Here is a 57,671-nt window from a genome sequence, read left to right as displayed (position 1 = left end):
CACCGACAACAGCACCCAGCGCAGCCCCCTCCGGAGCCTCCCTGCCAGTATCCCCTGATGCGCGAGGTGGTCGCGGCATGCCTAGGACGTCAAAGGGACTGGTGACCGGCGATGTCCCCGCCAGGGTCGTCGGCGAGTACGACGGACGCGGTGTTCCGCTGAGCAACCGCGCGGTCCGGCCAGGGACTGAGGGTCCGGTGTTTATACCTTGCTCGCGACCACCATGTAGTTCTCGGCCTCAAGATCGAACGTGCTCAGTTCCGTCCGGAGTCCGACCCGGTGCAGCTCGACTTCGAGTTCCTCGTACCGGTAGGGCCAGCAGGACAGCAGTTCCGAGCGGACAAGAACCAGCCCGGTCGCATCAACTTGCGCGATCGCAATTTCGATGTGGTGCTCCTCTTCCCAATGCGGCGCAATCTCCCAGCGGTAGACCACGACGGCATCGCGACCGTTCCGGCGGACGAGTCGGTCACTGATCTCCAGCCGGGAACCTCTGGCCCTCACGAGTTCCCAAGTGCGGGACGTGAGTACCAAGCGCCCGCCGGGGCGCAGAAGCCGTGACATCGACTCCAGAGCAGCACCCCTGCCTGTCGCGCCCGCGGCATGGTGAAGCGAGTTGCCAACGCAGAACACCATGTCGAACGTGTTGTCCTGGAAATGGTCGGGCAACTCGTCCCAGCTCGCCCGTATGGCCCGGACGGATGCCCCGAACTCCTCAGACAACTCTGCAGTCCGACGAACCATCGCCTCGCTGGCGTCAGTTGCGACAACCTGCATGCCACGACCGGCGATGCCAACCGCCAACTGTCCGGTTCCGCATGAACAGTCGAGGACGTGAGCGTTCGACGGCAGGAGATTGAGGACGCCGTCGAACGACGCAGCGAACTCGGCTGGAGGTAACTTTGCATCCGAGATGAGCCATTCGTACACCTCGGCAAGCACGCCATAGCCTGTCACAACCACTACCTCCGTCACGCGGCAGACTCACGGTAGGACGTCAGTCCATCAGCGGAGCAAGCCGGGCACCAATGGTTTTCGCAAGGATGGCTCTGACGGTGTTGCAGAGCTGAAGGGACGGAGCCGTGAGCGAGCAGGCTGGGCAGTGGCACTTCCTCACCGACCACGCCCGCGTGCTGTTCGCCATCTCACGCGACCCTGCCACCCGGCTCCGCGACATCGCCGCGGTCTGCCGCATCACCGAACGCACGGCGCTGAGCATCGTCACCGACCTCGAACAGGCCGGCTACATGCGCCGCGAGCGCGAAGGACGGCGCGCGGCTACATCCTCTGCCTGGACAGCACCCTCCGTCATCCAGCAGAGGCAGACACGCCCGTCCGGGAACTGATGGAAATGTTCACCTCATACGAGAGCCCGCACTGACCGACAGCCCTGCTCCCCCCTCGGAGCCGGGGCTAGTTCTGCCCCTGCGCGTTGATCAGCCGCTTGAATCGCGGCTAAGAGCTGTCCCGTAATCGACACTTCGGGTTGGCTGGGCCAGGCTCAGGAGACTTCCGAGGCGGAGGCGTGATCCGCTGTCGTCTGGGTGGCGGGGATCAGGTCTGCAGCCCGTTCGAGCTGGTCGCGCTGGGAGCGAAGGTCCAGGGCGCCGAGACGTACGACGATGTGCCGAACGCCGGCGGCGACATACCGTCCTAGGCGCTCGATCACCTGGTCGGCGGAGCCGGTGACAACTGCCTGGATCCTCTCCAGCTCCTGCAGCGGCATGCCGTATGTGGCCGTGCGTAGGCGTCCAGGGCCCGACGGCCACTCTCGTTGTCATCGTCGATCCGTACCGTGACGAACAGTGCGGGGGTGATGTCCTCGGCGACACGTCCGGTGTCGGCAGCCGCTTTGCGGACATGGTGGAGGCCGGATGCGTAGTCGGCGGGGTCGGGCGGGTAGGGCAGCCATCCGTCGTACATCCGGCCGGTGCGGGCCAGTGCTGCGGGGGTCGCGCCTCCGAGCCAGATGGGCGGGCCGCCGGCTCGGGACGGCTTGATGGTGGGCGGGATGTCCTCGAACTGGAGGATCTCGCCGTGGAAGGAGTCGGCGCCGTCCCACAGGGCCCGCCACAGTGCAACTGTCTCGTCCAAGCGGGCGAAGCGCCTTTCCCACGGCAGCTCGGACAGCGTGTAGAGGGGCCGTCCGAAGCGGCCGGGGAAGCCGGCGCCGACGGTCACGGTGAGCCGGCCACGCGGCAGGCGATGCGGCTGGTGGTCAACCGGCGGCTACGATCCGCCACTGTTGGTTCGTGCTGTTGCTGTAACTCCACTGGCCCAGATCAGAGCCATTGCCGGTGCGGCCCATGCCGTCGATGTACTTGCCGGTGGAGCGGTTCTTGATGCGCACGTTGTCGGCGACGGTCACGACCGACCACTGCTGGCTCGTGCTGTTGCTGTCACCGTACTGGGTGACCGCGGCTCCGTCCGAGGTGCGGCCCGCCCCGTCCAGGTACAGGCCGGTTGCCCGGTTCTTGATGCGCACGTAGGGCCCATCGTTCTCGACGGTCCACTGCTGCTCGTACCGGTTGCTGCTGCCGCTGGCTTCGCCGACGGTGGCCCCACTGGTCGTGCGACCCTCTCCGTCGATGTACAGGCCGGTGGCGGAGTTGGTGATCCGCACGTATGTGCCGCCGCCGTTGCCGATCCCCCAGGTGTACTGCAGGCGGGTCAGTCCCGAGGCGTTCACCAGAGACAGCTTGATGCCCGAGCCGGTGCCGCTCTTGCTGGTCATGCTGTACCAATCGCCGTCGCGCAGCCCCGGCCAGTAGACGCTCCCCATGCCGAGGCTGCGCAGTTCGCTGCTGACACCCCGGACGTAGTCGGCGAAGAACGAGCCACTGGGGATGCTGTAGTCGATGGTGTTGTAGTGGACGCCGTTCTTGCTGCCCGGGCCCATCGGGCCGCCCCACTCGGTGGCGATCGTGCGGGCGGCGTATCCGCCGATATAGCCGGCGAGGTGGTTCGCCCACTCGGTCTCGTCCTCGTATCCCGCGAAGAACGAGTAGTCGTGCACCGCCAGGAAAGTGCCGTCCAGGCGGCTGTCGCGACCGACTGCCGCGACGTCCTGGGCCAGCCCGGCGCCGTCGAGGATCACCCTGGAGCGCGGCACGGAGGGGTACCTGGCCAACCAGCCGCTGTACATGTCGTCCAGGCTGGTCGTGCTGTAACCGTACGGCTCGTTGACGATCTCGAAGTAGGCGTTGGGATCGGAGCCGTACTTCTGCACGACCTTGTCCCACATCTGGTTGAACGCGGCGGTGCTCGCCGGCTTCCCGCCGCTGTACGCCCAGTAGGCGAGGATCACGTTTCCCTTGGTGAGAGCCGTGTCGATCGCCCCGGTGTAGGTGTTCCAGTAGTCGGCGACAGTGGGCTCGTTGATAGGCATGCGCACCGTGTTGGCGCCCGTCGCCGCGTACATCTGGCCAACAACCTGGTCCGCCACGGCGGAAGCCGATGCGTAGGTGTCCGACGCACCGAGCCCGGAGGGGTACACCACGCCGTTGACGAAGTTGTCTCTCTGGTCGGCCCAGTTCACTCCTCTGAACTGCGATGTGGAAGCGTGTGCCTGGTTCGGACCGGCCACCAGAATTCCTGCGGTGAGTGCGAACACCGCCAGCAGTCTGGTCATCGTGGCCGGCTTTCCACGTGTGTTGGCGATCGGGTTTCCCATCGGGTTCTCCCTTCTCAGCGTGTAGTCCCTTCGGAGGCTCGCCGCGGGTCATGGGGCGGATTCGTGTCTCCTGCGGTCCACCCCGAGGGTCCACATCGGTTTGGTCCGTACATTGCAGTTCCAGGTGGGCCAGCACCGTGCCCGCCGTGGTGCCGCACCTGATACGGCCAGGCCTCTTTCTCGCATCGAACGCACACATCTCGCCCCCCGGCCCGCCGCGGGGTCGACGGCCCGTGTGGCGTCGGGGCTGCGTCGGGCTGATCGCCGCGGACACCAAGGAGGCCGGCCCGGCGACGATCGACCCGTCAGGACCGTGGTGGTGTTGGCCGCCGAGAAGTCACTCAGGCGGAACCCACGAAAGCGCGCGCTGGTTGTCGAAGTACGGCCGCAGGTCCCTGCCGGTGGTGGGTCGTGATGTCTTCAGGGAACTTGCCCTGGCTTTGAGTTGCCGGGGTGAAGCGGCGCTGCTTATCGGGCTGTCCGAGTGTCCAGTGCTGGTTGGCCCCGCCGTTGCAGGTCCACAGTTCCACCAAGGCGCCGTTCGCGGTGGCCCCGCCGGTCACGTCCAGGCACAGCCCGGACTGTGCCCCGGTGATCGTGCCGTTCGCGTTCACATTCCACTGCTGGTTCGACCCGCCGTTGCATGGCCAGATCTGCACCTTCGTACCCGGACTGGCGCCCTGCGCGTCGGCGTCCAAGCACATGGTCGAGCTACCGCTGTACACCGTCAGCCGACCGGAGGAGGTACGCGTCCACAACTGGTTGGCCCCGCCGTCGCAGGTGTGAATCTCCACCTGCGTGCCCGCTGTCGTGCGCTGATCCGGTACGTCCAGGCACTTGCCCGCACCCACCGCGTGGACAGGCTCACCGCCGGCAGGCGTCGGGCCGCTCGGGGGCACATAGGGGCACTTCGGCTGGTAGACCGAGACGGTGGAGGGGTCCGGCAGGGCCGGGCAGAGGAACTGCGTGTAGCGGGTGTCGTTGTCCACGAACACCTTCAGCCACGGGATCAGCAGCTTCATCTCCACGTTGTTCGGACGGGTGTAGTACAAGTGGTCCGCTCCGGCGATCTGGGCGAAACCGCTCTGCGTGGTGCCCGGCAGCGTGGCGTACAGACCGCTGAGATACGACGGGGTGACGACCGTGTCGTTCTGGCCGCCGATGACCAGACTCGGCACCGTGTCGGTGGCCATGCTCAGGCCGTTGCCGGGGAACCCCGGAGCAAGGCCGATCATCGCCTTCAGCGACGGCTGGCGTTCCGCCGCGATGATCGCTCCGGCTCCGCCCGCGGAGTGCCCCAGTACGGACAGCCGATTCGGGTCGATCTCCGCCTTGACCGGACTTTGTGTGGTCAGCCACTTCAGCCCCGCCAGCAGTTCGGCGGCCCGGGCGTCCGCCCCGTCGGTACGGCTGTTGGTCTCGATGCAGATCACCACGAACCCGAATGAGGAGAGCCACGGCCCCATCCACGCCTCCTCGTCGGCGCACCGCGCCGTGTACCCCGGCACGATCGCCAAGGCTCCCCACGTGCCCAGGCTGGTGTCCGTCGGGTAGTAGACCACTCCGCCGTTGAACCCGTTGCCCGGCGCCACACCCATCTGCGCCGTGGCGAACGGACCGCGCGACGCCTCGATACCGGTCACGGTGGGATCAGGGCCGCGCTGGTACGGATTGCTCTGGGCGGCCCGCGGCGCGGCGGCGCCTGACGCCGGCAGGGCTGCCGCCGGTGCTGCCACGAACATCGCGGCGACGACCGCCGCGACGGCTGCCACCGCCGCCATCCACGACCGCCACCGCCTCGTTCCCGCCCTCCCCGCTTCGGCGCGTCCTGGCGTTGATCTCGACATCGGCATGGTGAACCTCCCGATGGGAATAGCGAGATAAGCACTTCAGTGATGGGATGTATGGCGCGCCGTGTCCACTGCGGGGTGAAGATGCCATAGCAATGCGTCGACTTCAATGGACTGTTCACACTGGCAGTGGAACGAGGAAGGTGATCAGGACAGTCGATCTGCCCTACGGAGATCCCATGTCATGACCGATGGTGCCCTGGGCGCACCGTCACTGAGCCGCAGCCGCAGCACCGCCCTTGCGGGCGTGCCGAACGGCTCGATGTGAACGTCAGGCGGGCGACGTGAGACGCCGCAGGTCAGCATCGCCCCGAACTGCAACGTGGCGTTCCGGCACCCCGATCGAGAACAGCCTTGCCGGACTGCGACCGGCTGCCGCCAATAAATCGGCCGAAACCCCGCACTCCAACGTCACGGCCAAAGGTGATCGTCTGCGCAGGGAACTCGTGAAGATCAGGTTCGACGCCACGGCCGACCTCGACTACCTCAACGCTGCCGATCGGCGTGAACGAGCCGCACGCGCCACCAAGGCAGTCGCGTAGCTCGTGTTCACGACACCTCGATGAGCGAGGTTTTCTGCAGGGCGTGCTGCGGGACCGGCCGCTCCTGCATGCCGTGGACGGCCTCGCCGGAGCGGCGGTCGAGGATGTAGTACCAGCAGGCCTTCGAGCCGTAGACGACGACCTTGCGTTTCCGGCCGTCGATGAGGAGGTCGGCCAGTACCGGCGCCCTGTCGTTGTCGGCGTCCCAAATGTCGTGGTGGGCGGACTGGAAGCGCCAGCGCCGCTTGCCGGTCTTGGCGTCGGTGGCGACGATCGAGTCGGCGAAGAGGTAGTCGCCGCCGCGCGAGGATCCGTCGGTCCGCGGATACGGGTTGCCGAACGTCCAGTAGACCAGGCCGAGTTCGGGGTCGACGGCCGGGTGGATCCAGGGGACCGCCCAGCCGGTCTTCCAGGAGCCGCCCTCCTAGGCCGTGTATCGAAAGTGGATCTTGGCCTGTGAATGATCACGGCTCATGGGGCGGAGAGATCTCACGGACGAGCAGTGGGCGGTGCTGGAGCCGTTGCTGCCGAAGGGGGTGAGGGCGGGTCGGCCGCCGGTCTGGCCTCGGCGGCGGCTGATCGACGGCATACGGTTTCGGGTTCGGACGGGTGTGCCGTGGCGGGACGTGCCTGTCGAGTATGCGCCGTGGGGTCGGGTCTATGACCTGTTCCGTCGGTGGCAGCGGAATGGCACCTGGCACTACATCCTGACCCGGCTCCAGTCCTTGCCGACGTGCAGGGAGCGATCACGTGGGACCTGAGTGTCGATTCCACGGTGTGTCGTGCCCATCAGCATGCGGCCGGGGCCCGCAAGCGGGGCGACCTGCAGAAAGACCTGCCGGGTGGCGTCTTCACCGAGCCGGGTGATCACGGGCTGGGACGCTCCCGCGGCGGGTTCACTACCAAGCTGCACCTGGCCGTCGAGCAGGGGCAGAAGCCCATGGCGATCGTGGTCACAGCGGGGCAGCGTGGGGACTCGCCACAGTTCGAGACTGTATTGGAGAGAGTCCGCGGGCCTCGCATTGGGCAGGGCCGACCACGCGTCCGCCCCAATCGAGTACGCGCTGACAAGGCTTACGCTTCCCGGAAGAACCGCGCCTACCTGCGTCGTCGCGGGATTCGCTGCACTATTCCGAACAAGGCAGACCAAGCGCGCAACCGCCAGAAGTTGGATTCCCGCGGCGGCCGACCGCCACACTTCGACCCGGTCGACTACCGCGAGCGTCATGCGGTCGAGTGCGGGATCAACCGTCTCAAGAGGCACCGAGCCGTCGCCACTCGGTATGACAAGCTCGCGGTCCGTTACGAGGCGATCGTCCTCGTCGCGGTCATCAACGAATGGCTGTGATCGCTCAGAGAGACCGCTGCATGCACACCAACTGCTTCCGCTCATCCCACGACTGGGTGGCGGTGAAGCTGAGCCGTTCGTACATAGCGATGGCCCCAGTTCGCCATTCCCACACCGAAAGCCGGACGGTGTGTACGCCGTGCTCCGTAGCTTGGGTGAGTGCAGCGCCGAGCAGGGCCGAGGCAACGCCACGGCCACGGGACTCCGGGTCGGTCCAGAGCCTCTTGATCTCTGCTTGCCCGTTGTTCGGGGAGGTCACCACCAGGCACCCCACAACGGTGTTGTCCAGGAGAGCCACCAATACGACATCGCTGGCGAATGCGGTCCGGGGATCAGTGATCTCTGCCCGGTAGCGGTCCGGCAGCCCATGCACGTTGGCAACCGATTCGCCTTTCTCAGCCTCCGTCTGAAGATGGTAGGCGGCTAGCAGCGCGGCCAGGCCGTCCTTGATCGCAGGGGTCTGGCCTGGCCAGCGGACGATACTAACCTCGCGGTGATCAGTCATGACGCCAGCATCACACGAGCGTCGCCGGGCTCCCCACGGACACTTTCGGTACACGCCCTAACGACCTCGTGCACGGTTGGCCGTGGCACGAGGTCGTTAGTCGCGCGGGAGTTGGTCGACGGAACCGTTGAGTCGGCTCTGTCAGGTTGCCGCCCGGATCGCTTCTAACCTCGCGCTTTCATGAAGCGGGCTGTCCGGCAGGCGGCCAAGAAAGCAGAAAGTGCCTCTGACCAGCAAGAATGAGGATTGTCGAGGTCCTTGTTCCTGCCACCGCTGGAGGCACTTCCCATGTGAAGCACTCTATCGGGTCCTACCCCCGCGTCCATGTCCAGGACGACGGCCGCCAGGTCGTCTCCCAGGCCGGGGCGGTCCTGCTCGTCGAAACGGTCCGCAAGACCGGTCTTGACCAGGCCATATCCCAGGCTCTGGCTCCGTGGCGCAAACCGCGGGCCGTCCACGACCCCGGCAAGGCCCTCCTGGACGTCGCCCTGGCGGTCGCACTGGGCGGGGATTGCCTCGCGGACGTCGCGATGCTGCGGTGTGAAGCCGGCCGTCTTCGGCCCGGTCGCCTCCGACCCGACCATCTCCCGCCTGATCGACACCCTCGCCGCCTCCGGCGAGAAGGCCCTGCAGGCCATCCGGCCCGCACGCTCCGAAGTCCGCAACCGTGCCTGGTCGTTGGCCGGCGAGAACGCCCCGGACGCCGACGGCCAGGTCACCGTCGACCTCGACGGCGTCCTCGTGATCGCCCACTCCGACAAGCAGGACGCGGCCCCGACCTGGAAGAAGACCTACGGCCATCACCCCCTGACCGCCTTCGTCGACCTTGGACCGGGCGGCACCGGTAAGCCCGTCGCCGCCCTCCTCAGGCCGGGCAACGCGGGCTCCAACACGGCAGCCGACCACATCACCACCACCCAACTCGCCCTCGCTCAACTGCCGAAGTACTACCGGCGAGGGCGGCAGACCCTGATCCGCACCGGAGCTGAGTTCGACGACGTCGCCGTGCCTGCTCACCTTTCCGGCGCCGTCCGAGGCCCCGGGCAGCGCGAACTCCGGGCCGTGCCGGACCGATCCGGCGTGGTGGGTGGTCCGTACCCCGATCACCCCCTCGGCCGGGGACCAGCACTCAGTGGTGAGCAGGGCGCTGTTGAGGGCGTCGCCGCGGTGCCGCACGTGCTTGACGGGTGCGTACAGGGTCAGCTGCTGTTCGTCGGCCTGCACATCTGATACCTCGGCGGCGTAGCGGGCGGTGCAGCCGGGGCGGGGCAGCCAGTAGCCGTTGGTGAACTTCATCAGGAGGGTGTTCCGTTCGTACGGGGTGCGTCATGGTGTGGGCTGGAAGCGTGCGCTCGTGCGGACGGAGCCGGCCGGCGAGGCTGGAAGGGAGGCGGCGCTGGTGCTGCTGGGCCGCGCCGATCGGCCGGCCGCCGTTCTCACCGCCAACGATCTGCGGGCCCTGGGCGGCTACCAGGCGGCTCGGGAGTTGCGGCTGACCATCCCCGGCGATCTGAGCGTGGTCGGATTCGATGACCTGCCGGTGGCTTCCTGGGTGGGGCCGCCGCTGACGACGGTTCACCAGCCCCTGGTGGAGCCGGTCGAGTGCACGTGCTGTCCCTTCGGGCGGGTGGGTGGGGGCCTGTGGCGGTCCGGAGGCACCGGGACCGCCACAGGTGTCTGCAGGCCCTAGCTGTATTGCCCTGTGAGGTTGGGGACGCGGCTGGCGGGTGGTTGGCCTTTCAGCGCGGTGTGTCCGCGGTGGTGACTGTAGGTGTGCAGCCAGTCGGGGAAGGCGTCGCGTCGTTCCTGCTCTGAGCGGTAAGGGCGGGCGTAGGCCCACTCGTCGAGCAGGGTGCGGTTGAAGCGTTCGACCCTGCCGTTGGTCTGCGGCCGGTAGGGCCGGGTTCGCTTGTGGGTGATCCTGGCCTCTGCCAGCACGTCGCGCCAGTCGCGTGAGCGGTAGCAGGAGCCGTTGTCGGTCAGCACCCGTTCCACGGTGATCCCGGCCCGGGCGAAGAAGGCGTGTGCCCGGGTCCAGAAGCCGGCAGCGGTCTCCTTCTTCTCGTCCGGGTGGATCTCGCTGTAGGCGAGGCGGGAGTGGTCGTCCACGGCGGTGTGCAGGTAGCTGTAGCCGGTTTCGGAACGGGTTTTGCGGCCGGCCTGGCGGCCCAGGACCTTGTGTCCGCCGCCGTCGGGGATGTTGCCCAGTTTCTTGATGTCGACGTGGACCAGCTCGCCGGGCCGTTGGCGTTCGTAGCGGCGTATGGCCCGGCCGGTCGCACGGTCCAGATGCGCGAGGCGGGCCAGGCCGAATCGGGTCAGCACGCGGTGCACGGTCGAGGGCGCCAACCGCAGTAGGTGTGCGATGCGGGCCGGGCCCCACCGGCGCAGGATGCGGACCTTGATGATCCGGCGCTCGGTGCGGGTCGGGGTCCGGTATGGGCTTAAGTGCGGGCGGGAGGAGCGGTCACACATCCCGGCCTCGCCGAACTGCCGGTAACGGTCGGCCCAGCGCTGGGCGGTGGTCGGCGAGACCTGGAAGCGTTCCGCGGCGCGTCTGAGGGGCCAGCCGTCCTCGACCACGCAGCGGGCCAGCCGCAGGCGGCCGGTCTCGGTCAGGGGTGCATTACGGTGGGGCACGAGGGCCTTTCTGTTGCTGGTGCAGATGTCGCAATCCACACCACGCCAGAAGGCCCTCACCCATATCAAGATAGATCAGCCGTGAGACCCGTCACCGTCCACAACCTCTCGGGACAGAACACCTAGCGAACCAGGGGTGCGTAGTCGAACCAGTCGAAGTGGGCGGTTCCGGTGGCGGCGTAGAGGCTGATGACGCGTCCGGTGAAGCCGCCGGCGACCTCGGTGGAGAGGTAGCGGCCGTCCAGGGTGGCCAGCTCGGTCGCCGTTCCGTCGGCGGACTCGAAGCCGAAGACCAGGGAGTCCGGGCCGGTGCGCGCGCAGTGCGGCTCGGGGGCGGGTCCGGTGCGGACGAAGAGGGTCACCGGGCCTGCCGGGAGGGTGTGTTCGGCGGTGATGGTGCGCAGCGAGCCGATCCTGGCGATGACCGAGAGTCGGCCCCCGGGGGCCGACTCGATGCTGTAGTGGTGGAACTCGTCCAGGCGCACGGCGAGCCCCCCGCTGCCCTCGGCCGTATCGATCAGGGTGCGGGCACGGAAGGCGAGGTGCTGTTGGCGGCGGCCCAGCAGGACCACGTCGGGCTCGTCCAGGGAGGCGCCGCGGGCGCGCAGGGTCAACCAGCCGTCGCGCTCCTTGGTGCTGACCAGCTCGGTGGGCCGGTCGCGCAGGGAGATCCAGTGGTGTGCCAGGTCGCCGGGCTCGAAGTCGTCCCGCTCCGGCTCGGGGGTGGGGGCCGCCACCGGCCAGGGCAGCTCGGCGCGCTCCACGCCGACCTCGCCGATGACGGGCCAGCCGTCCTCCCAGTCGACCGGGGCCAGGAAGGTCTCGCGGCCGAGTACGTGCCAGCCGGGGGTGCCGCCCTGGGGCCGGACGGCCAGCAGCAGCATCCACCAGCTGCCGTCGGGCGCCTGCACCAGGTCGGCATGGCCTGTGTTCTGGACCGGCTTGTTGGTGCCGCGGTGAGTGAGGATCGGGTTGGCCGGGCACGGCTCGAAGGGGCCGCTGGGGGAGGGGCCGCGGGCGATGGAGACGCTGTGGCCGCGTTCGGTGCCGCCCTCGGCGAGCATGAGGTACCAGTGGTCGCCGATGCGGTAGAGGTGCGGCGCCTCGGGCGCGGTGGCACCGGGGGTGCCGGACCAGACGGGGTAGGGCTCGCCGAGGATTTCGCCGGTAGAGGGGTCGAGGCGGACCTGGGCGACCCCGGCGTAGGTGCACCAGCAGGTGCCGTCCTCGTCCCAGGCGAGGTCGGGGTCGATGCCGGGGACGCCGGGGACGCGGACGGGATCGGACCAGGGGCCTGCCGGGTCGGTCGCGGTGTAGACCATGTTGCCGCCGCCGGAGGCGACATTGGTGACGATCAGCCAGAAGCGACCGTCGTGGTGGCGCAGGGTAGGGGCGTAGAGGCCGCCGGAGGAGGGGGTGTCAGGAGGGAGGTCGAGCTGGCTGGGGCGGTCCAGGGCATTGCCGATCTGGGTCCAGTTGACCAAGTCGCGGCTGTGGAAGACGGGCAGGCCGGGGAAGTACTCGAAGCTGGAGCAGACGAGGTAGTAGTCCTTGCCGACCCGGCAGACGCTGGGGTCGGGATGGAAGCCCGGGATCACCGGGCTGGTGGCGGAGGTCATCGGTGTGAAGTCCTTGGCGGCGTGGTGGGTGGGCGGGTGGGTGGGCGCCGTTCAGGGCGCGAACGTCAGCGCGGCGAGACGCTCTTCACCGGTGAGTACGACCGTCAGTTCGCTGAGCGTGCCGTGCTGGTGGCTCAGGGCGGCGCGGACGGTGGTCCAGGTGTACCGGTCGCCGGTCGAGTCCACCGGCAGTGCAGCGAGCAGCAGTCCGTCCGCGTAGACGTCCAGGCCGGCCGGGCCGGGCGCGGTGCGGGAGACCTCGGCGGTCAGCGTGGCCGCGCCGGTGAGGTCCACATTGCGGAAGACCAGCCGCGCGGCCTGGTTCGCGGCAGGCGTCACCGCGTCCCCGTCGGTGCGGCCGGCGTCGACGATGACGGCGTCGCGGTAGTCGTCGAAGTCCACGGCACGCAGTGGCCGGCCGACGGCCCGGCGGGGAGCGGGAGCCGGTCCGTCCACGGTGAACCGGGCGGTGAGCACGGGGTCGGCGGCGCTGCGGGCGACGAGCAGTTCGTAGCGGCCGGGGTCCACCGTGAAGGCGCCGGTGGCGACGTCCCAGTGGGCCAGTGCCTGCTCGACGGGCAGCCGGAACTCCAGCTCCATCCACTCGCCGGCCGTCAGCCGGACCTTGCGGAAGTCGGCGAGGCGCAGCAGTGGCGCCTCGTAGCGTGCGTCCAGCGCGCGGACGTAGAGCTGGACGGTCTCCATTCCGGCCCGCTCGCCCCGGTTGCCCAGGGAGACCCGGGCCGTGACAGTTCCGTCCTGGGGCAGGCGGTCGGCGTCGAGGGCGAGTCGGGAGTAGCTGAAGTCGGCGTAGGAGAGCCCGTGGCCGAAGGGGTAGAGGGCGGGGGTGCGGTGGTACTGGTAGGTCCAGCCGGCCTTGATGATGTCGTAGTCGAGGCGCTCGGGCAGTTCGTCCTCGCCCTGGTACCAGGTCTGCGGGAGGCGGCCTGACGCGTCGGCATCCCCGCGCAGCACGCGGGCGAGGGCGCGGCCGGTCTCCTGGCCGGCGTGCGAGGTCCACAGGATGGCAGGGACGTGCCCGGCTGCCCAGTCCAGCGTGTAGGGGTAGCTGGACATGACCACCAGGACGGTGTCCGGCTGGGCGGCGAGGACCGCGCGCAACAGGCGGTCCTGGTTCGGCGGGAGGTTCAGTCCGGCCCGGTCCTGGGTCTCCCGGCCGTTGATGTGCGGGTCGTTGCCCAGGACGACGACCGCGGTGTCCGCCGCGGCTGCGGCGGCGACGGCCTCGGCGACGCCGTCACGGACGACGGTGCGGGTGAGGACTGCTGCCACCTCCGGCGACTCTCCGGACATGGTGACGGCGCCGGTGGCGGCGTGGACCTGCGCGTACCGGCCGGTGAGGACGCTCCGCAGCAACTCGCCCCCGTCGCCGTCGGGTTCGAGCCGGAAGGTCTCGTGGACGTCCCACTCGCCGGGCTGGTCCCGGTCGGCGGCTACCCGGCGGTCGGCGTCGCGCAGGGAGGCGTAGCGGCCGGTGGCGGCGGAGCGCAGGGTGAGCACCCCGAGATCCCAGTCGAAGAGGTCGAACTGTGCGGACGGGTCGCTGTCCTGGGCTTCCGCCACAGTCAGTAGTCCGTCGGGGCCTGCGGCGGTCAGCGCCCGGCCGTCCGCGGTGCGCAGCACGATCCGGTCCACGCCCTCCACGCCCTGGACGCCGAGGCCGTCGGCGACGGTGATCCGGTAGGGGTGGCTGCCGCTGTACCAGTCCTCGAACAGGGAGCAGGCCAGTGGGCCGACGACGGCGACCCGGCGGTCGGCGGCCAGTGGGAGCAGCCCCTCGTTCTTCAGCAGCACCACGGATTCGGAGGCCGTGCGCAGAGCGAGCTCCTGGTGGGCGGGGGAGTTGACGACCTCCCAGCCGATGCCGGCGTAGGGGTCGTGCTCGGGGTCGAACTCGCCCAGGCGGAAGCGGATCGACAGCTGGCGACGCACGGCCAGGTCCACGTCGTCCATGGTGAGCAGGCCGCGGTCCAGGGCCTCGGTGATCCGGCCGATGGTGACGGACGAGTCTTCGCCGTGGTCGGTGAAGGAGTCGATGCCGGCCTTGAGGGCGGCAGCGTGCGACTCGGCATGGTCCTCGTAGTAGTGCTCGGGGTCGACCAGGTTGGAGGGAGCCTCGGCGTCGCTGACCACGAACAGCTCGTGCCCGGTGGGCTCGGCCCAGCGCCGCAGCTGCTGCCCGATCAGTGGACTGACGTGGCAGGGGCGGCCGTTGACCAGGTTGTAGGCAGCCATGACGCCGGTGGCGGCCCCGGTGGCGATGGCGAGCCTGAAGGCGGCCAGGTCGTACTCGTGCAGCACCCGGGGGCGCAGCCCGGAGGAGGTGGTGCAACGGCCGTCCTCGTTGTTGTAGCCGAGGAAGTGCTTGAGCACGGGGGCGGTGCGCAGATGCTCCGGGTCGTCGCCGGACATGCCCCGGCAGAAGGCGTCGCCGAGCCGGGCGGAGTGCGCGGGGTCCTCGGAGTAACCCTCCTCGTTGCGTCCCCAGCGCGGGTCGCGCAGCAGGTTCACCACCGGCGCCCAGCCCTGGAGGCTGGTGCGGCCGGTGCCGACGGCCGGCGGGCGGTGGTGGTGGAAGGCGCGCTGTTCGACCGAGACCGCCTCGGCGACCTCGCGGACCAGGCTCTCGTCCCAGCTCGCGCCCAGGCCCACGGCCTGCGGGAAGGTGGTGGCCTCGCCCAGCCAGGCGACGCCGTGCAGGGTCTCGGTGCCGGTGCGGAACTCGCCGACTCCCAGCCGGGGGATCGCCGGGGAGTACTGGTGCAGCATGGCGATCCGCTCCTCGGCCGTGAGCTGGGAGAGCAGCTCGTCGACGCGCTCGGCCAGGGGAAGCCCGGGATCGCGGAAATGGGGCGTGGCGGACACGGCGGCAGTGCTCACAGGTGAGGATCCCTTGCAGAACGGGCAGTCGGGCCGACAGGCGCGGTCGCGCAACCCTGCCGGTGGTGAAGCCCTTCGACGCTGACAGGCGATCACACCAGCGTCAAGAGAAAGTTTCGTTGGTAGCCATCGGAAACTTTAAGTTGTCGTTTCTCTGTGCATGCCTTGCCCTCCGGGGAAAGTGGCGCTTAACCTCTCGGCAACATCGAAGCGCTTCGACGGCTTCCGGCGGACAGGCCGTCAGTTCCCTGCAAGGGTCCGGCTGCACTACAGCGCATCTGCACGACGCTCGACTCCTCATCCCACCCTCGAAGGGCAGCCCATGAGCATCGCCATGAGTCGTAGAACTTTCGTGAACGGCGCGGTCGCTGTGGCGGGAGCAGCCGCCCTGTCCCCGGTGCTCTCCGCCTGCGGCGGGGGCAAGTCCTCCAGCAGCAAGGGCGGCGCCAACAGCAAGACCGGTCTGGCCGCGGTGCTTCCCGCCTACGTGGCGAGCACGGCGGTCAAGCCGGACATCCCCTCGGTGACCGGGGCCGCAGGTTCCTTCACCGACCCGGGCTACCTGACCTACCCGGCCCACCCGGTCGCCACCGTCTCCGGCATACCGGGCAAGGGCGGCAGCTACACCGCGGTCATCCCCATGTGGGACACCCTCCCGCCCGCGGGCAACTCGTTCTACCAGGCCATGAACAAGACGCTGGGCATCAACCTCACCATGAAGCCGGCGAACGGCAACGACTACGCGACCATCATCCCGACGATGACCGCGGCGAAGAAGCTGCCGGACTGGATCAACCTGCCCAGCTGGTGGAACAACACCTTCAACATGGGTGAGCTGGTCGGGACCCAGCTGGCGGACCTCACGCCCTACCTGGCCGGGGAGAAGATCAAGAAGTACCCCAACCTGGCGGCGATCCCGACCCTCGCCTGGCAGGTCAGCGCCTGGGAGGACAAGATCTACGGCATTCCCACCTTCGCCAGCGGGATGCCGCTGTCCGGATCGGTGTTCTACCGCCGGGACATCCTGGAGGCCAAGGGGATCACCGCCGACCAGGTCAAGTCCGCCGAGGACTACATGAACCTGGGCAAGGAGCTGACCGACGCCAAGGGCGGAGTCTGGGCGTTCGGCGAGGTCTGGACCTCCCTGTACCAGGCATGGGGGCTCCCGGACAAATACAAGGTGGTGGACGGCAAGCTGGTCCATTTCTACGAGATGCCCGAAATGCTGGAGGCCCTCGACTGGCACTATCGGCTGGCCAAGGCGGGATACGTGCACCCTGACGCGCTGGCCGGCAACACCAACAACGCCAGCACCCGCTTCTACGCGGGCAAGGCCCTGATCCAGGGTGGCGGCACCGGGGACTGGAGCCTCAGTGACTACCAGTCCGGAACCGCCGCGAACAAGAACTACCGCCGGGACGCCTTCAACATCATCGCTGCCGATGGCAAGTCCGACCCGCAGATCTTCCTCGGGGCCTCCACCAGCATGCTGAGCTACTTCAACGCCAAGCTCTCCGGTGACCAGATCCAGGAACTGCTCGCGGTCGCCGACTACCTGTCCGCCCCCTTCGGCTCGGCCGAGTACACGATGGCCAACTACGGCGTCGAGGGCGTCCACTACACCCTGCAGAACGGTCTGCCCACGTACACCGCCGAGGGCAAGAAGGCCGCTCTGCCGAAGACCTTCCCGTTCCTGGGCGCGGGTCCCTCGGTGGTGTTCAATCCGGGCGCCGAACAGGTCACCCGCGACTCCCTCGCCTGGTGCACTGCTGCGAGCAAGCACGCCTACAAGCCGGTCTTCTACGGCATGAACATCACCTTGCCGGCCCGCTTCAGCACCATCGCCAACGCCCAGTCCGTCCAGGACGCCATCAAGGACGTCACCCACGGCCTGAAGAAGGTCTCCGACTACCAGGCGGCACTGGCCAGTTGGAAGAGCAGCGGAGGTGACCGGCTCAACGCGTGGTACCAGACCGAGATCCTCGACAAGCTCGGCACGGGTCAGTAGTCCGCACCAGCAGGCGGCGCCACGCAAGGAGGAACCGTGACCGTGACATCCACCATCAAACCCAAGAAGACGCAGGGGAGCCGCAGAGCCGAGCGAGCGGCCGGCGCGCGGAGCGGCCGGGCGGACAAGAGCCTCCCGGGGACCAGGATGACCTGGCGGATCCGGCTGCGCCGGGACAAGTCACTGATCATCATGACCCTCCCGGTCGTGGCGCTGCTGCTGGTCTTCAACTACGCGCCACTGTTCGGCCTGATCACCGCCTTCGAGTACTACGACCCGCTGGTCGGGGTGATGCACAGCGACTGGGCCGGTCTCGACCAGTTCCAGCAGTTGTTCAACGACCCGGTGTTCTGGGAGGCGCTGCGCAACACCGTGTGGCTGAGCTTCGTCCAGCTGGTCCTCTTCTTCCCGGTTCCGGTCGCCCTCGCACTGATGCTCAACTCGGTGATGAGCCCCCGGATCCGCAACTTCATCCAGTCCGTGGTCTATCTGCCGCACTTCTTCTCCTGGGTGCTGGCCATCACCGTCTTCCAGCAGATGCTCGGCGGGGCCGGCGTGCTCAACCACCTGCTCGCCCAGCACAATCTGGGCAGCTGGGACATCATGACCAACCCGCGCACCTTCGCGCTGCTGATCTCCGGCCAGGCGGTGTGGAAGGAAGCGGGCTGGGGGATCATCGTCTTCCTCGCCGCGCTGGCCGCGGTGGACCAGAACCTCTACGAGGCCGCCGCGGTGGACGGGGCCGGCCGGTGGCGGCGGATGTGGCACATCACCCTGCCCGGCATGCGCGGTGTCATCGTGCTGATGCTGGTGCTGCGGCTGGGCAACGCGCTCAGCGTCGGCTTCGAGCAGTTCCTGATCCAGCGCAACGCCGTCGGCCACGACACCGCTGACGTTCTGGACACCTTCGCCTTCTACTACGGCATCGCCACCAACAACTACAGCTACGGCGCGGCGGCCGGACTGTTCAAGAGCGTGATCTCGCTGCTGCTGATCTGGGGAGCCAACCGGCTCGCACACGCCTTCGGTGAGGACGGGTTGTACCGCAAATGAGCCAGACACTCAGTGACACCCCGACCCCGGCTCTGACGCTCCGTCCTGACCGGCATCCCAACCGCCCGGTGTGGAAGGAACCGCCCACGGCCGTCGGGCAGGGTCTCAAGGGCGGCGTGCTGCTGCTGGTGCTCGCAGCGGTCCTGGTGCCGCTGTGGATCGTCGTGGTCACCAGCTTCTCCACCCCCGGCGCCATCAACCGGGCCGGCGGCCTGGTCATCTGGCCCGACGGGCTGACGGTGGCCGCCTACCACCAGATGCTCGTCGATGGGCCGGTCACCCGGGCCGTCCTGGTCAGCCTGGGCATCACCGTCGTCGGCACCCTGCTCTCCATGGTGGTCTCGGTGCTGTGCGCCTACGGGCTGTCCCGCTCCCGTTCCTTCGGTCACCGCGCCATCCTGCTGGTGCTCGTCATCACCATGTTCGTCGGCGGCGGCCTCATCCCCACCTACCTGGTCGTCACCGCCCTCGGCGGCTACGGACAGTACTGGGCGCTTATCCTGCCCAGTTCGGTCTCCGTCTTCAACATCCTGGTGCTGCGCTCCTTCTACTCCGGAACCGCCTCCGACCTCATCGACGCCGCCCGCATGGACGGCTGCACCGAGTGGCGCATCCTGTGGTCGATCGTGCTGCCGACCTCCCGCGCGGTCACCGCGGTGGTGGCGCTCTTCTACGCGGTGGGCTACTGGAACTCCTTCTTCAACGTGATGCTCTACATGCCGACCGACAGCACCAAATGGCCACTGCAGTACGTGCTGCTCCAGTACGTCAGCAACGGGATGACCATGCCAGGCGCCACCAACGGCGGATTCGGCTCCCTGCACACCCAGACCGCGCCGCTCTCCCTGCAGATGGCCGTGGTGGTACTGACCCTGGTGCCGATCCTGATGGTCTACCCCTTCATGCAGAAGCACTTCAAGACCGGCATGCTCACCGGCGCGATCAAGGGATGACCCGGCATGGTGACACTGGCAGAAGTGGCCGAGGTGGCAGGCGTCTCCCCGAGCACCGCTAGCTACGTCCTCAGTGGCAAGCGGGCGATCTCCACCCCCACCAAGAAGCGGGTCGAGGAGGCGATCGCCCGCCTCGACCACCACCCCAACACCGGTGCCAGGGCGCTGGCCGGACGACGCTCGCACATCCTCGCGCTGGTGGTCCCGCTGCGCACCGACATCTACGTGCCGGTGATGAGGGAGATCGCCATCTCGGTCACCACGGCGGGCCGCCGCTTCGGCTACGACGTCCTGCTGCTCACCCATGACGAGGGATCGGGAAGGGTGCGCAGCGTCGCGGCCAGCGGTCTCGCCGACGGCGTCATCCTCATGGACGTCCAGCTCGACGACCCCCGCATCGCCGTCCTGCGCGAGACCGGCATCCCCGCCGCCCTGATCGGCCTGCCCAGCGACCCCGTCGGACTCGCCTGCGCGGACCACGACTTCGCCCACGCCGGCGCGCTCTGCGCCGAGCACTGGCCGAGCTGGGGCATCACGACGTCGCGTTCATCGGCTACGCGCCGACGGTCCACCGGTGCCACTCCGGCTACGCGGAACGGACCCTGACCGGCTTCCAGGACGCGGCGGCGGCCCTCGGCCTGCGGGTGCTGCACCGTCCCTGCGAGGGCACCTTCGAGTCCGTGGCCGGGGTGGTCAGCCGGATCCTGGCCGACCGTCCCGACACCACCGGATTCGTCGTCCAGAACGAGGGCGCGATCCAGCCGCTGCTCTCGTTGCTGCGGGCCTCCGGGCGGGTCGTCCCCGAGGACGTCTCGGTGGTGGCGCTGTGCCCCGAGGAGTGCTCACCGCGGCTCACCGCGGTCACCGGTCCGGCCGGGGAGCTCGGCGAACTTGCCGTGGAACTGATCGCCGACCGGCTGGCCGGGCGGCCCACGAAGGAGGTCACCCTGCTCGCGCCGGTCCTGACGCGCCGTGAGAGCACCGGTCCGGCGCCGCGCACGTAGCCCGCGGCCGGCCTCGCCCCCGACCTCTCGTCTCTACCCGAAAGAGTGTGAAGTGAGCACCAGCAGACTGACTGCCCGGCTGGGCGGCCTCGCCTTCGGCGGCGACTACAACCCGGAGCAGTGGGACCAGGAGACCTGGAAGGAGGACGACGCGCTGATGAGCCGGGCGCGGGTCAACCTCGCCACCCTCGGCGTCTTCTCCTGGGCGCTGCTGGAACCCGAGGAGGGCCGGTACGAGTTCGCCTGGCTGGACCAGCAACTGGACCGGCTGCACAGCTACGGCGTCGCCGTGGACCTGGCCACCCCCACCGCCTCCCCGCCGCCCTGGTTCACCCTGGCGCACCCGGACGCGATGCCGGTCACCGCCGAGGGCGCAGGGCTCGTCCATGGCAGCAGGGACACCTACTGCCTGGCCGCTCCCGCCTACCGGCGGGCCGCGCGCGGGATCGCTGCCGCCCTGGCCCCCCGCTACGGCGAGCACCCGGCGCTCGCCCTGTGGCACGTCCACAACGAGTACGCCACGGTCTGCTACTGCGACCACGCCGCCGCCGGCTTCCGGCGCTGGCTCCGCGAGCGTCACGGCAGCCTGGAGGCGGTCAACGCAGCCTGGGGGACCGCCTTCTGGAGCCAGCGCTACGGCAGCTGGGAGGAGATCCTGCCGCCCAGGGCCACGCAGTGGCACCACAACCCGGCCCAAGTCCTCGACTTCCGGCGCTACTGGTCCGACGAGGCGCTCGCCGCCTACCGCGAGCAACGTGACGCCATCCGTGTCCACAGCGACCTGCCGGTCACCACCAACCTCATGCTGCCCGGCTACCAGAACCTGGACCTGTGGGCCTTCGGCCGTGAGCTGGACTTCGTCAGCATCGACCACTACCCGATCGCGCCGGGCGTGGACGCTGCCGCCGACACTGCCTTCGGCGGCGACCGGGCGCGTTCATTCGGCGGCGGAAAGCCCTGGCTGCTGATGGAGCAGGGCACCTCCACGGTGTACGGGGAGAACGCCACCCTGCCCAAGGAGCCGGGCGAGATCCTGCGGCACTCGGTGCAGCACCTGGCCCACGGCGCCGACGGCGCGCTGTTCTTCCAGTGGCGCCAGTCCCGCTCGGGGGCCGAGATCTGGCACTCGGCGATGGTCCCGCACGCCGGGGCGGACTCGCGGATCTTCCGCGAGGTCTGCGAAACCGGGGAGGCGATGGCGCGGCTGGCCGAGGTGGCAGGTTCACGGGTCGTCGCCGAGGCCGCCGTGCTGCACGACACCGACTCCTGGTGGGGGCTCGAGAGCCAGGGGCTGCCGTCGAAGGATCTCGATTACCCCGGCACTCTGCGCCGCGCCCACCGTGCTCTGTGGGACGTCGGCGTCACCGCGGACTTCGCCCACCCGGAGGCCGAGCTGTCGGCGTACCGGCTGGTCATGGCGCCCGCGCTGCACCTGCTCTCCGACGCCGCGGCCGAGAACCTGCGCGGCTACGTCGAGCAGGGCGGCACTCTGCTGGTGCAGTACTTCAGCGGCGTCGTCGACGAGAACTACCGGGCCAGGACCGGCGGTTACCCGGCCGAGCCGCTGGGCGAGGCGCTGGGCATCCGGGTCGAGGAGCACCGCCCGCTGGCGGCGGGGGCGGTGCTGAGGCTGTCCGACGGCATGGCGGCAGGCACCTGGAGCGAGTACCTCCGCACCGAGGGCGCGGACACCGTCGCCGCCTACGCCGACGGACGCCCCGCACTGACCCGCGCCGCCTACGGCGAGGGCGCCGGCTGGTACCTCTCCACCCGGCTGGACGATGCCGGCTACTCCGCACTGGTGCGCCGCCTGCTGTCCGAAGCCGAGGTCCGACCCCTCGTGCCCGGCCTGCCGCCGGGCGTGGAGGCGGCCCGCCGCAGCGCCGACGACGGCCGCTCCTGGCTCTTCCTGCTCAACCACGGCCGTGAGCCCTGGCATGTCCCGGTCGTCGGCTGGGAGCTGTTGACGGATCGTCAGGCAGCGAATGGGGGCGTGACATTGTCCCCCGGAGGCGTTGCCGTGCTCCGGCTGCCGTGAAGCGCTGCGGCTCACACCGGCCCACCCCCGATCCAGGACGTGAGGAACACGACATGCCCCTGACTGACCTCGGCCCCGAAGACCTGGTCGGCTACCGTCCGAAGTCGCCCGCCCCGACGACTTCGACCCCTTCTGGCAGCGCACCCTCGCCGAGGCCCGCGCCCAGGGCGGCGCGGTGAAGACCGAGCGGGTCACCGAGCAGTACGGACTGCGCACCGTCGAGGTCGACGACGTGCGCTTCCCCGGCTGGAACGGTGAGCCGGTCGCCGCCTGGCTGCTGCGCCCGTGCGGGGTAGAGGGCCCGCTGCCCGTCGTCGTCACCTACCAGGGCTACAGCGGCGGCCGCGGACTGCCCACCGAGCACCTGTTCTGGTCGGCTGCCGGGTACGCCCAGCTGGTCGTCGACAGCCGAGGTCAGGGCCACGACACCCCGGACCGGGGGATGGGCGACGGCACCCAGTGGTCCGAGGGCTTCATGACCAGGGGCATCGACTCGCCCGAGAACTACTACTACCGGCGGCTGATGACCGACTGTGTGCGCGCGGTGGACGCGGTCGCCGAGCTTCCCGGGATCGACGGCGGCCGGATCATCGTGGCCGGCGGCAGCCAGGGCGGCGGACTCTCCCTCGCCGTGGCCGGCCTGATGACTGATCACATCGCCGCCGTACTCCCCGACGTGCCCTTCCTGTGCCACTTCCGCCAGGGGGCCCGGATCGCCTTCGAGGGGCCCTACCAGGAGCTCGTCAAGTACCTGCGCCGGCACAGCCGGCACAAGGTGCAGCCGACCTTAGCCACCCTCGACTACTTCGACGGCGTGTATTTCGCCCAGCGGGCCACCGCCCCTGCGCTGTTCAGCGTCGGCCTGATGGACCCCATCTGCCCGCCGTCCACCGTCTACGCCGCCTTCAACCACTACGCGGGCGTGGACCGCACCATCACCGTCTGGCCGTTCGCCGACCACGGCGGCGGCTACGGCTCCACCCCCGGGATCCACCTGGCCTGGCTGCGCGAGCGCGGCCTGGCGCCCCGCACCACCCGAGAGGACGTACCCCAGTGACGCACGGCACAGCGCAGACGATCCGCTGGGGCCACCCGGCCCTGGCCATGGAGATCGCCCTGGACGAGGACGGCGCCGCCCGACTCGTCCACCTCGGGACACCCGGGGAGGCGGACGGCGCGAGGCGCCCCGGCGCACCGCTGCCGCTGGTCGAGGTGACGGCGGGGGGCCAGGGCCGGCACTGGTCGGGCCGGCACCTCATCGACACCAACCTCGCCTCGCGGCTGCGGCACCGCTCCCACCGCGCGGGCCGTGACGGCGAATGGCACACGCTGAGCGTCGAACTCCACGACCCCGGCACCGGGCTCACCGCCGAGGTGCGCTACCGCTCCCCGGACGGCCTGCCGGTGCTGCGAAGCGAGGTGGTCCTGCGCAACGAAGGGCCGGATGCGCTGCAACTGGAGTCGGTCAGCTCGCTGGTGACCGGCTGCCTCACCGAGGACGGACCGGCGGGCCTGGACTCCGCCGACCTGATGTGGGCGGAGAACGAGTGGTTCACCGAGCTCCGCTGGAAGCAGGAGCCGCTGCGGGAGTCCTCGCCCGCCCTCAACGGCCGGGTCATGACCGGCAAGGGCGTCCGGTCCAGCAGCCGGTTCCTCCCCATGGGCGGCCTGACCGACCGTCACTCGGGTCGCACCTGGCTGTGGCAGATCGAGCACAACGGCGGAGGCTGGCGCTGGGAGTGCGGCGTCCGCGACGAGACGGCCTACGTGGCGCTGTTCGGTCCCACCGACGCCAATCACGGCTGGCGGCACCTGCTGGAGCCGGGGGCCGAGTTCCGCACGGTGCCGGTGGCGCTCGCTTTCGCTGCGGACGGCGGCCCCGACGAGGCGTTCGCCGTACTCACCCGATACCGCCGGATCACCCGCCGCCCGCACCGGGACCACCTCCACCTGCCGGTGGTCTTCAACGACTACATGAACTGCCTGATGGGCGACCCCACCACGGCCAAGCTGCTGCCGCTGGTCGATGCTGCGGCCGAGGCGGGGTCGGAGTACTTCGTCATCGACGCCGGCTGGTACGACGACGGTAACGGCCACTGGTGGAGCACCGTCGGCACCTGGGAACCCGCCGCCACCCGCTTCCCCGGGCCGCGCGGGATCCACGAGGTCCTGGACCGAATCCGGGAGCGGGGGATGGTGCCCGGCATCTGGTTGGAACCGGAGGGGGTCGGCGTGTCCAGCCCGGTCGCCAAGTCCCTGCCGGAGGAGGCGTTCTTCTGCCGCGACGGGCAGCGTGTGGAGGAGGGCAGCAGCCGGTACCACCTCGACCTGCGCCATCCCGCCGCCCGGGCCCACCTCGACCAGGTCGTGGACCGCCTGGTCAGCGAGTGGGGCGTCGGCTACCTCAAGCTCGACCACAACACCGACTTCGGCCCCGGCACCAGCAGCCACCCCGGGGAGGCCCCGGCCGACGGGCTGCTGGGCCACAACCGGGCCCTGCTCGACTGGCTGGACGGCGTCCTGGACCGCTACCCGGACCTGGTGATCGAGAACTGCGCCTCGGGCGGCATGCGTACCGACCACGCCATGCTCTCGCGGCTGCAGCTCCACTCCACCAGCGACCAGGAGGACCTGCTGCTCTATGCGCCGATCGCCGCCTCCGCGCCCACCGCCGTCACCCCCGAACAGGGTGCGGTCTGGGCCTACCCGCAGGCCGAGGACTCCCCCGACGAGGTCGCCTTCACCATGGCCAACGCCCTCCTGGGCCGCATCCACCTCTCGGGGAAGATCACCGAGCTCGGGGCCGGGGAACGAGCGCTGGTCCATGAGGGGGTGGCGGTGTACAAGTCCATCCGCGCCGACCTGCCGCAGGCCGTCCCCGCCTGGCCGCTCGGCCTGCCGGCCTGGGAGGACCCATGGATCGCCCTGGCCCTGCACACCCCGGCCACCACCTACCTCACGGTCTGGCGCCGCCCCGGAGCGGAGGACACCGCAGTCCTGCGGCTGCCCCGGCTACGGGGAGCCGATGTCAGCACCGACCTGCTCTACCCCAGCAGCGGGCGACCGCACTGCGCCTGGGATCCGGATGCGGCCGAGCTCACCGTGACCCTGCCGGCGGCACCGTCCGCCGTGCTGTTGCGCCTCCGGCAGCCGGCCCGTCCCACACAGACTTCCTGACCAGCACTTCGCCAGAGATCCACTCATCTCGAGAAAGGCACATGCAATGAACGACATCCAGCCACCCGCGCACTGGCGCGCCCGAGGCCGCGGCCTCGGCCGCCTGGCCGCCCTGCTGACGGCCCTGGCCGTCATGCTGGGCCTGTCCGGCACCGCCGCGTTCGGCGCCGCCGACGTTCACGGCGCGGCGCTGCACCCGGTCGTCCGCGTCCCGGCCAAGGCCATCGACGCCGTGGCGCAGATGCAGCCCAGCTGGAACCTGGGCAACTCCCTGGACGCCCCCAGCGAAACCGCCTGGGGCAACCCCCTGACCACCAAGGCGACCTTCGACACCATCGCCGCGGCGGGCTTCCGCAGTGTCCGCATCCCGGTGACCTGGAGCAACCACCAGTCCGCCACCGCGCCGTACACCATTGACGCCACCTTCATGGCCCGGGTCAAGCAGATCGTGGACTGGGCACAGGCCGACGGCCTGTACGTCGTGATCAACACCCACCACGACTCGATAGAATGGGTCTCGAACATAACCAAGGACCATGACAACGTCATGGCCCGCTTCAACTCCACCTGGTCGCAGATCTCCGAGGCCTTCAAGTCCGAGCCGCGCACCCTGCTCTTCGAGAGCCTCAACGAACCGCGGTTCCCCGACGTCACGGACGCGCAGAAGACCGCGCTCCTGAACGAGCTGAACGTCTCCTTCCACACCGTGGTCCGCGCCTCGGGCGGGGCGAACGCGACCAGGATGCTCGTCCTGCCCACCCAGGGCGGCGATGGCGCCCAGCCCCTCCTGGACGACCTGTCCACCACCATCAACTCCCTGCACGACAGCCAGCTGGTGGCGACCGTGCACTTCTACAGCTACTACCCGTTCAGCGCGAACCTCGCCGGCGGCACCCTGTACGGCGACATCGCCCAGAAGTACCTGGACGACTCCTTCACGTGGATGCACGACACCTTCGTCGCCAAGGGCATCCCGGTCTACCTCGGTGAGTACGGCCTGTTGACCAGCCCCAACTACTTCCACCCCGAGACCGTCGAGCGGGGCGAGCAGCTGAAGTACTACGAGCAGCTGGGGTACGCGGCGCGCAAGAACGGCGTCACCACCGCCCTGTGGGACGCCTTCAACTACCTGAACCGTGAAACGCTCCAGTGGCGTGACCCGGACCTCTTCGCGGCGATCAAGTCGAGCTGGACCACCCGCTCGGGCACGGCCTCCTTCGACAAGGTCTTCGTCTCCAAGTCCGCCCCGATCACCGCCAAGTCGCTCACCCTGAACCTCAACGGCACCCACTTCCTGGGCGTCTGGCAGGGCAACACCAGGCTGCGCCAGGGGCGGGACTACACCGTCTCCGGAACCACGCTGACCTTCACCGCCAGAGCGCTCACCCGCCTGGTCGGCGACCGCGCCTACGGCACCGACGCCACGGTCCAGGCCCGGTTCTCCACCGGGGTGCCGTGGAACATCGACATCGTCACCAACGACAACCCGACGGTGGCGGCGGCCACCGGCACCACCGACGGCCTGACCATCCCCACCGAGTACCGGGGCAACAACCTGGCGACCATGCACGCCACCTACGCCGACGGCACCAACGCCGGCCCGCTCGACTGGACCCCGTACCAGACGTTCAACGAGACGTTCTCGCCCGACTACCCCAACAGCACGATCGTGCTGACCCCCCTGTTCCTCGCCTCGCTGCGTGACGGCGTCACGGCCACGCTGGTCTTCCACTTCTACAGCGGCCAGACCGCCACCTACAAGGTCACCAAGAACGGCAGCACGGTGACGGGCACCGTCGGCTGATCATCCGTCAACCACGCCCCGGCCGTCGGAGACCTCCGACGGCCGGGGCTCCCCGGGCCCCGAGGAGCCCTCGTGGCCGCCCCTTCTATCGATACCAATCCCACGCCCTGGAGCCACCCCGTGCCCACTGTCACCGCCACCGCGGTCATCAACCTCGACATCGAGGGTCCGACGATCAGCCGTCACCTCTATGGTCACTTCGCCGAACACCTCGGCCGCTGTGTCTACGGCGGCTTCTGGGTCGGGGAGGACTCGCCGATACCCAACGAGGGGGGTATCCGCCTGGATGTCGTGCGGGCTCTGCGCGCGCTGAACATCCCGAACCTGCGCTGGCCGGGCGGCTGTTTCGCCGACGAGTACCACTGGAAGGACGGCATCGGCCCCCGGGACCAGCGCCCCCGCATGGTCAACACCCACTGGGGCAACGTGGAGGAGAACAACCACTTCGGCACCCACGAGTTCATGGCCCTGTGCGAGCTGCTCGGTGCGGAGCCGTACATCAGCGGCAACGTCGGCTCCGGCACGGTGCAGGAGATGAGCGATTGGGTGGAGTACCTGACCCGTGACGGCGACAGCCCGATGGTGCGGCTGCGCAAGGCCAACGGCCAGGAGGAGCCGTGGCGGGTGAAGTTCTGGGGTATCGGCAACGAGACCTGGGGCTGCGGCGGCAACATGCGCGCGGAGTATTCCGCCGATCTGGCCCGCCAGTACGCCACGTACTGCCGTGACCACAGCGGCAACTCGCTGTACCGCATCGCCTCCGGCGCGAACGGCGACGACTACAAGTGGACCGAGACGCTGATGCAGCAGATCAGCTGCTTCGGCTGCGAGGCAACGCCCCGCAACTTCTTCCAGGGCCTGTCCGTTCACCAGTACACGGTGATCGGCCCGTGGGAAGCGAAGGGAAGCGCCACCGTCTTCGACACGGACGACTACTACCGCACGATGCTGGAGGCCAAGCGGATCGACCGTATCCTCACCGGCCATTCCACGGTCATGGACTGCTACGACCCGGGCCGCAGGGTCGGGCTGGTCCTGGACGAGTGGGGCACCTGGTGGGACACGGAGCCCGGCACCAACCCGGGCTTCCTCTTCCAGCAGAACGCCCTGCGCGACGCCCTCGTGGCCAGCACCCACTTCGACATCTTCCACCGGCACGCGGCACGCCTGTACATGGCCAACATCGCCCAGACCGTCAACGTCCTCCAGGCCATGCTGCTCACCGACGGCGACGCGCTGGTCCTGACCCCGACGTACCACGTCTTCGAAATGAACAAGGGCCATCAGGACGCCGCTTCGCTCGCCGTGCACCTGCGTGCCCAGGACGCGAGGCGCCGGGTGGGGGACAGCGAACTCGACACGCTCTCCGCCTCCGCCAGCATCAAGGACGGCACGGTGCTGATCTCACTGACCAACCTGGACGCCGAGGAGCACGCCGAGGTGACACTCGACCTGCGCGGCGGCTCCGTCGGCGAGCCGACCGGCCGCCTGCTGACCGCGGACCGGCTCCAGGTCCACAACACCGCGGAGACGCCCGAGGCGGTGGCCCCGCGCCCGTTCGACGCGGTGAAGCCAACCGGCAAGGGAATGGTGCTGACGATTCCCCCGCACTCGTTCCTCACCATCCAGGCACCCGTGGCCCACCTGCGCTGAGGCCTGCCGCGGCGTCTGCGCCCACCATCGACCGAGGGTAAACGTGGCAACCATCCAGGACGTGGCGAAGGCCGCCGGGGTCTCGGCGATGACCGTCTCCAATGTCGTCAATGATCACCCGAACGTGCGCAGGGCGACGCGGGAGCCCGCAACCTGCGCAAGGGCCGGACCGGCATCATCGGTCTCGCCATTCCGGGGGTCAACAGTGCGTACTACGGCGAGTTGGCTGCCGCCATCGTCGCCGCGGCCGTGCGGTACGACCTGCGGGTGAGCATCGAGCAGACCGGTGCGCTGCGCGAGAACGAACTGGCTGCGCTGTCCCTCTCACGCAGCCGGCTGTACGACGGACTCCTCCTCAGCCGCGTGGGCATGGGCTCGGCCGATGCCGAGTGGCTCAACGTCGACTACCCGGTGGTCATCCTTGGTGAGCTGATCATCGGGGCCCGGTGGACCACGTCGCCATGTCCAAGGTCGACGCGTCGACGGCGGCCACGCGCCATCTGATCGATCGGGGCTGCCGGCGCATCGCGATCCTGTGCGGGCCGGTGGGTGAAGAGGTGGACGTGTCCAGCCTGCGCCACACCGGATACCGGCAGGCGCTGGAGGACGCCGGTCTGCGGGTGGATCCCGCTCTGGCCCAGAGCATGGAAGCGTTCACGATGCGGGCGGGTGCACAGCACGCCCGGGAGATGGTGGAGAGCGGGCTCGGCTTCGACGGTGCGTTCTGCGTGACGGACACCCTGGCGATGGGCGTGCTGCGCGGCCTCGCCGACGTCGAGGTGCAGGTCCCCGAGCAGGTCAAGGTGATCGGCTTCGACAACGGCGAGAGCAGCGAGTTCCTCGTCCCCTCACTGTCCACCATCGATCCGGATCACGGCGCCATGGCCGAGCGGGCGGTCGCGCTCCTCGCCCGGAGGATCGGCCAGGCCGAGCTCCCGCAGGACCGGGAGGAGTTCGTCAGCCACTTCTCCCTGGTGGTACGGGAGTCGACCGGCGGCCGACCCGGCAGCCGCCCGCCCGACACAGAGCTGCTGACCGGCTATCAGGTTTGGCTGGGAAGACCACTACGACATGCTCAGCGCTTCGGCCGGGCCGTGCTGCCGCGGACGGTGAGGGTCGTGGCGATCTCGGTGCCGCCCTGCTGGACCTCCTCGCGACGGCCGAGGGCGAGCGCCAGTTCGGTCGCGGCGGCTGCCATCTCGTTGAGGGGCTGGTGCACCGTGGTCAGCGGCGGCTCGGCCCATGAGGCGATCGGCAGGTCGTCGAAGCCGACCACGCTCAGGTCGCGGGGGACGGACAGCCCGAGTTCTCCGGCGGCCTGGTAGACGCCGAGCGCCTGCGGGTCGGAGACGGTGACGAAGGCGGTGGGCCGCTCGGGGAGGGCGAGCAGCTCGAGCGCGGCGGCCCGGCCGCCCTCGCGGGTGAAGGGGGAAACGGCCAGCAGCTCGGGATCGGGCGTCAGTCCGTCCTGGGCGAGCGCCGCGAGGAAGCCCGACTGCCGGGGCACGATGACGGGCTGGTCGGTGCCGATGATCATGGCGATGCGGCGGTGCCCCAGGTCCAGCAGGTGCCGCATCGCGGCCTGCCCGCCGCGGAAGCCGGTGGAACCCACGAACGGAACCTCGTCGGGGAGGTCGTCGAGCGGATCGATGATGACGAAGGGAATGCCCGCCGCGGTCAGCTGCTCGCGTTCCTCCGGCGAGAGCCGGTTCACCGCCAGGACGCAGTTCGGCCTGCGGCCGGCTGTCTCCTCGATCGAGCGCCCCGGTGGGCCGTCACCGCGGACCTCGGAGACCATCACCACGGCCCGGTGCTTGCGCGCTGCCCGCTCAACCCCGCGGATGACCTCAACCGCCCACAGGCTGTCGAGCTCACGGAAGACCAGCTCCACGACGTTGCTGCGGTTGCCGACCGGCTTGCGGTAGCCGTGGAGGGTGATGAGTTCCTCGACGCGCGCGCGGGTCTGGTCCGAGACGCCGCCGCGCCGGTTGAGTACCTTGGACACGGTCGGAATGGAGACGCCCGCCGATTCCGCGATGTACGCGATCGTGACGGCGCCCGCTTCCGCCCGGTCGTCCGTCGCCTTCATGCCGTCCCGTTCGTCGTGCCGCCGTGCTGCCGCGGAGGCGCGGTGCTCTGGCGGACCACCAGTGCGGTGGCGATCTCCACCCCGGTCTGGGGCAGTTCCCCGCCCCGGCCCAGCGCGAGCGCCAGGCCGGCGGCGGTGGCTGCCATCTCCCGCAGCGGCTGGTACACCGTGGTCAGCGGAGGATCGAGCAGCGCCGCGACCGGCAGATCGTCAAAGCCTACGACGCTCAGATCGCCGGGAATGGACAGCCCCAGCTCCCTGGCGGCCTGGTAGACGCCGAGTGCCTGCATGTCGGAAGCGGCGAAGATCGCGGTCGGCGGGTCGGGGAGCGAGAGCAGCTGCCGTGCGGTCGCATGGCCGTCCTCGAAGGTGATGGGCGTCCAGGGCGTCAGCCCGGGCTCCGGGGACAGGCCGGCCTCGGCCAGCGCGGCGAGGTGGCCGGCCTGCCGGGCCACACAGTAGGGGTGGTCAGGACCGTTGATCATGGCGATGTGGCGGTGCCCGAGCCCCAGCAGGTGCCGCGTCGCCGCCTGGCCGCCGCGGAAGCTCGTGGAGCCGACATAGGGCGTGCCCTGCGACAGCTCGGTGATCGGGTCGTAGACGACGAAGGGGATGCCCCGCGCCGTCAGCCGCTCGAGCGCCGAGGCCGGGAGGGGCCGCACCGACAGGCAGGGGGCTCCTGCGCGCAGGGGCAGCAGCTCACCGGAACGGGCCGCGAATCCGCTCACCACGAGCCCGACCCGCTGCTCCCGCGCGACGGCTTCGATACCCTGCAGGATCTCCTCGCTCCACATGTTCGTCAGCTCGTGGAAAACCAGCTCGACGAGCTCGCTGTTGTCACCCGGCCGGTCGGCGCCGTGGTGCCGCAGCAGTTCCTCCACGCAGGCGCGGGTGCGCTCCGGCAGGGCGTGGTGGTCGTCCGACGGCGTTTGCGGCTGCGGGGCAGGGGCCGGAGCCGGGAGGTCGGCGGGATCGGTCATGCAGGCGATCGTGATGGAGCTCCGGGTGTCGCCCGGAGCGGCCAGGTCCTCGCCCTCGCCTTTGTCCGTCACATTCGCCTCCTGGTTCACGCCGGTGCGTCCACGACCGCCGCCCTTGCCGGACAGGCCCGGCCGAGGGGCGGCCTGCCTGCCGGGGCCATTGTGGCACTTCAGGGCACCGGGCGGGGATTGGTTCGCCTGGGCGGGACCTTTCGGCAGGCTTCGAGGGCCGGCGCGCCCTCCTGCTGCGCACACCCGCGCGCCGGCCCCGTGGACCGGGCCCGGCGCGCGGGTGTTCCTGCTCGGCTGCTAGGCGATGTTCGCGTCGACCAGCGAGGCCCAATTGCGCTGTGATGACGGGTTCTTGGTGACAGTGACGGTGACCTTGAGGATGTGGGTCGCGGTCGGGTCGAGTCCGTCGGCGGTGAACACCGGTGCGTTCACCCCCTGGCTGGATCTGCGGTACAGGTCCACTGAGGTGGCCGCGCCGCCGTCGACGGAGACGCTCATGATGCCCTGGCCGTTGTAGGCCGTGGAGTTCAGTGCCACGTAGCTGCCCTCGAAGCTCAGGGTGGCGGTGTCGCCTGTGGTGTTGGACCAGGTGTTGCCGCTGCCGCCGGCTCGGTGAAGGTCCGGAGCACGGCGTACTGGGAGCAGAACGACCTTGCGCTCAGGAACGCCGGGCCGCTCACCGCGCTCACGGTGGAGGTGCACGTTGCGCTGACCGGCTCGGTGCAGCAGACCGGCAGCTGGCGGACCCTGCCCAGCGACGACTTCAGCTTTACCATCCAGCAGACCGGACATTCGCTGGTCTACCGGTGGGTGCTGAAAGCCGGACGCACCGTGCTGCCCGGCCAGCACGTGTTCGCCGTCCAGTTCAACCACGCGACGGGTACGCGCAGCGCCGCAGGCGACAACTACCGCGTGGACGCGCAGGGGCAGGCGGGCGGCGCAGTCTCGGTCTGGGGCGGCTTCGGCGGGCCGATGACCGCCGCCGCCGGAGCGGAGACCGACGGCCGGGGCGCACTCCCCGGGTGGGCGGTGTCGCTGCCGGCCGTCGGTCACTCATTCACGTGGTCTCACTTCCCGTGCAAAGCCCTGCGGCGATGTCCGCGAAGCACCAGGACGCTTCCGGCGATGATGGCCAGCAGGCCACCGAGGGCGCTGTAAGTGACCGTGCTGCTCACCCCGGTGGAGGCCAGGCTGCCGGACGCCAGGCTGCCGGACGTGCTGCTCGGGGTCGGCTGGGCGACGGGTGCGCCGGTCCCCGCCTGCGCGCGGGTGCCGATGGTGCCGGAGGCGGAGACAACCGGCGCGGCGGGGGCAGTGTGGCGGCGGCCGACGGCTTGTGCACGCCGGCAGTCCCCGATGCGGGCTTCAGCTGAAGGGTCTCCGTCAGTACCTGCTCCCTCGCCGGCCGGTGCGCACGCACGAGGTCTACCGGATCGTCGTCGACCACGACGAGTCGGTGCTGGAGACCGCGGACACCGTCGTGTTCGCCAGACAGGAGCCCAGCGAGCACCTGCTCACGACCGGCACGCTCCCCGGGGAACTCGCCGCGGCGTTGGACCGGATAGGGCCGCGGACCCGCATCGTCAGCCTGTGCACCTCGGCCTTCCTGCTCGCGGCGGCCGGTCTGCTGGACGGCCGGCGGGCCACCACGCACTGGGCGCTGTGTGACGCGCCGGCGCGGCTGTTCCCCGACCTCGAGGTCGATCCGGACGTGCTGTTCGTTGACAACGGACGCATCCTGACGTCCGCCGGCGGAGCGGCCGGCATCGAACTGGGCCTGCACCTGGTCCGTCTGGACCACGGGGCGGCGGTGGCCTCGGCGGCCGCGCGGCGCTGCGGATGACGTTCTTGCCCGGCCCTGTCCGCCGGGGGTTCCGCCGCCTCCGCGCGAGGACACTGCGCCCGGCAGGACCGTGAAAACCGGCCGAAACCCTCACCGAAGACGTCCGCTTGATACAGCAGCGAGGTCAAACATCAAACTCAGCGCCTACCGCTCTAATCAGCCGCGCGGAAAGGTGGCCCATGCGGTGATGGCGAAGCCGTCGCCGTCTCGCCGGGCCTCGGCGGCCCCGTGCCCCGGCCAGTGGGCCGGGATGATGAGCTCGCGCAGCTCGGCGGCGCGGGAGAGATAGGCGCGGCGGGTCTTGGCCGCGAGCCGGAGGTCGTCGCAGAAGCAGCTGTTCCAGCCGGGTTCGAGGACTTGTACGGGGCTGTGCAGCATGTCCCCGACGAAGACGGCGCGGTCGGTGCCCGAGCGCAGCGTGAGGACGGAAGAACCGGGGGTGTGGCCCGGTGCGGCCTCCAGCAGCAGGTTGTCGTCGATGCGGTGGGTGTCCTCCCACAGCACCGCCTGTCCGGCGTGGTGGATGGGAACGATGCTGTCGTTGAACACGAGCTTGCTGCCCTCCCAGCGGAGGCGTTCGTGCTCATCGCGCGGCTTCCGGCTGCGACCGGGGCTTTCCGGGTCGAAGTACAGGTTGTCGGCGATGGGGATCAGGTACGTGGCGTTGGGGAAGGTGGGTACCCATTGACCGTCACGCAACTCGGTGTTCCAGCCGACGTGGTCGTAGTGGATGTGCGTGTTGACGACGACATCGACGTCCTCGGGCTCGACGCCGGCCTCGCGCAAGCGGGCGAGGTAGTCGGTCCGTAGTCCGGCGAACTGCGGGATCTGCGGGCGCTCCCGGTCGTTGCCGACCCCAGTGTCCACCAGGATGGTCCTGCCCTCACTGCGCAGGACCCAGGTCTGGATGTGGCAGCGGTAGGCGTCGTCCGCGGGCGTCCAGAAGTCAGGCGCCAGCCACTCCTGGTTGCGCCGCCAGGTTTCCTCATCGCTGTCCGGGATGATGAAGCGGGTGGTGCGGATGGGGCCGGACCACTCGATGACGCGTGTGATCTCGACGTCGCCGAGTGAAATACTGGGTGCGGGCACGGTGGGTCCTTTGAAGAGCGCGGCGGGTCGGATGCAGATACGGTGGTCGCGTGGCGGGCGGGTCAGGCAGGCTGCGCCTGACTGTCCGACACAGGTGCGTAGCGAGCCAGGAAGCTGAGTACGGCCTCCTCGATCACCACTTCCGCGTCGGGCGGGACGGCGGTCTCCTCCTCGAAGGCCATGACCCTCGGCCAGACGAGAAACTCCTGGATGAGGCCCATGAATTGGCGCGCCGCGAGGTAGGTGTCCGGGCAGCGCAGGCGGCCGCTGCGGACCAGATCGTCGAGGCTGCCGACGAATGCTGCCACGACCGGACCTTTACCCAGCCGGTAGAACTCGTCCGCGATCCACGGCAGACGGCCCGATTCGGTCACTACGAGCTGGGCGAAACGAATCTGGTCCGTATCGGCGGCGAAGCGCTGGAGCGACTGGGCGAACCCGCGCAGAACCTCCTCAGCGCTCGCGCCGGCGTCGCACTTGAGAAGCCGTCGGTCCGCGTTTGCGAACGCCGACCAGTGGTAGCGGATCATCTCCCGGAAGACCGTCTCCTTCGACCCGAAGCGGTTGTAGACGGTCTGCCGCGACAGGCCGGCGCGCTCGGCGACGCGCTCCAGGGTCACCCCGTCGTAGCGGTCGGCCAGGAAAAGCTCCTTCGCCGCCGCGAGGATTTTCTCGTCGGAGGCCGACCTGCGGCGTCCGGACTCCTTGGCGAGGACGTCATCCACCCGTGTGTCCATGTCCTGTCTTTCTTCCTTCTCCGGCTCTACCCTTTACTTGACAGTACAGTCCAATTCCTCACTCCGTAAACCCCGAACGCACCAGTTGCAGGGAGCGGCGACGTTCGGCAGGACACCGCCCCGGTCGGCCACCCTGCGGGTCTGTCCGACGGAGCATGTGATGGCCTCACGTTGGAGCCATTGCTCTGGTCGTGGCGGGGCGCGTCGTGGCTGGGCGCGTGCGTGGGTGCCCTCCACGGGGGCGACGAACTCGACCGTCCGGCCAGTACTTCTCCTGCGAGGCCGGCGGGAGGCCAACCCGATGACGCCTTCCGCGGGTTCGCAGCCGGTTCGACACCAAGCGCGGACCGGACACCGAAGCGCTGACCCTTCGTGAGCAGGAGATGCGCGCAGGAACTCCTCGTGGAAGGGGTGGGCCCCGCCCCAGAGGAACCGGACGCAGTGAGGGTCGGCCGCGGGGCGGGGCGCGAGCGCGGCCGGTACGAACCCGCCCCGGGCTTTCGGGAGGCGTATGAGTAGGCCCGGTCCGCCGGCGGCAGGCCGCAGGAGCCGTCGGCGTCGCCGACCATGCCCCGAGGGAATTCCAGGGTGCAGTCGGCGGGCACTTCGGCCGTGCCGTCGACGGTTGTGCCGTTACTGGTCATGCCGTCTGCGGCCGTGGGCGGTGAAGCTGCCCGGCAGGCAACTGGGCGGGCGCGGGGTTCAGGCGCGGCGGGCGGGTCCACGATGTGGCGCGGTTCGGCCTTCAGCGGGAGCCAGGCGGTGATGGACGCGATGTGCTCGGCGAGGACCTCTGACCCGGCGGGCCGGGCAACTGGGCCTTGCTTCGTCCCACTCGGGTGCGGCGGTCGACAGCCCGCCCCGGCCCACGTCGGCCTGTGGTGCGTAAGCACCAGGACCCGTATGCGGCTGGTCCGAGGGCACCAGGGGAAGTCGGCGGCGGCGGACGATGCCAGGGCAGGGCACCGCAGGCGAGTGTGGGAGGCGCGTGAATCTCGCGCATTCCCCTTGCCTAGCAGCGTCTGGAGTGATCAACAGGTGGCTAATGGGACGTCCACGCCCGAAGCTGTCGTTTCCTCGGCCCGTATCGGGAGACCGTCCATCGGTGCCCTCGGCATCCTGGCACTCGCCCTTGGCACCCTGCAGTCAGTGGTGGAGCCCGCGCTCCCGCTGCTGCAACGGGAGTTGGGGGTCAGCAATGCCGAAGGGGCATTGGTCGGCAACGCATTACTCATCACCGGCGCGGTCATCACACCCGTCGCAGGCAAACTGGGCGACCGCTACGGCGGAAAGCGGGTGCTGGTCCTGCTGATGGCCGTGGTCTCGGCCGGTGGTCTGTTGGCCGCCGTGGCGCCGAACCTGCCGGTGTTGCTGCTCGGTCAGGTGTTGCAGGGCGTCATGGTGGGTGCGCTGCCCCTTTCCTTCATCCTGGTGCGCAAACACCTCCCGGCACGAGAGTCACAGGTGGCGATCGGGCTCGTAGTCGCGCTGTTCACGGGCGGCGCCGTGGTGGCGATGCTGTTCGCCGGGCGGATCGCCGAGGGAATGTCATGGCATTGGATGTTCGCGACACCGACGATCGTGATCATCGCGACGACGTTGGTCGTGGCTCGGGTGATGCCGCATGATCCACCGATCGAGTCGGACAACAGGATCGACTGGCCTGGCGTTTTTCTGCTGAGCGGCATGTTGCTCACCTTCATGCTCGGGCTCGTGACGGTGACGAGGGACGGCGGCCTGCCGCTACTCGCGGTCGGTGCCCTCGCGGTGGGCGTGGCCGCCCTTGCGACCGGGTGGGTCGTCGTCGAGCGCCGGGCAGCCTCGCCGATGGTCGATCTGCGCCTGCTGACAAGGCCCGCAGTGCGGAATGCGTTCGTGTTCACCTTCGTCATCACCATCAGTTCCGGGATGGTGGTCTTTCTTCTCCCGCAGCTGTTCGGGATATCAGGCGATGGGTACGGCTTCGGGGCCGGCACCACCGACATCGGACTGTTCCTGCTGCCCGGCACCATCGCCGGGTCGGTGAGCGATTCGGTCGGCGGGATCGCGGCGCGGCGTTTCGGTCCGCGCGCCGTGGTCATCGTGGGCACCGTCGTCACGGCGGCCACGATGATCGCCCTGGCGGCGCTGCACACCGCGGAATGGCAGCTCGCCCTCGCGAAGGTGCTGACCGCGTTCGCCGCGGGCATCGGTACCACGGCGTTGCTGGCCAGCACGGCCACCGCCGTCGAAGCCAGGGACACCGGCATCGCCACCAGCCTGCTCGTGGTGACCCGCGTGATCGGCGTTGCCCTGGGCGCCCAGGGCGCCGGCGCGATCCTCGACGCCGGGGCCGACCCGAAGACGGGCCTGCCGGCCGAATCGGCCTTCGTCACAGGGTTCGCCGTCGCCGGCCTCGCCGCCGCACTGTCACTGCTCGTTGTCCGTATCACGAAGAAGGGAATCCAGGCATGACACCCAACGGTCCGTCGATGGACGTGAGTACAACCGCGAAGCGCAAGATCCTCATCTCCGGGGCCAGTATCTCCGGGCCCGCGCTCGCATATTGGCTGCACCGGGCCGGTTGCGCGGTCACCGTGGTGGAGAAGGCCGGTGCACTACGCGACGGTGGTTACCCGATCGACATCCGCGGTACGGCGATAGAAGTGGTCCGGCGGATGGGGGTACTGCCGCAACTGCAGGACGCGCACATCGACTCGCGTCGCGTCACTTTCCTCCGCGCCGACGGCAGTGAAGTGGCCTCGCTCACCCCGAGCGCCGTCGCCGGCAGTGTCGAGGGACAGGACCTCGAGGTCAGTCGTGGGGATCTGGCCGCGACCCTCTACGCGCGGGTCCGAGACGACGTGGAATTCCTGTTCAACGACTCCATCGACACCCTCGACCAGTCCGGACAAGGCGTCGACGTTACGTTCCGCAGCGGGCAACGGCGCACGTTCGACCTGGTGGTCGGCGCCGACGGTATGCACTCACAAACCCGGGAGTCCCTGTTCGGCCCCGAAGTACAGTTCCACCGCTACCTCGGCTACTGCTTCGCCATCTTCACCATGCCGAGCACCTTCGGGCTCTCCCGCGAGGTCATGATGTGGAACGCCCCGGGGAGAGCCGCGGCGCTCTACGCCGTCGGGGACAACGACGAACTGCACGCCTTCCTGAACTTCCACCTACCACAACCGCCCTTCGACGCCCTCCACAATCCCGACGCCCAGCGGAACCTGGTCGCGAGGGCCTTCGCAGGCGCGGGATGGGAGGTCCCCGGCATGATCAACGCCATGCGCGACGCGGATGACCTGTTCTTCGACACAGCCGGTCAGATCCGTATGCCCCGCTGGTCCAGCGGACGCGTCGCGCTCGTCGGCGACGCCGCGTACGCCCCCTCGTTCCTCACCGGACAGGGCTCGAGCCTCGCGCTGGTCGGTGCCTACATGCTCGCCAACGCCCTTGCCGCGAACCCGGACTACACTGCGGCCTTCGCTGCCTACGAACGCGGCGTCCGCGACTTCGTAGCCATGAACCAGGCACTGGTCGACAACGGCGCGGCCACGCTCTTTCCCACCACGGCGCGGGCTTTGGAGCAACGCAACACGAGGCTACGCAACCTCGTCACCATGCCCTCCGCGCCGGCACGACCGGCCCACTCAGCCCTTACGCTGCCGGACTTCGTCCAACCGTCGTGATTCCACGGTTAGTCGCGGTACGTCAGCGCAGCCGGAATCGGTGCGCGGGGGTCTTCGGTGCGCCTGTGGCCGTGCGACCTGTGGCGGGCATGTGGGTGATGGGTCGTGGCAGGAACGACCACGTGATCGGCACCCACCACACCAATTGGTGACGGGCATGTCTGCCGAGCCGTTACGGCTGTCGGGGGCGGGTCGGCTGAGAAGGTAGTGCGGCAAACGCCGGACTTCTCCGTCCGCCCCGCCGACGGCACGGGTTTGGTGGAGGCGCGTCCGAATGAGCGCGGGTGGGTGGCCGACGCCGGATCGGAGCGTTTTGGCACACCGGCGGGTAGTGTTCGCGCGGAAGTGGCTGAACCCCTGCGGGGACTGGTGCGGGGATGAGCCGGCGGGTCTCGGAGGGCGTGCCCGAGGACGGCGAAGGTCCTCGGGGAGCGGGCCGGTGAGGCGGAGTTGGGGGTGGGTGGCAATGACCGGCCAGGTCCACGCCTGTCCTGGAACACCACCGCCTCCCCGGATTCGGGTCGCGGTCACCGGACAAGTGCTCGAGCTCTCGCCAAGCCCGGCCGGCCTCCTGGTGCACCCTCGACGGGTCCACCACCTACTACACCAGCCGCTAGAGATCGTCTTCAAAGGTCAGATCCAGAGCAGGATTGAGGCGATGGTGACGGCGGCTTGGTAGGACTCGCGGGTCTTGTCGTAGCGAGTGGCCAGCCCGCGCCACTGCTTGAGGCGGTTGAAGCAGCGTTCGACGACGTTGCGGTGGCGGTAGATGCGTCGGTCGAAGCCGGGTGGCCGGCCGCCGCGTATGCCGCGGTTCAGGCGGCCGAGGATCTGGTTGTCAATCCCCTCGCAGCGTGGTGACGATCTATGCAGCCAGTCCCTCGGCGAGGGTGGCTCGGTAGTCGCGTTCGTAGTCGATCGGGCTCTTGAACCCGCACACGCTGTGTAGCCGCCTGGCGTTGTAGAAGTCGGTGATCCAGGTGGCGATCCTGATGCGGGCCTCGGTGCGGGTGCGGAAGGCATGCCGGTGGACGTACTCGACCTTCAGCACGCTCTTGAACGCCTCGCTCACGGCGTTGTCGAAACATGAACCGACCCGGCCCATGGACTGGGTCACGCCGAGTCTGCGGCACGCCCGCCGAAAGCGCCGAGACATGTACACGCGGGTACAACCCGATACGCTTGCTCACCTGGAGAGTGCTTCTTTCCGTGCAGCCAACAGGATCCTAGACAAGTCCCATCGTTGCAGGTCAGGAGCACTCTCCGCTTATTTGATCAAGACGTGGACGGGCACGCTCATGAAAGCGTGAGGCTAGGCGCCGGGCAGTCGGAAGAGGTGTTCGGCGTTGCGGTGCGTGACCTTTTCCCGTTCTTCGGGTGTGAGGTCGAGTTCGTCGAGAAATTCCCGCGCGCCGTCAAGGTGCAGGTAGGGGTAGTCGACCGACCAGATCAGCCGGTCGAGTCCCACCACGGCGCGGACGAAGTCGAACTGGGGCCGGTGGAACATCCCGCTCGGGGTGATCCAGACGTTCGAGCGGTAGGCCTCGGTGAAAGTCTGTGACAGTCCGGTGTCGCCGGGAGAGAGGACGTCGTCCAGGCGGCTGAGGTAGAAGGGGACCATCTCACCCCAGTGACCGCTGATGACCTGCAGGTCGGGGAACCGTTCGAAGACCCCGCCGAGGATGAGCCGCAGTACGTGGATTCCTGCTTCGTGGTGCCAGCCCCAGCCGCCCAGCGAGAGTTCGGCGGTCACCTTGTCGTTGAACCCCGCGTAATAGGCCTGCTGGACTTGGGGGACCGGATGGAACGGGTGCACGTAGAGCGGCACCCGTAGCGCGGCGATCCGTTCCAGGACGGGCTGGTAGACGGGATCGTCGAGGAACCCGGTACCGGGGCGTCCCAGGATGAGGACTCCACGGAGGCCGAGGTCGGTCACGGCGCGCTCGAGCTCGTCCACGGCTGCGGCCGGCTGTTGCCAGGGCAGCGCTGCCAGCCCTTCGAGCCGGCCTGGGTGGGCGGTGACCGCCTTCGCGAGCCTGTCGTTGGCCGACCGGCAGAGGCGGATCGCCTCGTCGCCGGGGACCAGTTGTATCGGGCTGGTCCAGGAGACGATCTGCATGTCGATGCCGTGCTCGTTCATCCGCCGGATGCGCTCCTCCCCGAGGTCGGTCCCCAGGCGGATCGCTTCCCGCATGTCGACGGCGGGCCGCCGGCCAGGACCCGGCTGGACGGGGGAGGAGCTGGAACTCTGTGAGCGCATGTACGGCGCTTCACGGGCGAGGACCGGGCCGGCCGCTTCGGCGATCGCTTGATCGATGGCGTGCTCTTCGATGCAGATCAGTGTCATGGATCTTCCTCTGGGATAAGGACCCAGGCACATATGACCGGGACCGGGCGACCGCGAAGATCGCCACGACCGGCTTCCGGACCTGGTGCCGAGACGCTCGAGCGACCGAACCGCCGCTCAACGGGCCAACGCGGGCTTGACGGTCTCCGCGGCGAACTCACGGAAAGTGGTGGGCGTGGTGTTGCCGGCTGTGCGCGGCATCGCGTTGTTGATGCCGCGCTCGCCCGCGAGATCCATGTCCATCATGGACTGCGCCATCGCCTCGGAAACGCCGCGGCCGGTGAGGAACTGCTTGAGGGCGGCGCGGTCTGCGAGTTCGTACCGGATGGGAGTGCTGAGGACGTCGGTCAGGATTTCGGCGATGTCCTGGTAGGAGAGGTCTTCGCCGCCGAGGACCTCGACCGGGTCCAGCCCGGTCCACGTGTGGTCGAGGAGGTACCGGGCGACGAGCGCCGCGATGTCCTTCGTCGCGATCCACGGCATGCGGAAGTCGGCTGGGAGGGTGCCTGAGATGACGCCGTTCCTGATCGTGCCCACCTGCCGGAGGACGTTGTCCATGAAGGTGGGCAGCGCGAGCGCGCGCACGTGCGCGCCGGTGCTGCGGAACAGGTCCTCCATCGCGTGCGACGCGGAGATGTGACCTGCGTAGATCTGCGATCCGCGCCCGAGTGCGGAGACGATCACGACGCGCGGTACCGCATGGCGTACGACGGCGTCGGCGCCCGGGATGGAGGCCGTCACGTATGCCTCGTAGGGACTGCTCGCGGTCGGGGCCGCCGGCATGAGCCAGAACAGCGAGTCGGCGCCGTCGAGTGCACGGTCCAGGACGTCGCGGTCGCGGTGCGATCCGACCACGACCTCGGCCCGTTCCCGCACTTCGGCGGGCAGCTTGCCCGGGTCCCTGACGATGAGGCGGACCGGCTCGTTCTGCTGGAGCAGCGTGGCGACGAGCTTGCTGCCGATCTGCCCCGTGGGGGCGGTGATGACAATCATGGATGATGACTCCGATCAGCGACAGCCAGAAGTAAACTCAACTGTACCGTATACTTAGAGGTGGACGCCATGGCCCGACGTGGGGAAGCGCTGCGCGAGCACATCCTCGACACGGCGAAACTCGCGTTTCTGGAGGACGGCTTCGAGCGGACGTCCATGGACGCGATCGCGGCCCGCGCGGAAACGTCGAAGCGCTCCCTGTATGCGCACTTCCCCACCAAGGACGCGTTGTTCCTCGCCGTCGTCGAGCGCATCCGAGCCCTGTTCGGCGAGCGGATGCGCACGCCCGGCGAGTACCCGGGGCCCCCGGTCGAGGCGATCGTGCGGTATTGCGGGCGCTTCGTGCAGCTGTTGCGGTGGTCGTCGGTCGCCAGGATGCTCCGTCTCGGCATCGCGGAGGCGGACCGGCTGCCTGATCTGGCCGCGGGACTCCATGACGCCGTGTTCGGTGCCACGACCGCTGATCTCGCGTCCTACCTGGTGATGGCGTCGGGGGTCCCCGCCGGAGAAGCCGAGGTGGCGGCGAACGAGCTGATCGGACTCGCCGTCCACCCGACGCTGCCCCGGCTGTTGTTCGGCATCGAGCCCGTCGTGGACGAGCTGCCGGACGAGACGCGAGTGGAGACGGATGTCGATCTCGAGCGAATCCGGCGCCTCGTAGGCATCGTGTTGCCTCTGGCGACGCGTGGGTGACCATCCTGCCGCTGAGAGACCCGTCCCGTTGAAGCGGCCGGGGTGTGGCGCCAGCAGGACACGGCTGCCCATGCTTCCGTTCCGGGCCTCGCCCGGCGACTACGGTGTGAGGACAATCCTGCCGAAGACCTCGCCCGCGTCCATCTTTTGGTGCGCGAGCGCGGCTTCGTGCAGCGGCAGCAGTTCGTGCACCACTGCTTCGATCTCGCCGTGCTCGGCCGCGGTGAACAGTTCGGTGCGCGCGGCACGCAGGTCGCCCTCGGGGACGGTGGCCGCGCCGAAGGCGGCGAAGGACAGCGACTTCTGGAACGCTGTCATGATCTTCGTGCCGAAGTCGGCGGGTGGCTGCCCTGCCACCGCTCCGACGGCCACCATGCGGCCGTTCGGCTCGAGCCTGTCGAAGAAGGACGGCATGTCCTTGCCCGCCACCACGTCGACGACGACGTCGTACCCCTCAGGGGTGTCTGTTGCGCCGTCGCCGGACCTGTTCAGCACATGGGTCGCGCCCGGACGCCGCAGCCGCTCGCCGCGCTCGGGCCGACGATGTCGTGACCGCCACCGCGGCGGCGCCACCACGAGCGGCGAGCTGCACTGCAATGATCCCGATACTGCCGGCCGCGCCACGCACCAGGACCGCCTCGCCGGGTTCGAAGTAAGCGTGACGTAGCCCGAAGTAGGCCACCGCTCCGGCACTGCCGAGTGTCACCGCCGCGGCGGCGGGCAGTCCGGCGGGCAGGGGGACGATCGGATGCGCAAGCCGGTGCAGCCGGCCTCGGCCGCGGTGGCCAGCGCCTCGCTGACCAGCTTCGGGGCGCCGCGGGAGTCGGCTGCTTTGCCGCGGCGCAGCCGCACGGTGGCGATCACCGGCCGCGAGGTGGGGATGCAGATCGTGGCGAGCAGGGGGTGCAGGGTGCGGATGCCCTTGAACGTCGCACTGCTCTCGTTCCCCCAAGTCCGCAAGCGAGCGCTTGACATGCCGTCGGTGCAGGCACCGCCTGCCTTCGTCGGTGCGTGACCCTGGGGGAGACGCGTGACTTCCTATCTCGTGCGTTGGGACATCGACCTGGAAGCCGGCGACCCTGTCGAGGCCGCCCGGAAGGCCCTCGCGATCCAACGCGGAGGCCGTCGCAGCTGGCTGTGTCGCCCCTCGGGGGCTTCGCGGTGTTGCTGAAGTTCTACGCGCGGTACGGCCGGTTTCCCTCGGGCCGGTGAGCTGCCGGGTGAGGCGGTGGAGTTCGTCGCCCGGCAGGTAGAGGCGCCTGCGTCAGAGCTGACGCGTATGAGTGGAGCGGTCGGACGGTCGAGTACCACCGTGCGCAGATCCGCAGGCACCTGGGCTTTCGTGAGTGCAGCGTCGCGGACGCGGACAAGCTGACGGCCTGGCTCGCCGAGCACGTCGCCTGCAAGGAGCGGCGGCCGGAGCAGGTGCGGGTGGAACTTCTGGCCCGTTGTCGTACGGAGTGCATCGAGCCGCCCACGCCGGGGCGGTGTGACCGGATCGTGGGGGCGGCGCTGCGAGTGGCCGAGGAGGCGCTGACGGCGCGGATCTCGGCGCGGCTCACGAGCGACCTGCGGGCGGAGTTACGTGTTGCGCACGCGCACAGACCGAGTCACCGGCGCGGCAAGTTAGCGCAGGACGACGGGCCTTCCCTCAAGGCCCGTCAGTCGCCGACCGTGCCGGTCACCGTACCGACGGTGCCGCCCGCCGGGTCCGGCACGAAGCGGGGACGGCGGGCCGGGTTGAGCCGGTAGGCGGGATCGAAGGTCTCCGCCTCGTATGCCTTCGCCGCAGCGTACGCCGCATCCGTCAGCTCACCCTCCGCGTCGAGGAGCGCCCGAACGAGCCCGGCCCCATAGGGGGTGTGATCGTGTGCGGGCAGCACGACGAGACCGGGCAGCAGCCTGTGCAGCCACTGGATCCTCCGGACCGTGTCGGTGAACACCGGCTTGGCACCGTTCTGCACCTGCATCTGCATCACGTCGTCGACCGCCAAGTGGCGGACGGTGTAGAGGGCGTCACCGGCGAGCAGGGCCCGCCGGCCACCGCCCAGCTCGACCAGGGCGCTGGTGGATCCCGGGCTGTGGCCCGGGGTGGGCAGCAGCACCACCGAGCCGTCGCCGAACAGGTCGTACGAGCCCTCGAAGCCGCCGATCTCCGGGCCGGTGAAATCGACGGGGCGCCAACTGCGCACCTGCGCCACCGACTTGGAGAACGCGAGCGGGACGAGCCCGGCGATCAGCGAGTCGCGGGCGTCGTATTCCCCGCGCGACAGCACGATCTCCGCGTCCGGGAATAGCGGAAGCGCGCCGATGTGGTCCTCGTGGAAGTGGGTGACGATGATGTGGCGAATGTCCTCCGGGTGACGGCCGTGCCGGGCCAGCTGTGCCTCGATGCGTTCCTCGGCCGGCAGGTCGTACTCGTCCTCGTCGGTGAAGTACTGCATGACCGTGCCGCCGTAGTAGGCGTCGTGGCCGCCGGCCTGCGCGGGGGCGATCCCGGTGTCGAGCAGCATGGGTCCGACGGTGGGGTGCTCGATGAGATAGGCGTGGATCGGCACCCAGATGAAGGAGGACTTGTCGCCGGCCAGGTCCAGCACCGAGAAGCCGTCATGGCCGCCGTAGAACTGACCGTAGGGGACCTTGGTACGGCCGACGCGTAGCGGGAAGACCTTCATGATTCCTCCAGGAGGTTGCACCGAGAAACACGGAACTGTGCCGTTCCGTCTCGGTGCTCAGCCTAGGCTCCTGAAAACACGAGACGCAACCGTTCCGTCTCGTGTTTGGGTAGAGTTGCCGCATGGACACCTCCACGCGCCGCGGACGCCGAGGCCCCACTCTGCAGACCGCCGTCACCACCGCGATCACCGCCGCGGCCTTCGACGAGTTGGCGGAGGCCGGCTGGCCGGGGCTGTCCATGGATGCGGTGGCCCGCAGGGCGGGCGTCGGCAAGGCCGCGCTCTACCGGCGCTGGCCGTCCAAGGAAACGATGCTGACGGAACTGATCGGCGACGTGGTCGCACGAAACCTTCCGGACGTGCCCGACTCCGGTGAACTGCGCCGCGACATGAGGGCCTTCCTGGAACTGACAGCCCAGCAGATCAGCGATCCCCGGGTAACGCGCATCGGCCTGGACCTGCTCGCGGAGTCGACCCGCAACCCCTCACTCGCCGAGCAACTGCGCGGCGCGGTGGCCGGCCCGCGCCGCGAGACCGCCGCGACGATTCTCAGACGCGGAGTGGATCGCGGTGAACTCCCGCAAGAAATCGACGTCACCCTCGCAACCGACCTGATGATCTCCCCGCTCCTTCTGCGCATGATCCTCACAGACGCTCCGGTCGACGACGAGATCCTCGACCGGATGGCCGCGATGATCATCGCCGGCGCCGCCGCGACGGCTTCCCTCTGACCACGATCCGCGTACTCGGTCGAGTGCCGCCCTGCCGTCCACCGCGGGCCCGGTCCTGACCGGCACGCCTGCCGTCCACAAGTCACCAAGGCACTCACCGTCCTGCTTCGCCGCCTGGCGGGACGAGGCAGCCGACCAGGTCATCCATGAACTCCCGCGCTTCCAGGCCCGTGAGCGTGCCCGGCACCTGGAGGATCCGTCCCTGATGGCGCTGCCCAACGATGGGTTCAGCTGGTCGGCGAAAGCCTCGGTGATCAGCGCCTGTTTGGTCGGCGTTCGTACGCGCACGTCGGCGCGTCTACCTCACCGCCACCCTCTCCGACGACAGCGCCCTCGTGACCGACCTCTCCCTCGTGGTCCGGCCCGTCACCCCGGGCAGCGCGGCCGATCTCGGGGACCGGATGGCTTCGAACGACTCTTGTGGCCCCTTCTGAACGAGTTCTCTGGCCCCGATAGGCGATCTTCCCGGTGTGGCGTGAACGACTGATTTGGCCCCAACCTCGAGTGCCGTGAAGGACTTGGTGCCGAGAGCTCAGTGTGTGCCGGGCGGGGAGGTTAAGGTCGGTGTCCATGCAGCAGTTGGTGCTCTTCGACCTGGACAACACTCTCGTCGACCGCCAGATCGCGTTCTGCGCGTGGGCGAGGGAGTTCGCCGCAGAGCGAGGCTTCGGGGAGGAGGCGGCCCGATGGCTGGTCACGGTTGACGCACGGGGAGTCGGACCCCGTGATCAGTTTTTCTGCGCGGTCCGGGAACGGTTCGGGCTGGCAGAGCCTGCTGAGGCTCTGTGGGGCAGATTCCGCTCGCGCATGCCGGAATTGGTTGAGTGCCGTCCGGAGGTTCTTGAGGGCCTGTCACGGATGCGGGCGTCGCGTTGGCGCGTGGGAATCGTGAGTAACGGTATGGCCGACAATCAGTTGGCGAAGATCGAGCGCACGGGGTTGAGCGAGCACGTGGACGCCCGCTGCGTCTCGGGCGAGGGCGACATCCGCAAGCCGGACATCCGGATCTTCCAACTGGCCGCCGAACGGTGCGGAAGCGATCTCAGCCGGGGCGGCTGGATGGTTGGAGACAACCCCGAACATGACATCGCTGGCGGGCGCGCGGCCGGCCTGCAGACCGTGTGGATCGCAGGCCAGCAGGACTGGCCGGCCGGCGAGCCGGAAGCGGATCACACTGTTGCGGACGCGGCTGCGGCTATCAGCTTCTTACAAGCCGAGCCTTGGCATGGGCGAGCCGGTAGGAGTCAGTGCCGATCTCGATGATGTTGCCGCCGAAGGTGAGGCGGTCCACGATGGCCGCGCAGAGCCGAGGATCGGTGAAGGTTTTGGTCCACGAGGAGAACGACTCGTTGGAGGCGATCGCCATGCTGTTCTTTTCCTCGCGCTCGGTCAGAACCTGGAACAGCAGTTCGGCGCCGCGCCGGTCCAGCTCCATATAGCCCAGCTCGTCAATGCAGAGAAGATCGACCCGTCCGTAGCGGGCGATCGTTTTCGTCAGTACCTTCTCGTCGGCGGCCTCGACGAGCGACGCCGTAGCGGGTCTTCTTCTCGAAGTCACTGGGCAGGAAGCGCGGTGTGTTGCCGCGCCAGGCCCAGGTGCTGCCGCCGACCATGCGCTGGAAGCCGCTCTTGTACAGGTCGGGGCCGGTCTCGACGTAATAGCGGTTCATCGCGACTGCGTCGCCGACGCCGTCCGAGGAGGGCGCGTAGCCGTCCTTGTTGTTGGGCAGCGCCGCGTACGCGGCGGGGACGCTCTTGCTCGCGGAGACCTGGTAGGCGTCGACGAACGTGGATCGCTGGCTCGCGTCGAGACTGTTGGCTTCGTGGGTCTCCAGAAGCAGTGTTTGTCGACGGCTTCCGGAGGCGGTTGTCGATCAACTGACTCGTGAATGTCGGGGAGAAATGACTCCACCTGGCGGCCCCGCTGTGGTGGGTTGAGCCCGTGTCGGGTCACCACTGGGTGACGAGCGGCGTGTCCGGTCCGTGCTGCCGCCAGGCTTCGGCGAGGCGGGCGAGGCGGGTGGGGGCGGCGATGCCGCGCACGGTTGCGATCTTGCCGCCTGCGATGTCGAACGTCACGGCGCCGATGACCTGGTCGCCGATCACGAAGATGATGGCGGGGGCGCCGTTGACGAACTCGTAGTGGATGGCGGGCGTGCCACCGGCAAGTCGCCGTTTCGCGGGTGTGGGTTTGAAACCGGCCCGTGCGATGGCGGCGATGCGCTGCGGAGTGTCGTACCGCAGCAGCGTCTTGGCCGCGCCGGCGCCGTTGGAGTCAGCGATCGCGGTCGCGTCGTCGGTGAGCAACGCCACCAGGCGTTCGGTGCGGCCCGAGGAGGCAGCGGCGAGGAATTCCTCGACGATCCTGCGGGCGGATACCGGGTTGACTTCTCCGCCGTTGGGGCGCGCGGCGGTGATGCGGTGCCGGGCCCGGTGGAGGTGCTGCTGGCTTACGGATTCGGTGATGTCGAGGATCTCGGCGATCTCGGCGTGGCTGTGGGAGAACGCTTCGCGCAGGACGTAGACGGCCCGCTCAAGGGGTGACAGGCGTTCCATGAGAGTCAGCACGGCCAGGGAGACCGATTCGCGCTGCTCGAAAGTGTCGGCTGGGCCGAGCATCGGGTCGCCGTCCAGGAGCGGTTCGGGCAGCCAGGCGCCGACGGTGCGTTCGCGGCGGGCCTGTGCCGAGCGGAGCCGGTCGAGGCACAGGTTGGTGACGACCTTGGTCAGCCATGCTTCCGGCACCTTGATCAGCTGCCGGTTGGCGGCCTGCCAGTGCAGGAACGCGTCCTGCACTGCGTCTTCGGCGTCGGCGGCGGAGCCCAGCAGCCGGTATGCCAGCGAGGCCAGCTGGTTCCGGCTGGCCTCGAACCGACTGGTGTCGAAGCGATCAGTGGCGGTGCTGTCCACGCGGACCTCCCTCGTCAGGCGGCTACGCGACCGTCCTCTCGGCTGCCGCATCCGGCACGACGGCCAGGTGGCGCTTGACCTTGGGCAGGCCGAAGGTCGGGTGCGAGGTGGTCCACAGCGACATCTTGAGGATGCCCGCCTTGATCCGCGCGGCCTTCCGGCCGCCCACATACTTCGGCTTTGCTTGCGCTTCGCCGTCGACCATCTGCAGGATCCCGTCCCGCCGCCCGAGGCTGATGTGGTTGCCCAGGTACTCCATCTTGATGCTCGGGGCCTTGCGGCCGGTCAGACGTCCCACAATCGCGGACGTGGCCTGCATGCCGGTGTAGCCGGCCGAAGCGCAGGACATGGGCAGCGGCCGGCCGTTGTCGCCGATGGCGTAGGCACTGTCGCCGGCGGCATAGACGTTCGGATGCGAGACCGACCGCATGGTGCGATCGACGACGATCCGACCGTTCTCGGTGACCTCCAGCCCGCTGGTGGCGGCGATAGGGCTGACCGCGAACCCTGCCGTCCATATGGTTGCGTCGGACGCCAGGGCGGTGCCGTCGGCGCACAGCACCCGCGTCGCTTCGACGGCTTCGACGCTGGTGTGCTCCAGGACGGTGATGCCCAGCCGGTCGCAGGCCCGGCGCAGGTGCCTGCGGGCTCCGGCGGCGAGCGGGGCGCCCAGCTCGCCGCGGGCGACCAGCACCACTGACAGGCCGGGCCTGGATTCCGCGATCTCGGTGGCGGTCTCGATGCCGGTTAACCCGTCGCCGACGACCAGCACATTCCCGTCCTCGTCCCGCCTGCTCAGGCCGTCCAGGAGTTCGCGCAGGCGCAGGGCCGCCGGACGACTGCTGACGTCGAAGGCGTGCTCGGCCACGCCGGGGACGCCGCGGTTGGCGGCGTGGCTGCCGAGCGCATAGAGGAGCGTGTCGTAGCCGAGTTCGCCGCCGCCCTCGGCGTCGGCCACGGCGACGACCTGGCGCTCGGGGTCGACGGCGGTGACACGGGCCAAGCGCAGCTGTATCCCCGTGCCCACAAAAACGTCGGCGAGCTGCGGGGCCTCGATCTCCTGGCCAGCCGCGAGCTGGTGCAGCCGCAGCCGCTGGACGAAGTCCGGCTCGGCATTGACCACGGTGATCTCGGTGTCCGCCGGGGACAGCCGACGGGCCAGGGTTCCGGCCACGTAGGCCCCGGCATAGCCGGCACCGAGGACGACGATGCGGTGCTTCATGTGCTGCTCCTGTCGGTTCGCTTGGCTCTCCGTGACTCGAGCGGAACAGCGCCCCGATTACTGACAGGAATTGCATGTGTCATGCGTCACATCGCGGCAGTGGCTACCTTGCACCGTGAGCCACGGATAGGAGTCTGGGGCCCACAGCAGAACGGCGCCGTCTTCGTCAGCCCGCAGCGACCACCGCGGCCTGCTGTGCGGCGCGGGCGCGGGTGGCGGCCAGCCGGTAGGAGTCGGTGCCGGTCTCGATGATGTTCCCGCCGAACGTCAACCGGTCCACTATGGCCGCACAGAGCCTTGGATCCGTAAAGGTTTTGGTCCAGCCTCCAAAGGATTCGTTGGAGGCGATCGGCACAGAATGCCTTTCCTCACGCTCCGTCAAAACCTGGAACAGCAGCTCCGCCCCGCGACGGTCAAGCTCCATGCAGCCGAGTTCATCAATGCACAAAAGGTCGACGCGGCCGTAGCGGGCGATGGTCTTGGCCAGCAGCTTCTCGTCGGCGGCCTCCACGAGCTCGTTGACGAGTTCGGTGGCCAGCACGTACTTCACCCGGTACTCGGCATCGCCGCCTCGGTGCCCAGCGCGATGAGCAGATGGGACTTGCCGGTTCCGCTGTCGCCGATCAGACACAGCGGCAGGCCCTTCTTGACCCAGTCGCACTTGGCGAGGGTGTGGATGGCGGCCGGGTCGATGACGGGGTTGGCGTCGAAATCGAACTGCCGGATCGACTTTTCGCGCGGAAAGCCGGCCGCTTTGATCCGCCGCTCGGAACGCCTGCGGGCTCGGTCGTCGCATTCGGACAGCAGCAGCTCGGCCAGGAACCCGCGGTAGGTCATCTGGTCGCGGTCGGCGGCTTCGGCCAGTTCGGGGTATTGGGAGCGGATGGTGGGCAGCCGGAGCATCCGGCACGCCTGGTCCACGGCGGTGTCGGCGGCCTGTTCGGTCAGTCCGCGGTTGCGCTTGGCGGTCACGGTGCCTCTTCCTGGTATGCCTGGCCGTCGGCGGGACGCCGGCGGAATCGCAGCAGCTGGTCGTAGACGGCCACCGACGGCAGCGGCCTGGGGTCGGGCGGCAGCGCGGCCAGGCGCCGCTCGGTCAGCGAGGTCACCGTCGCCCCGCCGTCCACCCGGCGGCGCGGGGTGTCCTGGTCGGTCGGCTGATCGGCGCCCTGGTCGGCCTCGCCCCACTTGCGAGCCTCCAGGGCGACCGCGTCGGCGGTCAGCGCGCCGGCCCGCAGCGCGGTCGCGATCCCGGCCACCACGTGCTCGTGGACCATGTGCCGGTGCAGCAGCAGAACGGAGATCAGTGCGCGGGTGCCCTCGGCGTCGCCTGTTGGCGCTGCAGGCCGCCTGCCACCAGGCGTCGTGGACCCGGGTGAACTTGCCCGCCGACCTGGCCTGGTCCGACGCGGTCGCCCCGGGCAGTGCGCCGGGCTTGCGGACCAGGGCCTCCAGGTAGTGGTCCAGCTCCAGCCGGGAGCCGCCCTTGGCGATCAGCCGCTCGTGGCGGGCGACTTCCCGGTGCGCGTCGTAGACCACCAGCTCGGAGGCGTGCAGCACGACCCGCACCATCCGGCCGATCAGCCGCACCGGTACCGAGTAGTGGTTGGTGCGCACGCTGACCTGGCTGTAGCGATTCACCCGCAGCGAGGACACCAGCCCGGTCTCGAACTCCTCTTCCGGCAGCGCCACCAGCAGCGGCCGTTCGACGGCGAACATCTCACCGATGGTCAGCGCCCGCTGCATGATCCGGCGGGCGTCGTCCTCCTCGTCCCAGCGCTCCACCATCGCGTTCAGCTCCGCCAGCAAGGCGACCTTCGGCACCGGGACCAGGTGGTTCCTGCGGAACCAGCCGATCTGCCCCTCGACGCCACCCTTCTCATGGGCGCCCTCGATGCCGGGATTGCAGTAGAAACTGTTGATCGAGAAATGCGACCGGAACGCCGTCCAACGGTCGCTTTCCACCCGGCCCCGAGTCCGGCCCAGCACCTGGCTGACCGCAGCGCGCAAGTTGTCGTAGCGGACCTTGCCGCGCGGCACGCCGCCCAGCACTTCCAGCGCGTGGACATGGCCTTCCAGGAACGCTTCCTGCCCGCACGAAGCGAAAATCTTGTGCACGGCCTTCCCACTGAACGACAGCCGCAGCGAGGACAGGAACACCTTGGTGGACACGGCGTCCAGGTGGATCCGCACCTCCCCGAAGTCGACCTCTGCCTCGTCACCGGGGCGGTGGGTCTGCGGCACGAACGCCTGCGGCGGCTCCCGGCCCGCCTCCACGCGGATCTCCAGGCGCCGCTGGAAGATGTAGGCCCGAACCATCGAGTAGGTCACGCCCCGGGCGTCGTGCTCGTCGATCAGCCGGTCAAGCCGCAGGATCCCGTCGATCGTCGCCTTGAACGGATCCAGGCGCGAGATCCGGGGCGGAAGCTGCTTGCGCGGCGCCGGCCACACCGACTCCAGCGCCATCGCGACCGTCACCGGCCCACCCCGTACTTGGCCGACAAAGCCCTGCTGGACAGCCCTTCGACCCGAGCGTCATGGCGTATCGCCGCGTACAACTCGACCTTTGAAAGGGCCACTTGAGCCACCCAGGGCTAGCTGATGCACCCCGATACTCCCACCGCAAGGCCCCCAGTGGAGTCAAAACTCACCGACATCAACTCTCGACCAGCAGCGCTGGAGTCACAACCCACCAACACCTGGCCTCAACTCTCACCTACAAAGCCAACGGGGACACCCCCCGCCCCGAGACCCTGAAGCGTCTGGACGTGCACTCCTACGACAGCGTGATCGTGCTCGGCCAGGACTCCGCTCCCGGACAGCCGCAGGACGACCCCGACAACCGCACGCTCGTCACCTTGCTGCTTCTGCGCCAACTGGAGGAAGCCACCGGGCGCGAACTGCCGGTGGTCACCGAAATGATCGACGACCGCAAGCGGGCGCTGGCCCCCGTCAGCCCCAGAGCCGACGTGATCATCAGCGGCAAGCTCATCGGTCTGCTCATGGCACAGATCTCCCAGAACCGACACCTGGCAGCGGTGTTCGAGGAACTGTTCTCCGCCGACGGCACCGGAGTTCACCTGCGGCCCGCCACCGACTACGTGCTGCCGGGGCGTGAGACCTCCTTCGCCACGGTCGTGGCCGCGGCACGCCGTCGCGGCGAATGCGCCATCGGTTACCGAAGCCACAACGACTCGTCGACAAGTCCGGCTACGGCGTGCGGATCAACCCACCAAAAGCCGAGCGGCGCCACTGGTCGGTCCAGGACGCGGTGGTCGTCGTCGCCAAGACATGACGCCCGACTCGGTTGACGTGAGCATCTTCGATCCGGGAGAGCCCGAGCCGCAGGTTGTGCTGGTTCGTGGCGCCTGGGCCAATGGGGCTTCGTCACTGACTTTGACGACGCTTATTGCCGGCTGGCCTCCGCGTCAGACTTCGACTTGCATCGCTGAAGCGCGTCATGTCGTCGTCGGCCTCAAGGCCGTGTATCGAAAAGTGGATATTGGGCGTCGCGTCGTGCTGCGGTGCCCCGCCACCGTAGGGCCAGTCGGCCACCAAGGGGTCGAACGTGAGCACCGTCTGGAAGACGGGATGAAGGTCCACGAGAACCAGTCGGCCCCCCGGCCGCAGCGCTGTCGCCGCACCGGCCATCCAGGCGTCCGTTGGGCTGCCCCGCTGGCTCGCCGCACAGGCCTCTGGTCTGGCAGACCAGAAGTTGCTTACCTCTGTGTTGAGGCGGGTGGGGCGTCGGTCGCCTCGACGGTTGTGGCATGGACGGGCAGGAGTGAGTCGACGCCGGTCATGCTGAGCATGCGCATCAGGCGGTCGGGAACGGCGGCGAGGCTGAGCGAGCCGCCCGCTTCCTGGGCCGCGTGCCAGATGCCGATGATCGCGCTGAGACCGGAGGAGTCGCAGAAGCCGACTTGTGCCAGGTCCAGGACCAGGCGCGGGTGTCCTTGCTGGATGATCTCCAGGGCCCCGGAGCGCAGGGTGGGCGCGGTCTGCATGTCTACGTCCCCGCCGATCGTGGCGATCGCGAGGCCGGGGTGGGGGTGCTGGACGGTCAGGTGAAGTGTGTGGGTCACGTCGGTCATCACTCCTGGCCGAAGTGTTCGGGTGCGGCGGTGGTGTGGGCGGTGGCGGCGACGCCGGTGTCGGGGAGGGTTTCGGGGCCAGACACGGACAGGGCCAGCAGGGCCACGTCGTCGCCGGCTCCGTCGGGCATTGAGGCCAGCAACGTGACTGCGTCTTCCATCAGGGCAGTGGCGGTGAGGGGGCCGGTGCGCTGGTGGAGGAAGCCGGTCAGGCCGTCCTCGCCAAGCATGGCGTCCTGAGTGGTGCGGGCTTCGATCAGCCCGTCGGTGTAGAGGAACAGGCCCTCCCCGGGGGCCATCAAGAAGGTGGCCTGAGCGAAGGATGCCTGGGGGAAGGCTCCGATGAGCATGCCGCCCTTGGGCCGGACCGCCTTGACCCATACCGCGCCGCTGTCGTCGGGGCGCAGGTGGTAGGCCGGCGGGTGGCCGCCGGTGGCCACGGTAACGGCGAAGCTGCCGTCCTCCCGGGGTGTCAGGAGGCCGAAGAGGGCGGTGCAAAATCGGCTTCCGGCGGTGACGTCGGTGAGCAGGGTGGTATTGAGCGTGCTCAGAACGGTGACCGGGTCCGGGTCGATCTGCGCCGCGACGCGCAGGGTGTGGCGGGCGAGGGCGGTGACGGTCGCCGCCTCGGGGCCCTTGCCGCACACGTCACCGAGGAAGAACGCCCACCGGCTGCCGTCGACGGGGAAGACGTCGTAGAAGTCGCCGCCCACATCATGCACGGAGGCGGTGCGGTAGTGGCAGGCCAGCTCAAGGCCGGGCACCACGGGAAGCGCTGGCGGCAGCAGGGTGCGCTGGAGGGTGGAGGCGAACGCGGCGATAGCGCTCTTGTCCTTCTCCGCCCGTTCCCGCGCCGCCCGTTCCACCTCCCGCCGCTCCTGCTCGTTGCGTAGTGCGCGCAGCGCCGACAGCCGCAGCTCCATCTCGTCCAGCACGATCGCGGCAAGATCGGCCAGGGTGGCGGTGTCGTCCTCGGTGATGGAACGTGGCTTGGTGTCCAGGACGTTGACTGTGCCCAGCCGGTGTCCGTCGGGGGTGATGATCGGTGCGGCGGCGTAGAAGCGCACCCCCATCTCCCCGGCGACCAGTGGATTGTCCGCCGCCACGGGGTCACGAAGGGTGTCGGGAATGACCAGCGCGTCATCGCGCAAAATCGCCGAGCCGCACAGGCCCGGATCGCGGCCGATCTCCTTGACACCCTCCAGGCCGTGTGCGGCCTTGAACCAGATGCGGTCGGTGTCCACGATCGTGACCGTGGCCACAGGGACATCGAAGAGGCGGGCGGCCATCGCCGCCACCCGGTCGAACGCGCCGTCGGGCGGAGTGTCGAGGATGTCGTAGCGGCGGACCGCCTCAATACGGGCCGCCTCCGCATGTGGATCCGGGACCAGCTCGGGGCGCCGCCCGGGCGCCGGGTGGGCCGCCGAAGCCTGCTGCGTCATCGGCTTTCCTCTCCGTCGGTGGGCCGCCGCGAGCGGCACGAACCGACGCAGCCTAGATCGAGTCCACGTCCGAACGCCAATGCCGCGGTGAACGCCAGATCTATTGCGGCAGCGTCGTGAACCTTCTTTCGGCGTTCCTGCTGTGGTCTCGCATGTTCGACTGGACGAGCGTGGTCGTCGTAGCCGCGTGCGAGCAGCTCGCCGCTGACCGGGGTGTACTCCTCCTTGCGCAGCACCGAGACCCGTATGTTCTTCGGCTCCAGCAGCTTCTTCGCCTCCCGGTGTCCTCGGGCGGTGAGTACCCACACCTGCCTCTGGTCGTCCTGGACCGATTCGATCCTCAGCAGGTGGTGTTGCAGATCCAGGAGGTTGTCCCGCGTGAGCTTGTCGCTGGTTGTCCGGGCGGGCCAGTTTCCACAGCTGATCGGGCGTAACCCTCTGAAAGATCCTCAGCGCTTGCAGCAGTTCCCTGCATCGAGGTTCGGTCGAGTCCTCCTGTGTAAAGGGCGCCTTAGAACTCCTAACAGAATGCTGCAACGTACCTTGGAATGTTGGTGCCTGATGGGTTGTTAGCCTGCACTTGAGAAGGGGTGAGCAACCGCCGTGGATCGTGCCGGATGGGCTGTGGGCGCGCATCGAGCCGTTGCTGCCGGTTGTGCCGCGCCGAACGGATCACCCCGGCCGCAAGCGTCTGGACGACCGGAAGGTGCTGTCGGGCATCCTGTTCGTGCTGTACACCGGCATTCCGTGGGAGTTCCTGCCCCAGGAGCTGGGCTTCAACTCCGGCATGACCTGCTGGCGGCGTCTGCGTGACTGGAACGACGCGGGGGTCTGGCAGCGTCTGCACGAGTCGCTCCTGGCCGAGCTAAACGCCGCCGGCGCGCTGGACTGGTCGACGGCGGTGATCGACGGCTCGCACATCAGGGCACTCAAAGGCGGCCCAAAACAGGACCGAGCCCGGTCGACCGTGCCCGAACAGGCTCCAAGCACCATCTGATCACTGAAGGGCACGGCATCCCGCTGGCGGTATCGCTGACCGGCGGAAACCGCAATGACGTCACCCAGCCCCCTGCTCCAGGCCGTCCCGCCCATACGCGGCCGGCGCGGACGGCCCCGACAACGACCGGTCGCGCTCTACGCCGACCGCGGCTACGACCACGACAAGTACCGCAAGCAGGTGCGGGCCCTGGGGATCACCCCGGTCATCGCGCGGCGCGGAGTCGAGCAGGGTTCCGGACTGGGCGTGCACCGCTGGGTGGTAGAGCAGAGCTTCGCACTGCTGCACTGGTTCCGCAGACTGCGCATCCGCTGGGAGATCCGCGACGACATCCACGAAGCCTTCCTCAGCCTGGCCTGCAGCATCATCTGCTGG

Annotated in this window: 45 protein-coding genes and 12 pseudogenes (2 of these 57 cut by a window edge); 27 read left to right on the top strand and 30 right to left on the bottom strand. The window is 69.0% G+C overall.

The features are described 5' to 3' along the window. On the top strand, positions 1-58 hold the end of the coding sequence (locus ACIRP7_RS36875; RefSeq protein ID WP_403668620.1) for a hypothetical protein. 350 nt of this gene lie to the left of the window's left edge; the window shows 58 of its 408 coding nt (coding positions 351-408); the start codon falls outside the window, past its left edge; it ends in the stop codon at positions 56-58. Positions 59-201: 143 nt separating this feature from the next. On the opposite strand, the gene ACIRP7_RS36870 is transcribed toward ACIRP7_RS36875, so the two are convergent. Further along, the gene (locus tag ACIRP7_RS36870) at positions 202-957 is read right to left on the bottom strand and encodes a class I SAM-dependent methyltransferase (RefSeq protein WP_403668704.1); all 756 of its coding nucleotides are present in this window, start codon (positions 955-957) and stop codon (positions 202-204) included. Between the two features lie 125 nt (positions 958-1,082). Between ACIRP7_RS36870 and ACIRP7_RS36865 the strand changes: the two genes are divergently transcribed. After that, complete coding sequence (locus tag ACIRP7_RS36865) at positions 1,083-1,346, top strand: winged helix-turn-helix domain-containing protein (protein ID WP_403668617.1); 264 nt, start codon at positions 1,083-1,085, stop codon at positions 1,344-1,346. A gap of 179 nt (positions 1,347-1,525) precedes the next feature. Beyond that, entirely contained in the window at positions 1,526-1,657 is a 132-nt protein-coding gene (locus ACIRP7_RS36860) for a hypothetical protein (protein ID WP_403668614.1), read from the top strand. A gap of 8 nt (positions 1,658-1,665) precedes the next feature. On the opposite strand, the gene ACIRP7_RS36855 is transcribed toward ACIRP7_RS36860, so the two are convergent. The 3 genes from ACIRP7_RS36855 to ACIRP7_RS36845 all read right to left on the bottom strand — a co-directional run bounded on the left by ACIRP7_RS36855 (position 1,666) and on the right by ACIRP7_RS36845 (position 5,445). After that, complete coding sequence (locus ACIRP7_RS36855) at positions 1,666-2,181, bottom strand: LLM class flavin-dependent oxidoreductase (protein ID WP_403668612.1); 516 nt, start codon at positions 2,179-2,181, stop codon at positions 1,666-1,668. Between the two features lie 37 nt (positions 2,182-2,218). After that, a complete protein-coding gene (locus ACIRP7_RS36850; protein WP_403668609.1) occupies positions 2,219-3,673 on the bottom strand; it encodes an RICIN domain-containing protein in 1,455 nt (484 codons plus the stop codon). 341 nt (positions 3,674-4,014) lie between these two features. After that, complete coding sequence (locus ACIRP7_RS36845; protein WP_403668605.1) at positions 4,015-5,445, bottom strand: ricin-type beta-trefoil lectin domain protein; 1,431 nt, start codon at positions 5,443-5,445, stop codon at positions 4,015-4,017. A gap of 1,093 nt (positions 5,446-6,538) precedes the next feature. Here ACIRP7_RS36845 and ACIRP7_RS36840 point away from each other — a divergent pair. Continuing rightward, positions 6,539-7,413 (top strand): IS5 family transposase gene (locus tag ACIRP7_RS36840; protein WP_403668602.1). Its coding sequence is split into 2 segments (ribosomal slippage): positions 6,539-6,791 and positions 6,791-7,413, totalling 876 coding nucleotides; the frame shifts between segments, so codons are not numbered across the junction. A 4-nt stretch (positions 7,414-7,417) separates the two neighbouring features. Here the strand turns inward: ACIRP7_RS36840 and ACIRP7_RS36835 are convergent. Next, positions 7,418-7,918: a GNAT family N-acetyltransferase gene (locus ACIRP7_RS36835; RefSeq protein WP_403668599.1), complete on the bottom strand. Its 501-nt coding sequence runs from the start codon at positions 7,916-7,918 to the stop codon at positions 7,418-7,420. Positions 7,919-8,208: 290 nt separating this feature from the next. Between ACIRP7_RS36835 and ACIRP7_RS36830 the strand changes: the two are divergent. Together ACIRP7_RS36830 and ACIRP7_RS36825 are read left to right on the top strand one after the other, a co-directional pair. Next, a pseudogene (locus ACIRP7_RS36830) lies at positions 8,209-8,899 on the top strand (transposase); the annotation flags it as partial. Positions 8,900-9,203: 304 nt separating this feature from the next. Continuing rightward, positions 9,204-9,608, top strand: coding sequence for a substrate-binding domain-containing protein (locus ACIRP7_RS36825; RefSeq protein ID WP_403668596.1), 405 nt, complete (start codon positions 9,204-9,206; stop codon positions 9,606-9,608). On the opposite strand, the gene ACIRP7_RS36820 is transcribed toward ACIRP7_RS36825, so the two are convergent. From ACIRP7_RS36820 to ACIRP7_RS36810, 3 genes are all read right to left on the bottom strand, one after another. Next, on the bottom strand, positions 9,605-10,558 hold the full coding sequence (locus ACIRP7_RS36820) for an IS481 family transposase (protein ID WP_403668593.1): 954 nt from the start codon (positions 10,556-10,558) through the stop codon (positions 9,605-9,607). The two genes, ACIRP7_RS36825 and ACIRP7_RS36820, sit on opposite strands and share 4 nt — an antisense overlap. Before the next feature lie 122 nt (positions 10,559-10,680). Next, the gene (locus tag ACIRP7_RS36815; protein ID WP_398100031.1) at positions 10,681-12,177 is read right to left on the bottom strand and encodes a glycoside hydrolase family 43 protein; all 1,497 of its coding nucleotides are present in this window, start codon (positions 12,175-12,177) and stop codon (positions 10,681-10,683) included. Between the two features lie 51 nt (positions 12,178-12,228). Then, positions 12,229-15,078: a glycoside hydrolase family 3 C-terminal domain-containing protein gene (locus ACIRP7_RS36810; RefSeq protein WP_403668590.1), complete on the bottom strand. Its 2,850-nt coding sequence runs from the start codon at positions 15,076-15,078 to the stop codon at positions 12,229-12,231. A 322-nt stretch (positions 15,079-15,400) separates the two neighbouring features. On the opposite strand from ACIRP7_RS36810, the gene ACIRP7_RS36805 reads away from it, so the two are divergent. The 12 genes and pseudogenes from ACIRP7_RS36805 to ACIRP7_RS36750 form a co-directional block, all read left to right on the top strand. Then, positions 15,401-17,086 (top strand): Tat pathway signal sequence domain protein, encoded by a 1,686-nt coding sequence (locus tag ACIRP7_RS36805; RefSeq protein WP_403668587.1) that lies wholly within the window; start codon positions 15,401-15,403, stop codon positions 17,084-17,086. A 36-nt stretch (positions 17,087-17,122) separates the two neighbouring features. Beyond that, on the top strand, positions 17,123-18,139 hold the full coding sequence (locus tag ACIRP7_RS36800) for an ABC transporter permease (protein WP_398100037.1): 1,017 nt from the start codon (positions 17,123-17,125) through the stop codon (positions 18,137-18,139). Beyond that, complete coding sequence (locus ACIRP7_RS36795) at positions 18,136-19,092, top strand: carbohydrate ABC transporter permease (protein WP_403668584.1); 957 nt, start codon at positions 18,136-18,138, stop codon at positions 19,090-19,092. Before ACIRP7_RS36800 ends, ACIRP7_RS36795 begins: the two co-directional genes overlap by 4 nt. A gap of 6 nt (positions 19,093-19,098) precedes the next feature. Next, positions 19,099-20,096: pseudogene (locus ACIRP7_RS36790) on the top strand (LacI family DNA-binding transcriptional regulator). Between the two features lie 52 nt (positions 20,097-20,148). After that, positions 20,149-22,134 (top strand): beta-galactosidase, encoded by a 1,986-nt coding sequence (locus ACIRP7_RS36785; RefSeq protein WP_403668581.1) that lies wholly within the window; start codon positions 20,149-20,151, stop codon positions 22,132-22,134. 160 nt (positions 22,135-22,294) lie between these two features. Next, positions 22,295-23,191 (top strand): annotated as a pseudogene (locus ACIRP7_RS36780) (acetylxylan esterase); the annotation flags it as partial. A gap of 47 nt (positions 23,192-23,238) precedes the next feature. After that, positions 23,239-25,311 carry an alpha-galactosidase gene (locus ACIRP7_RS36775; RefSeq protein WP_403668701.1) on the top strand — a complete coding sequence of 691 codons (2,073 nt, stop codon included), beginning with the start codon at positions 23,239-23,241 and terminating at the stop codon, positions 25,309-25,311. Between the two features lie 46 nt (positions 25,312-25,357). Beyond that, positions 25,358-27,115 (top strand): cellulase family glycosylhydrolase, encoded by a 1,758-nt coding sequence (locus ACIRP7_RS36770; protein WP_398100043.1) that lies wholly within the window; start codon positions 25,358-25,360, stop codon positions 27,113-27,115. Between the two features lie 120 nt (positions 27,116-27,235). Further along, positions 27,236-28,768: an alpha-N-arabinofuranosidase gene (locus tag ACIRP7_RS36765; protein WP_403668578.1), complete on the top strand. Its 1,533-nt coding sequence runs from the start codon at positions 27,236-27,238 to the stop codon at positions 28,766-28,768. A gap of 88 nt (positions 28,769-28,856) precedes the next feature. Then, positions 28,857-29,039, top strand: coding sequence for a hypothetical protein (locus ACIRP7_RS36760; protein ID WP_403668698.1), 183 nt, complete (start codon positions 28,857-28,859; stop codon positions 29,037-29,039). After that, positions 28,991-29,272, top strand: a complete 282-nt coding sequence (locus tag ACIRP7_RS36755) for a hypothetical protein (protein WP_403668575.1) — start codon at positions 28,991-28,993, stop codon at positions 29,270-29,272. Before ACIRP7_RS36760 ends, ACIRP7_RS36755 begins: the two co-directional genes overlap by 49 nt. After that, positions 29,230-29,700: pseudogene (locus ACIRP7_RS36750) on the top strand (substrate-binding domain-containing protein); the annotation flags it as partial. The gene ACIRP7_RS36755 and the pseudogene ACIRP7_RS36750, both read left to right, overlap by 43 nt. 143 nt (positions 29,701-29,843) lie before the next feature. Here the strand turns inward: ACIRP7_RS36750 and ACIRP7_RS36745 are convergent. The 4 genes from ACIRP7_RS36745 to ACIRP7_RS36730 form a co-directional block, all read right to left on the bottom strand. Then, a complete protein-coding gene (locus ACIRP7_RS36745; protein ID WP_403668572.1) occupies positions 29,844-30,857 on the bottom strand; it encodes a LacI family DNA-binding transcriptional regulator in 1,014 nt (337 codons plus the stop codon). Then, positions 30,854-31,909, bottom strand: a complete 1,056-nt coding sequence (locus ACIRP7_RS36740) for a substrate-binding domain-containing protein (RefSeq protein ID WP_403668570.1) — start codon at positions 31,907-31,909, stop codon at positions 30,854-30,856. Before ACIRP7_RS36740 ends, ACIRP7_RS36745 begins: the two co-directional genes overlap by 4 nt. 237 nt (positions 31,910-32,146) lie before the next feature. Then, positions 32,147-32,551 (bottom strand): hypothetical protein, encoded by a 405-nt coding sequence (locus ACIRP7_RS36735; protein WP_403668568.1) that lies wholly within the window; start codon positions 32,549-32,551, stop codon positions 32,147-32,149. 365 nt (positions 32,552-32,916) lie between these two features. Beyond that, a complete protein-coding gene (locus tag ACIRP7_RS36730) occupies positions 32,917-33,024 on the bottom strand; it encodes a hypothetical protein (protein ID WP_403668565.1) in 108 nt (35 codons plus the stop codon). Positions 33,025-33,257: 233 nt separating this feature from the next. Here ACIRP7_RS36730 and ACIRP7_RS36725 point away from each other — a divergent pair, with 233 nt between their 5' ends. Beyond that, complete coding sequence (locus ACIRP7_RS36725) at positions 33,258-33,692, top strand: DJ-1/PfpI family protein (RefSeq protein WP_403668562.1); 435 nt, start codon at positions 33,258-33,260, stop codon at positions 33,690-33,692. Positions 33,693-33,848: 156 nt separating this feature from the next. Here the strand turns inward: ACIRP7_RS36725 and ACIRP7_RS36720 are convergent, their stop codons facing one another. Both ACIRP7_RS36720 and ACIRP7_RS36715 read right to left on the bottom strand, forming a co-directional pair. Further along, a complete protein-coding gene (locus tag ACIRP7_RS36720; protein ID WP_403668559.1) occupies positions 33,849-34,781 on the bottom strand; it encodes an MBL fold metallo-hydrolase in 933 nt (310 codons plus the stop codon). A 62-nt stretch (positions 34,782-34,843) separates the two neighbouring features. Then, the gene (locus tag ACIRP7_RS36715; protein WP_403668556.1) at positions 34,844-35,518 is read right to left on the bottom strand and encodes a TetR/AcrR family transcriptional regulator; all 675 of its coding nucleotides are present in this window, start codon (positions 35,516-35,518) and stop codon (positions 34,844-34,846) included. 1,038 nt (positions 35,519-36,556) lie between these two features. Here ACIRP7_RS36715 and ACIRP7_RS36710 point away from each other — a divergent pair. Both ACIRP7_RS36710 and ACIRP7_RS36705 read left to right on the top strand, forming a co-directional pair. Continuing rightward, complete coding sequence (locus ACIRP7_RS36710; RefSeq protein WP_403668553.1) at positions 36,557-37,972, top strand: MFS transporter; 1,416 nt, start codon at positions 36,557-36,559, stop codon at positions 37,970-37,972. Further along, a complete protein-coding gene (locus ACIRP7_RS36705; protein ID WP_403668550.1) occupies positions 37,969-39,192 on the top strand; it encodes an FAD-dependent monooxygenase in 1,224 nt (407 codons plus the stop codon). The genes ACIRP7_RS36710 and ACIRP7_RS36705 overlap by 4 nt, the downstream gene beginning before the upstream one ends. A gap of 633 nt (positions 39,193-39,825) precedes the next feature. Here the strand turns inward: ACIRP7_RS36705 and ACIRP7_RS36700 are convergent. The 4 genes and pseudogenes from ACIRP7_RS36700 to ACIRP7_RS36685 all read right to left on the bottom strand — a co-directional run. Further along, positions 39,826-39,972: pseudogene (locus ACIRP7_RS36700) on the bottom strand (transposase); the annotation flags it as partial. A gap of 85 nt (positions 39,973-40,057) precedes the next feature. Further along, the gene (locus ACIRP7_RS36695; RefSeq protein WP_403668548.1) at positions 40,058-40,348 is read right to left on the bottom strand and encodes an integrase core domain-containing protein; all 291 of its coding nucleotides are present in this window, start codon (positions 40,346-40,348) and stop codon (positions 40,058-40,060) included. A gap of 156 nt (positions 40,349-40,504) precedes the next feature. Beyond that, a complete protein-coding gene (locus tag ACIRP7_RS36690; protein WP_403668545.1) occupies positions 40,505-41,539 on the bottom strand; it encodes an amidohydrolase family protein in 1,035 nt (344 codons plus the stop codon). 117 nt (positions 41,540-41,656) lie between these two features. After that, positions 41,657-42,532 carry an NAD(P)H-binding protein gene (locus tag ACIRP7_RS36685; RefSeq protein WP_403668543.1) on the bottom strand — a complete coding sequence of 292 codons (876 nt, stop codon included), beginning with the start codon at positions 42,530-42,532 and terminating at the stop codon, positions 41,657-41,659. A gap of 69 nt (positions 42,533-42,601) precedes the next feature. Here ACIRP7_RS36685 and ACIRP7_RS36680 point away from each other — a divergent pair, with 69 nt between their 5' ends. Further along, positions 42,602-43,225: a TetR/AcrR family transcriptional regulator gene (locus ACIRP7_RS36680; RefSeq protein ID WP_403668540.1), complete on the top strand. Its 624-nt coding sequence runs from the start codon at positions 42,602-42,604 to the stop codon at positions 43,223-43,225. A 99-nt stretch (positions 43,226-43,324) separates the two neighbouring features. Here the strand turns inward: ACIRP7_RS36680 and ACIRP7_RS36675 are convergent. Both ACIRP7_RS36675 and ACIRP7_RS36670 read right to left on the bottom strand, forming a co-directional pair. Continuing rightward, positions 43,325-43,970 (bottom strand): annotated as a pseudogene (locus ACIRP7_RS36675) (zinc-binding dehydrogenase); the annotation flags it as partial. Next, on the bottom strand, positions 43,928-44,200 hold the full coding sequence (locus ACIRP7_RS36670; RefSeq protein WP_403668718.1) for a hypothetical protein: 273 nt from the start codon (positions 44,198-44,200) through the stop codon (positions 43,928-43,930). The gene ACIRP7_RS36670 and the pseudogene ACIRP7_RS36675, both read right to left, overlap by 43 nt. A gap of 309 nt (positions 44,201-44,509) precedes the next feature. Between ACIRP7_RS36670 and ACIRP7_RS36665 the strand changes: the two are divergent. After that, positions 44,510-44,977: pseudogene (locus ACIRP7_RS36665) on the top strand (DUF4158 domain-containing protein); the annotation flags it as partial. Here ACIRP7_RS36665 and ACIRP7_RS36660 read toward each other — a convergent pair. Continuing rightward, complete coding sequence (locus ACIRP7_RS36660; protein WP_403668537.1) at positions 44,887-45,900, bottom strand: N-acyl homoserine lactonase family protein; 1,014 nt, start codon at positions 45,898-45,900, stop codon at positions 44,887-44,889. The pseudogene ACIRP7_RS36665 and the gene ACIRP7_RS36660 overlap by 91 nt on opposite strands. Positions 45,901-46,022: 122 nt before the next feature. On the opposite strand from ACIRP7_RS36660, the gene ACIRP7_RS36655 reads away from it, so the two are divergent. Continuing rightward, entirely contained in the window at positions 46,023-46,631 is a 609-nt protein-coding gene (locus tag ACIRP7_RS36655; protein ID WP_403668534.1) for a TetR/AcrR family transcriptional regulator, read from the top strand. A gap of 570 nt (positions 46,632-47,201) precedes the next feature. Further along, on the top strand, positions 47,202-47,894 hold the full coding sequence (locus ACIRP7_RS36650; RefSeq protein WP_403668531.1) for an HAD family hydrolase: 693 nt from the start codon (positions 47,202-47,204) through the stop codon (positions 47,892-47,894). Here ACIRP7_RS36650 and ACIRP7_RS36645 read toward each other — a convergent pair. The 6 genes and pseudogenes from ACIRP7_RS36645 to istA form a co-directional block, all read right to left on the bottom strand. Then, positions 47,830-48,156, bottom strand: a pseudogene (locus ACIRP7_RS36645) (ATP-binding protein); the annotation flags it as partial. The gene ACIRP7_RS36650 and the pseudogene ACIRP7_RS36645 overlap by 65 nt on opposite strands. Beyond that, entirely contained in the window at positions 48,080-48,301 is a 222-nt protein-coding gene (locus tag ACIRP7_RS36640) for a hypothetical protein (protein WP_403668715.1), read from the bottom strand. The gene ACIRP7_RS36640 and the pseudogene ACIRP7_RS36645, both read right to left, overlap by 77 nt. Positions 48,302-48,581: 280 nt before the next feature. Next, on the bottom strand, positions 48,582-49,541 hold the full coding sequence (locus ACIRP7_RS36635; RefSeq protein ID WP_403668528.1) for a sigma-70 family RNA polymerase sigma factor: 960 nt from the start codon (positions 49,539-49,541) through the stop codon (positions 48,582-48,584). A gap of 22 nt (positions 49,542-49,563) precedes the next feature. Beyond that, the gene (locus tag ACIRP7_RS36630) at positions 49,564-50,763 is read right to left on the bottom strand and encodes an NAD(P)/FAD-dependent oxidoreductase (RefSeq protein WP_403668526.1); all 1,200 of its coding nucleotides are present in this window, start codon (positions 50,761-50,763) and stop codon (positions 49,564-49,566) included. Between the two features lie 166 nt (positions 50,764-50,929). After that, positions 50,930-51,735 (bottom strand): annotated as a pseudogene (gene istB / locus ACIRP7_RS36625) (IS21-like element helper ATPase IstB). Then, positions 51,732-53,342: pseudogene (gene istA, locus ACIRP7_RS36620) on the bottom strand (IS21 family transposase). The pseudogenes istB and istA overlap by 4 nt, the downstream one beginning before the upstream one ends. A 150-nt stretch (positions 53,343-53,492) precedes the next feature. Between istA and ACIRP7_RS36615 the strand changes: the two are divergent. Next, a pseudogene (locus tag ACIRP7_RS36615) lies at positions 53,493-54,058 on the top strand (NAD-binding lipoprotein); the annotation flags it as partial. A gap of 424 nt (positions 54,059-54,482) precedes the next feature. On the opposite strand, the gene ACIRP7_RS36610 reads toward ACIRP7_RS36615, so the two are convergent. The 3 genes from ACIRP7_RS36610 to ACIRP7_RS36600 are packed head-to-tail and all read right to left on the bottom strand — an operon-like array spanning position 54,483 to position 56,607. Continuing rightward, a complete protein-coding gene (locus ACIRP7_RS36610) occupies positions 54,483-54,848 on the bottom strand; it encodes an STAS domain-containing protein (RefSeq protein WP_403668523.1) in 366 nt (121 codons plus the stop codon). Positions 54,849-54,856: 8 nt separating this feature from the next. Continuing rightward, entirely contained in the window at positions 54,857-56,299 is a 1,443-nt protein-coding gene (locus tag ACIRP7_RS36605) for a PP2C family protein-serine/threonine phosphatase (protein ID WP_403668520.1), read from the bottom strand. Then, positions 56,296-56,607: a hypothetical protein gene (locus ACIRP7_RS36600; RefSeq protein WP_403668518.1), complete on the bottom strand. Its 312-nt coding sequence runs from the start codon at positions 56,605-56,607 to the stop codon at positions 56,296-56,298. The genes ACIRP7_RS36605 and ACIRP7_RS36600 overlap by 4 nt, the downstream gene beginning before the upstream one ends. A gap of 272 nt (positions 56,608-56,879) precedes the next feature. Between ACIRP7_RS36600 and ACIRP7_RS36595 the strand changes: the two are divergent. Further along, positions 56,880-57,671: pseudogene (locus tag ACIRP7_RS36595) on the top strand (IS5 family transposase) (it continues 30 nt past the right edge of the window).

This window comes from Streptomyces sp. NPDC102270 (assembly GCF_044766405.1).
Classification (GTDB): Bacteria; Actinomycetota; Actinomycetes; order Streptomycetales; family Streptomycetaceae; genus Streptomyces.
The sequence above is the reverse complement of the archived record's forward strand: the minus strand, read 5'-3'. Positions and strand labels throughout refer to the sequence as shown.

Excerpts from the sequence above, each read along its gene's own strand:
- ACIRP7_RS36760 (WP_403668698.1), top strand. The coding sequence starts at position 28,857 with ATGACCGTCTCCAATGTCGTCAATGATCACCCGAACGTGCGCAGGGCG.
- ACIRP7_RS36835 (WP_403668599.1), bottom strand. The coding sequence starts at position 7,918 with ATGACTGATCACCGCGAGGTTAGTATCGTCCGCTGGCCAGGCCAGACC.
- ACIRP7_RS36805 (WP_403668587.1), top strand. The coding sequence starts at position 15,401 with ATGAGCATCGCCATGAGTCGTAGAACTTTCGTGAACGGCGCGGTCGCT.
- ACIRP7_RS36650 (WP_403668531.1), top strand. The coding sequence starts at position 47,202 with ATGCAGCAGTTGGTGCTCTTCGACCTGGACAACACTCTCGTCGACCGC.
- ACIRP7_RS36775 (WP_403668701.1), top strand. The coding sequence starts at position 23,239 with ATGGAGATCGCCCTGGACGAGGACGGCGCCGCCCGACTCGTCCACCTC.
- ACIRP7_RS36695 (WP_403668548.1), bottom strand. The coding sequence starts at position 40,348 with ATGTCTCGGCGCTTTCGGCGGGCGTGCCGCAGACTCGGCGTGACCCAG.
- ACIRP7_RS36795 (WP_403668584.1), top strand. The coding sequence starts at position 18,136 with ATGAGCCAGACACTCAGTGACACCCCGACCCCGGCTCTGACGCTCCGT.
- ACIRP7_RS36690 (WP_403668545.1), bottom strand. The coding sequence starts at position 41,539 with ATGACACTGATCTGCATCGAAGAGCACGCCATCGATCAAGCGATCGCC.
- ACIRP7_RS36745 (WP_403668572.1), bottom strand. The coding sequence starts at position 30,857 with ATGAAGGCGACGGACGACCGGGCGGAAGCGGGCGCCGTCACGATCGCG.
- ACIRP7_RS36660 (WP_403668537.1), bottom strand. The coding sequence starts at position 45,900 with ATGAAGGTCTTCCCGCTACGCGTCGGCCGTACCAAGGTCCCCTACGGT.
- ACIRP7_RS36685 (WP_403668543.1), bottom strand. The coding sequence starts at position 42,532 with ATGATTGTCATCACCGCCCCCACGGGGCAGATCGGCAGCAAGCTCGTC.
- ACIRP7_RS36850 (WP_403668609.1), bottom strand. The coding sequence starts at position 3,673 with ATGGGAAACCCGATCGCCAACACACGTGGAAAGCCGGCCACGATGACC.
- ACIRP7_RS36680 (WP_403668540.1), top strand. The coding sequence starts at position 42,602 with ATGGCCCGACGTGGGGAAGCGCTGCGCGAGCACATCCTCGACACGGCG.
- ACIRP7_RS36605 (WP_403668520.1), bottom strand. The coding sequence starts at position 56,299 with ATGACGCAGCAGGCTTCGGCGGCCCACCCGGCGCCCGGGCGGCGCCCC.
- ACIRP7_RS36715 (WP_403668556.1), bottom strand. The coding sequence starts at position 35,518 with ATGGACACACGGGTGGATGACGTCCTCGCCAAGGAGTCCGGACGCCGC.
- ACIRP7_RS36705 (WP_403668550.1), top strand. The coding sequence starts at position 37,969 with ATGACACCCAACGGTCCGTCGATGGACGTGAGTACAACCGCGAAGCGC.
- ACIRP7_RS36655 (WP_403668534.1), top strand. The coding sequence starts at position 46,023 with ATGGACACCTCCACGCGCCGCGGACGCCGAGGCCCCACTCTGCAGACC.
- ACIRP7_RS36815 (WP_398100031.1), bottom strand. The coding sequence starts at position 12,177 with ATGACCTCCGCCACCAGCCCGGTGATCCCGGGCTTCCATCCCGACCCC.
- ACIRP7_RS36670 (WP_403668718.1), bottom strand. The coding sequence starts at position 44,200 with ATGTCAAGCGCTCGCTTGCGGACTTGGGGGAACGAGAGCAGTGCGACG.
- ACIRP7_RS36770 (WP_398100043.1), top strand. The coding sequence starts at position 25,358 with ATGAACGACATCCAGCCACCCGCGCACTGGCGCGCCCGAGGCCGCGGC.
- ACIRP7_RS36640 (WP_403668715.1), bottom strand. The coding sequence starts at position 48,301 with ATGAACCGCTATTACGTCGAGACCGGCCCCGACCTGTACAAGAGCGGC.
- ACIRP7_RS36630 (WP_403668526.1), bottom strand. The coding sequence starts at position 50,763 with ATGAAGCACCGCATCGTCGTCCTCGGTGCCGGCTATGCCGGGGCCTAC.